At 63.2% G+C, this 57671-nt stretch carries 49 protein-coding genes, 1 other RNA gene and 2 pseudogenes (2 of these 52 cut by a window edge); 21 read left to right on the top strand and 31 right to left on the bottom strand.

The features are described 5' to 3' along the window. Positions 1-1066, bottom strand: the 5' portion of a protein-coding gene (locus RX328_RS41710) for an acyl-CoA dehydrogenase family protein (RefSeq protein WP_213251153.1). 107 nt of this gene lie to the left of the window's left edge; the window shows 1066 of its 1173 coding nt (coding positions 1-1066); its start codon is at positions 1064-1066; its stop codon lies off the left edge, out of view. 41 nt (positions 1067-1107) lie between these two features. Here RX328_RS41710 and RX328_RS41705 point away from each other — a divergent pair, with 41 nt between their 5' ends. Then, positions 1108-2157, top strand: coding sequence for a lipase family protein (locus RX328_RS41705; RefSeq protein WP_213251151.1), 1050 nt, complete (start codon positions 1108-1110; stop codon positions 2155-2157). Positions 2158-2180: 23 nt separating this feature from the next. Here RX328_RS41705 and RX328_RS41700 read toward each other — a convergent pair whose 3' ends face one another. Both RX328_RS41700 and lepA read right to left on the bottom strand, forming a co-directional pair. Further along, positions 2181-3416 carry an MFS transporter gene (locus RX328_RS41700; RefSeq protein ID WP_213251148.1) on the bottom strand — a complete coding sequence of 412 codons (1236 nt, stop codon included), beginning with the start codon at positions 3414-3416 and terminating at the stop codon, positions 2181-2183. Between the two features lie 195 nt (positions 3417-3611). Then, positions 3612-5423, bottom strand: a complete 1812-nt coding sequence (gene lepA / locus RX328_RS41695) for a translation elongation factor 4 (RefSeq protein WP_213251146.1) — start codon at positions 5421-5423, stop codon at positions 3612-3614. Between the two features lie 114 nt (positions 5424-5537). On the opposite strand from lepA, the gene RX328_RS41690 reads away from it, so the two are divergent. Further along, positions 5538-7130 carry a glycosyltransferase family 39 protein gene (locus RX328_RS41690; RefSeq protein WP_213251142.1) on the top strand — a complete coding sequence of 531 codons (1593 nt, stop codon included), beginning with the start codon at positions 5538-5540 and terminating at the stop codon, positions 7128-7130. A gap of 22 nt (positions 7131-7152) precedes the next feature. Next, complete coding sequence (locus RX328_RS41685) at positions 7153-7950, top strand: SDR family NAD(P)-dependent oxidoreductase (protein WP_213251139.1); 798 nt, start codon at positions 7153-7155, stop codon at positions 7948-7950. A gap of 144 nt (positions 7951-8094) precedes the next feature. Here the strand turns inward: RX328_RS41685 and RX328_RS41680 are convergent, their stop codons facing one another. The 5 genes from RX328_RS41680 to RX328_RS41660 form a co-directional block, all read right to left on the bottom strand. Next, a complete protein-coding gene (locus tag RX328_RS41680) occupies positions 8095-8421 on the bottom strand; it encodes an HPr family phosphocarrier protein (RefSeq protein ID WP_213251137.1) in 327 nt (108 codons plus the stop codon). After that, complete coding sequence (locus RX328_RS41675) at positions 8418-8819, bottom strand: PTS sugar transporter subunit IIA (protein ID WP_024339151.1); 402 nt, start codon at positions 8817-8819, stop codon at positions 8418-8420. The genes RX328_RS41680 and RX328_RS41675 overlap by 4 nt, the downstream gene beginning before the upstream one ends. Positions 8820-8951: 132 nt before the next feature. Further along, positions 8952-9473 carry an HPr kinase/phosphorylase gene (locus RX328_RS41670; RefSeq protein ID WP_213251135.1) on the bottom strand — a complete coding sequence of 174 codons (522 nt, stop codon included), beginning with the start codon at positions 9471-9473 and terminating at the stop codon, positions 8952-8954. Further along, positions 9470-11287 carry a sensor histidine kinase gene (locus RX328_RS41665; RefSeq protein WP_213251132.1) on the bottom strand — a complete coding sequence of 606 codons (1818 nt, stop codon included), beginning with the start codon at positions 11285-11287 and terminating at the stop codon, positions 9470-9472. Before RX328_RS41665 ends, RX328_RS41670 begins: the two co-directional genes overlap by 4 nt. Before the next feature lie 99 nt (positions 11288-11386). Continuing rightward, positions 11387-12088 carry a response regulator transcription factor gene (locus RX328_RS41660; protein ID WP_027541437.1) on the bottom strand — a complete coding sequence of 234 codons (702 nt, stop codon included), beginning with the start codon at positions 12086-12088 and terminating at the stop codon, positions 11387-11389. Between the two features lie 217 nt (positions 12089-12305). On the opposite strand from RX328_RS41660, the gene RX328_RS41655 reads away from it, so the two are divergent. The 3 genes and pseudogenes from RX328_RS41655 (at position 12306) to RX328_RS41645 (ending at position 17633) form a co-directional block, all read left to right on the top strand. Further along, complete coding sequence (locus tag RX328_RS41655) at positions 12306-13040, top strand: HugZ family protein (RefSeq protein ID WP_213251128.1); 735 nt, start codon at positions 12306-12308, stop codon at positions 13038-13040. An 89-nt stretch (positions 13041-13129) separates the two neighbouring features. After that, positions 13130-15726: pseudogene (locus RX328_RS41650) on the top strand (CHAT domain-containing tetratricopeptide repeat protein). Between the two features lie 290 nt (positions 15727-16016). Then, complete coding sequence (locus RX328_RS41645; RefSeq protein WP_213251125.1) at positions 16017-17633, top strand: phosphoenolpyruvate carboxykinase; 1617 nt, start codon at positions 16017-16019, stop codon at positions 17631-17633. Between the two features lie 35 nt (positions 17634-17668). On the opposite strand, the gene rocF is transcribed toward RX328_RS41645, so the two are convergent. From rocF to RX328_RS41630, 3 genes are all read right to left on the bottom strand, one after another. Beyond that, positions 17669-18670, bottom strand: a complete 1002-nt coding sequence (gene rocF / locus RX328_RS41640) for an arginase (protein WP_213251123.1) — start codon at positions 18668-18670, stop codon at positions 17669-17671. Between the two features lie 190 nt (positions 18671-18860). Beyond that, positions 18861-19679: an acyl-CoA thioesterase gene (locus RX328_RS41635; RefSeq protein ID WP_213251121.1), complete on the bottom strand. Its 819-nt coding sequence runs from the start codon at positions 19677-19679 to the stop codon at positions 18861-18863. Positions 19680-19916: 237 nt separating this feature from the next. Beyond that, entirely contained in the window at positions 19917-22445 is a 2529-nt protein-coding gene (locus RX328_RS41630) for a glycogen/starch/alpha-glucan phosphorylase (protein ID WP_409410776.1), read from the bottom strand. A 242-nt stretch (positions 22446-22687) separates the two neighbouring features. On the opposite strand from RX328_RS41630, the gene RX328_RS41625 reads away from it, so the two are divergent. Further along, complete coding sequence (locus RX328_RS41625; protein ID WP_213251115.1) at positions 22688-22918, top strand: hypothetical protein; 231 nt, start codon at positions 22688-22690, stop codon at positions 22916-22918. A 17-nt stretch (positions 22919-22935) separates the two neighbouring features. Here RX328_RS41625 and RX328_RS41620 read toward each other — a convergent pair whose 3' ends face one another. After that, complete coding sequence (locus tag RX328_RS41620) at positions 22936-23166, bottom strand: hypothetical protein (protein ID WP_213251112.1); 231 nt, start codon at positions 23164-23166, stop codon at positions 22936-22938. Positions 23167-23330: 164 nt separating this feature from the next. Here RX328_RS41620 and RX328_RS41615 point away from each other — a divergent pair, with 164 nt between their 5' ends. Then, positions 23331-23762, top strand: a complete 432-nt coding sequence (locus RX328_RS41615) for a hypothetical protein (protein ID WP_213251109.1) — start codon at positions 23331-23333, stop codon at positions 23760-23762. Positions 23763-23868: 106 nt separating this feature from the next. Here the strand turns inward: RX328_RS41615 and RX328_RS41610 are convergent, their stop codons facing one another. Continuing rightward, positions 23869-24678: a DUF2865 domain-containing protein gene (locus tag RX328_RS41610; RefSeq protein ID WP_213251106.1), complete on the bottom strand. Its 810-nt coding sequence runs from the start codon at positions 24676-24678 to the stop codon at positions 23869-23871. A 260-nt stretch (positions 24679-24938) separates the two neighbouring features. Next, positions 24939-25502, bottom strand: coding sequence for an orotate phosphoribosyltransferase (gene pyrE / locus RX328_RS41605; RefSeq protein ID WP_213251103.1), 564 nt, complete (start codon positions 25500-25502; stop codon positions 24939-24941). Positions 25503-25699: 197 nt separating this feature from the next. Between pyrE and RX328_RS41600 the strand changes: the two genes are divergently transcribed. Then, positions 25700-26326, top strand: a complete 627-nt coding sequence (locus RX328_RS41600; protein WP_213251101.1) for a glutathione S-transferase family protein — start codon at positions 25700-25702, stop codon at positions 26324-26326. 36 nt (positions 26327-26362) lie between these two features. Here RX328_RS41600 and RX328_RS41595 read toward each other — a convergent pair whose 3' ends face one another. From RX328_RS41595 to RX328_RS41585, 3 genes are all read right to left on the bottom strand, one after another. Continuing rightward, entirely contained in the window at positions 26363-26998 is a 636-nt protein-coding gene (locus RX328_RS41595; protein WP_213251098.1) for a LysE family translocator, read from the bottom strand. Between the two features lie 259 nt (positions 26999-27257). Further along, a complete protein-coding gene (polA, locus tag RX328_RS41590; RefSeq protein WP_213251095.1) occupies positions 27258-30317 on the bottom strand; it encodes a DNA polymerase I in 3060 nt (1019 codons plus the stop codon). A 208-nt stretch (positions 30318-30525) separates the two neighbouring features. Further along, a complete protein-coding gene (locus tag RX328_RS41585) occupies positions 30526-31578 on the bottom strand; it encodes an acyltransferase family protein (RefSeq protein WP_213251092.1) in 1053 nt (350 codons plus the stop codon). Positions 31579-31758: 180 nt separating this feature from the next. On the opposite strand from RX328_RS41585, the gene RX328_RS41580 reads away from it, so the two are divergent. The 4 genes from RX328_RS41580 (at position 31759) to RX328_RS41565 (ending at position 38159) form a co-directional block, all read left to right on the top strand. Next, entirely contained in the window at positions 31759-33075 is a 1317-nt protein-coding gene (locus RX328_RS41580; protein ID WP_213251089.1) for a UDP-glucose dehydrogenase family protein, read from the top strand. Positions 33076-33200: 125 nt separating this feature from the next. After that, positions 33201-35801 carry an ATP-dependent helicase HrpB gene (gene hrpB, locus RX328_RS41575; protein ID WP_213251086.1) on the top strand — a complete coding sequence of 867 codons (2601 nt, stop codon included), beginning with the start codon at positions 33201-33203 and terminating at the stop codon, positions 35799-35801. 237 nt (positions 35802-36038) lie between these two features. Next, a complete protein-coding gene (locus tag RX328_RS41570) occupies positions 36039-36542 on the top strand; it encodes a TIGR02281 family clan AA aspartic protease (protein WP_213251323.1) in 504 nt (167 codons plus the stop codon). A gap of 117 nt (positions 36543-36659) precedes the next feature. Further along, positions 36660-38159, top strand: a complete 1500-nt coding sequence (locus RX328_RS41565) for a phosphomannomutase/phosphoglucomutase (RefSeq protein WP_213251083.1) — start codon at positions 36660-36662, stop codon at positions 38157-38159. 156 nt (positions 38160-38315) lie between these two features. On the opposite strand, the gene RX328_RS41560 is transcribed toward RX328_RS41565, so the two are convergent. The 4 genes from RX328_RS41560 to RX328_RS41545 form a co-directional block, all read right to left on the bottom strand. After that, positions 38316-38816, bottom strand: a complete 501-nt coding sequence (locus RX328_RS41560) for an Lrp/AsnC family transcriptional regulator (RefSeq protein ID WP_213251081.1) — start codon at positions 38814-38816, stop codon at positions 38316-38318. A gap of 68 nt (positions 38817-38884) precedes the next feature. Further along, positions 38885-39847 carry a sugar kinase gene (locus RX328_RS41555; protein WP_213251079.1) on the bottom strand — a complete coding sequence of 321 codons (963 nt, stop codon included), beginning with the start codon at positions 39845-39847 and terminating at the stop codon, positions 38885-38887. Between the two features lie 63 nt (positions 39848-39910). Beyond that, positions 39911-40861, bottom strand: a complete 951-nt coding sequence (gene nudC / locus RX328_RS41550) for an NAD(+) diphosphatase (RefSeq protein ID WP_213251078.1) — start codon at positions 40859-40861, stop codon at positions 39911-39913. 4 nt (positions 40862-40865) lie between these two features. Beyond that, on the bottom strand, positions 40866-41291 hold the full coding sequence (locus tag RX328_RS41545; protein ID WP_249726303.1) for an HIT domain-containing protein: 426 nt from the start codon (positions 41289-41291) through the stop codon (positions 40866-40868). 226 nt (positions 41292-41517) lie between these two features. Here RX328_RS41545 and ffs point away from each other — a divergent pair. The 5 genes from ffs to RX328_RS41520 all read left to right on the top strand — a co-directional run bounded on the left by ffs (position 41518) and on the right by RX328_RS41520 (position 44980). Beyond that, positions 41518-41614: signal recognition particle sRNA small type (gene ffs / locus RX328_RS41540), an RNA gene on the top strand. Positions 41615-41723: 109 nt separating this feature from the next. After that, positions 41724-43580 (top strand): DNA polymerase III subunit gamma/tau, encoded by a 1857-nt coding sequence (locus RX328_RS41535; protein WP_213251075.1) that lies wholly within the window; start codon positions 41724-41726, stop codon positions 43578-43580. 24 nt (positions 43581-43604) lie between these two features. Next, entirely contained in the window at positions 43605-43928 is a 324-nt protein-coding gene (locus tag RX328_RS41530; protein WP_213251073.1) for a YbaB/EbfC family nucleoid-associated protein, read from the top strand. A 1-nt stretch (position 43929) separates the two neighbouring features. After that, positions 43930-44535 (top strand): recombination mediator RecR, encoded by a 606-nt coding sequence (gene recR / locus RX328_RS41525; protein ID WP_213251071.1) that lies wholly within the window; start codon positions 43930-43932, stop codon positions 44533-44535. A gap of 25 nt (positions 44536-44560) precedes the next feature. Further along, on the top strand, positions 44561-44980 hold the full coding sequence (locus tag RX328_RS41520) for a hypothetical protein (protein ID WP_213251069.1): 420 nt from the start codon (positions 44561-44563) through the stop codon (positions 44978-44980). A gap of 160 nt (positions 44981-45140) precedes the next feature. On the opposite strand, the gene RX328_RS41515 is transcribed toward RX328_RS41520, so the two are convergent. From RX328_RS41515 to RX328_RS41505, 3 genes and pseudogenes are all read right to left on the bottom strand, one after another. Then, the gene (locus tag RX328_RS41515) at positions 45141-46505 is read right to left on the bottom strand and encodes an AmpG family muropeptide MFS transporter (protein WP_213251067.1); all 1365 of its coding nucleotides are present in this window, start codon (positions 46503-46505) and stop codon (positions 45141-45143) included. 78 nt (positions 46506-46583) lie between these two features. After that, positions 46584-46890, bottom strand: a pseudogene (locus RX328_RS41510) (GIY-YIG nuclease family protein). An 86-nt stretch (positions 46891-46976) separates the two neighbouring features. Beyond that, complete coding sequence (locus RX328_RS41505; protein ID WP_213251066.1) at positions 46977-48185, bottom strand: DNA recombination protein RmuC; 1209 nt, start codon at positions 48183-48185, stop codon at positions 46977-46979. 182 nt (positions 48186-48367) lie between these two features. On the opposite strand from RX328_RS41505, the gene def reads away from it, so the two are divergent. The 3 genes from def to truA all read left to right on the top strand — a co-directional run bounded on the left by def (position 48368) and on the right by truA (position 50828). Then, positions 48368-48895 carry a peptide deformylase gene (gene def, locus RX328_RS41500; protein WP_213251065.1) on the top strand — a complete coding sequence of 176 codons (528 nt, stop codon included), beginning with the start codon at positions 48368-48370 and terminating at the stop codon, positions 48893-48895. A gap of 137 nt (positions 48896-49032) precedes the next feature. Further along, the gene (fmt, locus tag RX328_RS41495; RefSeq protein ID WP_213251063.1) at positions 49033-49968 is read left to right on the top strand and encodes a methionyl-tRNA formyltransferase; all 936 of its coding nucleotides are present in this window, start codon (positions 49033-49035) and stop codon (positions 49966-49968) included. Between the two features lie 122 nt (positions 49969-50090). After that, positions 50091-50828 carry a tRNA pseudouridine(38-40) synthase TruA gene (gene truA, locus RX328_RS41490; protein WP_213251060.1) on the top strand — a complete coding sequence of 246 codons (738 nt, stop codon included), beginning with the start codon at positions 50091-50093 and terminating at the stop codon, positions 50826-50828. A 94-nt stretch (positions 50829-50922) separates the two neighbouring features. Here the strand turns inward: truA and dapE are convergent, their stop codons facing one another. The 7 genes from dapE to RX328_RS41455 form a co-directional block, all read right to left on the bottom strand. Further along, on the bottom strand, positions 50923-52110 hold the full coding sequence (gene dapE / locus RX328_RS41485; RefSeq protein ID WP_213251058.1) for a succinyl-diaminopimelate desuccinylase: 1188 nt from the start codon (positions 52108-52110) through the stop codon (positions 50923-50925). Between the two features lie 123 nt (positions 52111-52233). Further along, positions 52234-52875, bottom strand: coding sequence for a DUF805 domain-containing protein (locus tag RX328_RS41480; RefSeq protein ID WP_213251056.1), 642 nt, complete (start codon positions 52873-52875; stop codon positions 52234-52236). Positions 52876-52945: 70 nt separating this feature from the next. After that, positions 52946-53791, bottom strand: coding sequence for a 2,3,4,5-tetrahydropyridine-2,6-dicarboxylate N-succinyltransferase (dapD, locus tag RX328_RS41475; protein ID WP_213251054.1), 846 nt, complete (start codon positions 53789-53791; stop codon positions 52946-52948). A 193-nt stretch (positions 53792-53984) separates the two neighbouring features. Beyond that, a complete protein-coding gene (locus RX328_RS41470; RefSeq protein WP_213251052.1) occupies positions 53985-54677 on the bottom strand; it encodes a pyrimidine 5'-nucleotidase in 693 nt (230 codons plus the stop codon). A 142-nt stretch (positions 54678-54819) separates the two neighbouring features. Then, positions 54820-55806 (bottom strand): DUF1036 domain-containing protein, encoded by a 987-nt coding sequence (locus RX328_RS41465; RefSeq protein WP_213251322.1) that lies wholly within the window; start codon positions 55804-55806, stop codon positions 54820-54822. A gap of 158 nt (positions 55807-55964) precedes the next feature. After that, on the bottom strand, positions 55965-56861 hold the full coding sequence (gene argB, locus RX328_RS41460; RefSeq protein ID WP_213251050.1) for an acetylglutamate kinase: 897 nt from the start codon (positions 56859-56861) through the stop codon (positions 55965-55967). A gap of 422 nt (positions 56862-57283) precedes the next feature. Next, positions 57284-57671, bottom strand: the 3' portion of a protein-coding gene (locus RX328_RS41455; RefSeq protein ID WP_317258590.1) for an IS110 family transposase. 647 nt of this gene lie beyond the right edge of the window; the window shows 388 of its 1035 coding nt (coding positions 648-1035); the start codon falls outside the window, past its right edge; the stop codon is at positions 57284-57286.

The raw sequence follows: 57671 nt of genomic DNA, 5'->3' as shown, positions 1-57671 counted from the left end.
CGCGAAAGCGGCGCTCGAACTTGTTGGCGTTGAACACGGCTGTGGCGCCCGTCATGTGATAGGCGGTGTCGACCACGGCGGCCGATTGATGGATCGTCCATGTCGAGGCGAGGCGCATCGCCACCCGGTGGGCTTCGGTGAGGGTCGCGCCCTGCGACAGATCATGCCATACATCCGCTGACGTGGCATAGAGATAGGCGCGGGTGGCGCGCAGTTGCGCCTCGGTGCGCCCGACCAGCCCCTGCACGGCGTTGTTGTCGCGCATCGCCTTTGACGCTTGCGGTGTCTTGCCCCGGGCAAGCGCGATCGCCGCGTCGAGCGTGGCGCGGGCGACGCCGAGCGAGGTCGCCGCAAAGCCCATGCCGAAAACCATGTTGGTAGAGAGCTTGTACAGCGGGCCGTTCTCGCGCAGCGCCGCCGGATCGTCGCGCAGCGCTGCGAACTTTTCCGGGATGAACAAATTGTCGACCGAATAGGAATCGGTGCCGGTGCCGCGCAGGCCGATCACGTCCCAGACGTCGTGCATCGTGGCGCTGGTCACCGGAAACAGGATGGTACGAATCTCCGGCGAACCGTCCGGCCTGCGCCGCGGCGTGCCGTCGGCTTCGACGACCCGGACATGGGCGCCGAGCCAGCTTGCCTGCCGCGAGCCGGACGCAAAATCCCAGCGCGCGCTGGCCTTGTAGCCGCCGGGAACCGCCTGCACTTCGTGGTTGATCGCGCCCCAGGCCAGAATGCCGGGCGCAACGTTGAAGATTTCGTTGGCAGCATCGGGATCGAGATAGGCCGCGGTCATGGCGCAGACGCTGCACTGGCCGAGGCACCATGCGGTCGAGGCGTCGGCCTTGGCGACTTCCTCCTGCATTAGCATGAATGTTTCGAGCGGCACCTCAGCGCCGCCAAAACTCTTCGGCAGCAGGGCCCGATAGAGCTCATTCTCGATCAGCGCCTGTGTCACCGCCGGCGTCAGCCGTCGCGTCCGCTCGATCTCGTCGGCTTCCTCCGTAATCAACGGCGCCAGAGCGCGGGCGCGCTCCACAAGATCGACGCCCGGATGCCTATTCATTCGCTTCCCCGCCTTCTTTTATTCGTGGCTTGATCGCGATCGTGACCTATCCGCTGCCGCCGATCAAGGCGGCACCCCCGGAACGGCTTGGCTGGTGCGAATTATGGACGGCCACAACCACAGGTGCATCAGGTCGCGCAATGGATTATGGTCAAGGCGCGGTAGGGGAGCTGCAAATGACTGATATCAGCTTTTTCGAACCTGAAGATCTCAACAGTATCCCAACTTTCCGGGCCGCCTATTCGGATCGCACGGCATTGCTGATGGCCAAGCTGGCCTATCGCGCCTACAACGACTTTGACCTCGACGATGCGAGGTTCGCTGCGTTCAGTACGGAATTATGCAAGCAGGGTTTTGTCGGCTGCAGTGCGCTGATCGATCGCGACGCCGGCACGGCGGGTTATGTCGTCGAAGGCAATGATATCATCGTCGTCGTATTCCGCGGCACTGAGGACGAACTCGACTGGAGAACCAATGTGAACGCCCGTTTCGTAGCCCTGCAGGGCGGTACGCGTGTTCACACGGGGTTCTTCCAGGCTTACTGGCCGATCCGCGACTCCATGTTCGAGGTCGTCAAGCGCCTCATCAAAGCGAAGCCGCGTCCAGTCTACATCACCGGCCACTCGCTTGGCGGTGCGTTGGCGCTGATGGCCACGGCCGAATTGGCCAATGACAACGATGCGACAGTTCGCGATTGCGTCGCGGCTTGCTACACTTTTGGCTGTCCGCGAGCGGGTGACGCCTCCTTCGACATTTACGTCAAGGCTCCGCTTTACCGAATCACCAACGGTGTCGACCCGGTGCCGGCGATCCCTCCGGCGATGCTTGGCTACCGTCATGTTGGTGACACCCGGTATTTCGGAAAAATTGGCGTTGCCCCGGTACGCCGTTCGCCAAACGGGGCGCAGAAGATCTGGCGCACGATTGGGGGAATGGTTGCGTGGGTCAAGACCGGACGATTTCAGAACATCGCCGACCACAGCATGACGGTCTATGTCGGAAAGCTGGATGCCTGGGCGAAGAACAATCTCAAGCAAACGCAGGACAGACGCGAAGTTACGGCCGACCCCGGCATCTCATCAAGGGCATAGGCAAACGTTCGCCCTCACGTGAATCACGCTGCCGCGCGGCCGACATCAAGCGACGGCCGCGGCGGTCGCTTGGCGGACGGGAAACTCAAGGCGACGGCGACGGCGGCCATGCCGATCGTGAAGGAGCCGACATAGAGCCAACTATAGCCGTGGAAGGCGTCGAACACCCATCCGCCGGCTAGCGGCCCCAGCGCCATGCCGAGGCTGGCAAACGCGGAGACGGCGCCGAACATGCTGCCCATGATGCGCACACCGAAATATTCGCGCACCAGCACGGCGTACAACGGCATCACGCCGCCATAAGCGAGGCCGAAGACAACCGACAGAGCGTAGAACTCGCCGAGCTGGCCGACCGCGAGAAAGGTGGCGATTGACAAGGCCTGGACGAACAGGCCGCCGACCAAGACGTGCTTGGCGCCGAAGCGATCGGCCAGCAAGCCGAGCAGCAAACGGCCGCCGAGGCCGGAGAAGCCGGCGAGGCTATAGACGGTGACCGCGGCCAGTGGCGCGATGCCGCAGATCATGGCGTAGCTTACCAGGTGGAAGATCGGTCCCGAATGCGCCGCGCAGCAGGCGAAATGCGCGCATGCCAGGATGATGAATTGCGGCGTTCGTAGCGCCTGTGCGACCGTCCACTGACCGTCAGGCGCGCCGGTCCCATTGGCTGCAGCAGGCGTTGATGGCTCCGGCGGCCGTCGCACCAGCAATGAGGCCGGGATCAACAGCGCCAAGGCGACGATGCCGATCACCAGCATCGCCGTGCGCCAGTCGTAGGTCGTGATCAAATAGCTTGCGAATGGCGCAACCGTCAGCGGCGAAACGCCCATGCCGGCCGACACCAACGCCACCGCGAGGCTGCGGCGATGCTCGATCCAGGCGCTCGCCACTGCGACCATCGGCGCATAGAAGCTGCCAGCCGCAATCCCGATCAAAACGCCGAACGCTAACTGAAATTGCCACAGGCTGGTGGCCTGGCTCGCGCCGATCAGCCCGGCGCCAAGCAGCAGCGTGCCCGACAGCACCACGATGCGGGTGCCAAACCGGTCGGACAGCGTGCCCCAGAAGAACGCCGCCAGCCCCATGGCGAGAAAGTTGATCGTTGCCGCCGCCGACACGCCGCTGCGCGACCAGCCCATCGCCTCCGAAATCGGCTGCAGGAACACGGCCAGCGACAGCATCGAGCCGAATGCGACGCAGGTCATCAGCGCGCCTACGGCGACAACAACCCAGCCGTAGGACAAACCGGAAGCCTTGCCCATGCGATTCCCCGCTCTTTTGTATTTATGATCTGAGCGGGGGCGATGGTGGCTTATTCACGGCCGCTGAGCAAGCGCATGGAGCATCGTCATTCCAAAGTACACGTTCTGGATGCGTGTTTCAGATGGCGAATCTCGCCCGAAAATCTCAAGATTACGGGTTCGTCCTTCGGACCCCCCGAGAATGACACCCGGAACTCAACTATCCACCTTCAGCGCGGCAATAAACGCTTCCTGCGGGATGTCGACCTTGCCGAACTGCCGCATCTTCTTCTTGCCTTCCTTCTGCTTCTCCAGAAGTTTGCGTTTGCGCGTGATGTCGCCGCCGTAGCATTTGGCGGTGACGTCCTTGCGCAGCGCGCGGACGGTTTCGCGGGCGATCACCTTGCCGCCGATCGCGGCCTGGATCGGGATCTGAAACATGTGCGGCGGGATCAGTTCCTTCATCTTTTCGACCATGGCGCGGCCGCGGCCTTCTGCGCGGGTCCGGTGCACCAGCATCGACAGCGCATCGACCGGCTCGCCATTGACGAGGATCTGCATCTTGACGAGGTCGGCCACCTTGTAGTCGGTTAGATGATAGTCGAACGAGGCGTAGCCCTTCGAGACGGATTTCAGCCGGTCGTAGAAATCGAACACGACTTCGTTGAGCGGCAAATCGTATTTCACCATCGCGCGGGAGCCGACGTAAGTGAGCTCCGTCTGCGCGCCGCGGCGGTCCTGGCACAGTTTTAGTACGCTGCCGAGATATTCGTCGGGCGTGAGGATCGTCGCCTCGATCCACGGCTCCTCGATGTCGGCGATCTTGACGACATCTGGCATGTCGACCGGATTGTGGATCTCGATCTCCTGGCCGTCGGTCAGATGCATCTTGTAGATCACGCTCGGCGCCGTCGCGATCAGGTTGAGATCGAACTCGCGCGACAGCCGCTCCTGGATGATTTCGAGATGCAGCAGCCCGAGGAAGCCGCAGCGGAAACCGAAGCCGAGCGCGGCCGAAGTCTCCATCTCATAGGAGAAGCTCGCATCGTTGAGCCGCAATTTGCCCATCGCCGCGCGCAGCGTCTCGAAATCGTTGGCGTCGACCGGGAACAGGCCGCAGAACACCACCGGGATCGCCGGCTTGAAGCCCGGCAACATTTCGGTGACCGGCTTCTTGTCGTCGGTAATAGTATCGCCGACGCGCGTATCGGCGACTTCCTTGATCGCTGCGGTAATGAAGCCGATCTCGCCGGGACCGAGCTCGTCGACCTGCTCCATCTTCGGCGTGAAGAACCCGACGCGCTCGACGTCATAGGCCGCATTGGTGCCCATCATGCGGATGCGCTGGCCCTTCTTCATCGTGCCGTCGACCACGCGGATGAGCACGACGACGCCGAGATAGACGTCGTACCAGCTATCCACCAATAGCGCCTTCAGCGTCGCGCCGCGGTCGCCCTTCGGCGGCGGCAGGCGGGTCACGATGGCCTCCAGCACGTCGGGAACGCCGAGGCCCGTCTTGGCCGAGATCATCACGGCGTCCGAGGCATCGATCCCGATCACGTCCTCGATCTGCTGCTTGACCTTGTCAGGCTCGGCCGCCGGCAGGTCGACCTTGTTGAGAACCGGCACGATCTCGTGATTGTTGTCGAGCGCCTGATAGACGTTGGCAAGCGTCTGCGCTTCCACGCCCTGGCTGGCATCGACCACCAAGAGCGACCCTTCGCAGGCTGCCAGCGACCGCGAGACTTCGTAGGCGAAGTCGACATGGCCTGGCGTGTCCATCAGGTTGAAGATGTAACTCTTGCCGTCCTTGGCGCGGTAGTTCAGCCGCACCGTCTGCGCCTTGATGGTGATGCCCCGCTCACGCTCGATATCCATGGAATCGAGCACCTGTTCCTTGCCCGCCATTTCGCGGTCCGACAGCCCGCCCGTCATCTGGATCAGGCGGTCAGCCAGCGTCGATTTGCCATGGTCGATATGGGCGACAATGGAGAAGTTGCGGATGTTGGAAATGGGCGCAGTTGTCATGGGGCGCGGGATAGCATTCGCGTCCCCGTGCGGCAACCATCTTGCTGTATTTGAAGGGGCTTTCTTCACGCCAAGCTGATTCCAATCGAAGCCAAAACACGCTAGGCAATGGCCATGTCGACTGCATCCATTGCGGCCGCGCGCAGCCGGCGCATTCCCACGATCCGGCGGCTGGCGGCGTGGCTGGCCTCACGCGCCAGTGATCCCAAGGCCGGCCTGTGGCTGGTGACCGGCTTTGCCGTGATCCACGCCGTGCTGTGGACGCTGATCCTGGTCAATCTGAAGGCCGGGCAGGACGTCCACATGGACGTCGCGGAAGCCTTCGCCTGGGGGCAGAAGTTCCTGCTCGGCTATGGCAAGCATCCGCCACTGTCGGGATGGGTCGCCGGCTTCTGGTTCATGTTCTTTCCAGTCACCGACTGGGCGACCTATGCGCTGGCGATGGCGACGCTCGGCTGCTCGCTCGTGATCTGCTGGCAGTTGGCGTTGCGCGTCGTCGATCGCCGCCGCGCGTTCTTCGTCGTGGTGATGCTCGCGCTCTATCCGATCTTCAACTTCAAGGGCTTCAAGTACAATCCGGACCTGCTGCAACTCGTCACGCTGCCGCTGATGATGCTGGCCTACCTCGACGCGTTCGAGAAACGCAGCATCAAATCGGGCGTGTGGCTCGGGCTCGCCGGTGCGCTGGCGCTGATGACCAAATACTGGGCGCTGACCATGATCGGCGCCGTCGGCGTTGCCTCATTGATCCATCCGCAGCGTTTGCAGTTCCTGCGTTCGCCGGCGCCATGGGTCGCGATTGCTACGCTCGCGGTCGCGATGCTCCCGCACTTCATGTGGCTGAAGCAGGTGGATTTCGTCCCGCTCACCTATGCCGGCGATACCTATTCCCTTACCGATCGCGCGATGATCGGCGATCTCGCGCTGGGCTATGTCGGGCACAATCTCGCGCTGCTGGCCGCGCCGGTGATACTCGGCGCGATCGCGCTGATGTGGCGGCCGTTCCGCTTGATGCCGGTTTCGGCCTTCGGGCATGGCGCCAATACCGGCGTTAACATTTCGCAGGCGATCAACGTCTGGATCGTCCAGGCGGTGGTGGCGATCGGTCCGCCGCTAGGTGCGCTGATATTCCACGTCTATATCAAAACCGACTGGGGCATCCCGCTGTTCTTCCTGATGCCGCTCGCGCTGGTCGCGATCCCTGCGGTGCGGATTCGGAGAATTGCGCTGTTGAACCTGACGGCGACCTGGCTCGTCATTTCGCTCGTCGTGCTGGCGATATCGCCAAGGATCGTCGCCTACGAACTGGATGAAAAGCGCACCGCAGGCGCGACCTACCGGGCGCGTTCCGAACTCGCCCGCGAACTGACGGAAGCCTGGCACACGCGGTTTTATTCGCGCTGGCCGGTGGTCGCCGCCTATACCGATACCGGCCAGCCCGTCACCTTCTACAGCCCCGATCATCCGGCGCCGCTGACGCCGGACGAGCCGTGGTCGTCCGGCCTGACCTCGCTCGAGGAGGCGAAGCGATCGGGCTTCATTGGCATCTGCGAGGTCGGCGACTGGAAGCTGGAAAAATGCGAGGCGTGGATGCAGGCCCATGCCGCCAATGCCGAGCGCATGGTGATGACCACGCGACGATTCTTTCTCGGCAAGGCTGGCCCCGCGACGGCCTGGAACATCTTCATCGTGCCGCCGGCCAGATAGACATCACTCGAAGGGGTAACGCATGGATCTCGACCTGACGGATAAAACGGCGCTCGTGACCGGCTCGACCCGCGGGATTGGGCTCGCGACCGCCATCGGGCTTGCGCAAATGGGCGCGGAAGTGATCGTCAACGGCCGCGAGCAGGCAGCGGTCGGCGAGGCCGTCGCAAAAGTCCAACAGGTTGCGCCGTCGGCCAAAGTGCACGTCGCGGCGTTCGATCTCGGCAACGCAGCGGGCTGTGCCGGGCTGGTGGCGCAATTCCCTGAAGTCGATATCCTAGTCAACAATCTCGGCATTTACGAACCAAAGGGTTTCTTCGAGATCGAGGATGCCGATTGGTCAAGGATGTTTGAAGTCAACGTCATGAGCGGGGTGCGGCTGACGCGGCATTATTTGAAGCGGATGCTTGATAACAAGGACTGGGGCCGTGTCGTGTTCGTCTCCAGCGAATCCGGCGTCTTCATTCCAAAGGAGATGGTGCATTACGGCTTCTCGAAATCGGCGCAACTCGTCATCGCGCGCGGCGCCGCGGAAACCACCAAGGGCACCAACGTAACCGTCAATTCGGTGATGCCCGGCCCGACCTGGGTCGAGATGGCGCCGGTCCGTCTGGCCGCCCGCGCGCAAACGATGGGCACCACCGTCGACGACCTCGTCTCGCGCACCTTCAGCGAACGCCGTCCGGCCTCGCTGCTGCAGCGCTACGCGGCGCCGGAGGAGATCGCCAATCTGATCTGCTACGTCTGCTCAAAAGCCTCCAGCGCCACCAACGGCGCCGCGCTGCGCGCCGACGGCGGGATTGTTACGAATCCGTTTTGAGGCTCTTAGACCTCATCCTGAGGAGCCGCGTAGCGGCGTCTCGAAGGATGAATGGCACCAGCGGGGGCTACATGGTTCGAGACGCCGCTGCGCGGCTCCTCACCATGAGGGGCTAAAAGTGAAGCGTCCCGCGAAGGGAAACGCTCACACGCCTTCTTCGTTGAACTTGTCTGCAACCAGCGCTGCGATCGCGTCGACCGCTTGTTGCGCCTCGGGGCCGATCGCGGAGACCGTAACCGAGGTTCCAGGTCCCGCCGCCAGCATCATCAACCCCATGATCGAGGTGCCGCCGACGGTCTCGCTGCCGCGTGTCACCCAGACTTCGGCGTTGAAGCGTTCAACCATCTGGACGAATTTGGCCGATGCCCGCGCGTGCAGGCCGCGCTTGTTGATGATCTGAAGTTCCCGCGAAACGGCGCCCGCGGGCACGCTCGGCCCGAGTTCCTTTTCGGGCGCGGCCTCGTCGCTCATTTGCCGGCGAGCACGCGGCTGGCGATGGTGACGTATTTGCGGCCGGCTTCCTGGGCCATCGCGATGGCGTCGGGAAGCGAGCGCTCTTCGCGCACCTTGGCAAGCTTGACCAGCATGGGAAGATTGATGCCTGCGAGCACTTCCACCTTTGGGCGGCTCATGCAGGAAATTGCGAGATTGGAAGGCGTGCCGCCGAACATGTCGGTCAGGATGGCGACACCATCGCCGCTATCGACGCGATTCACCGCTTCGATGATATCGCTTCGACACAGATCGGAGTCGTCTTCGGCTCCAATCGTGATGGCTTCAATTTGTTTTTGCGGACCCATGACATGTTCGAGCGCCGCCTTGAACTCGTCGGCAAGGCGCCCATGGGTCACAAGCACTAGACCAATCATCGGAAACTCCTCGCGGGTGCTTTTTGGTGCACCGCACGAACGCGCCACTTTGACCATCCAGAGGCCCCGCGCAAGAGGGCATCTTGGCTATTGTTCCGGAATTTGCCGGTAAGAAGTGAGGCCTGCGCCGGTTTATTCGGTGGCGATAGTGGGGCTTATATGGTTACCAATCCCCTTCGAACAATCATCCAAAGGTTGGACGGAACCTGAACCGGCGGTTGTCGTCAGAGCGGCTGCAATCAACGGGAGGGGGTCATAGCCAGCTCCGACGGGAATTCGCGGTAATAAGACACCGTTCAGGCAGATGGAGAGCGCTTCTGGCGGCGGCAGCCGCTCGGCATCGCTGGCCGCGAGGTCGGCGACGAGGCCCACCACCGCCTCCCCAACAAAGTCGCAATGGCGAATGCCGAGGCCCCGGATCTCGATCAGCCCGGCCAATTCTCGCGCCGGGCGGACTAACAATTGTCCGGCGACTGTGTCGAGATGGACACGGTCATCGCCAACCAAAATGGCCTGCGGAAGCTGTCCGGCGCGTCCGGCGAGAATCAGATCGAAGGCTAGCCGCGACTTGCCGGCGCCTGAGGGCCCCCGGATCAGCACGGCGCGATCGCCCACCAGCACGGCGGAGGCGTGCACGCTCGCGCCCACCGTCATGGCGCGGGGAGCCTGACCACGAACCGCGCGCCCGCCACACTCGGCTTGCCGTCGGGGCCGGCCGGGCCATGGCGGTTTTCCGCCCAGATCCGCCCATTATGCGCTTCGATGATCTGCTTGGAGATCGATAGGCCGAGACCTGAGTTCTGGCCAAAGCCCTGATGGGGACGGTCGGTGTAGAAGCGCTCGAAGATGCGTTCCAGCGCATCCTCGCCGATGCCCGGCCCATCGTCGTCGACGATGATTTCGATCTCCGAGCGCGCGCGGCGGCAGGTGACGCGGACCTTCCCGCCGGGGGTGGAGAAGGATTGCGCATTGGACAACAGGTTGGAGATCACCTGTCCCAGCCGAGAATCGTGGCCCGGCACCGAGAACGTATCGGTGGCGCCGCGGCCGTCGAAGCGCGCCTCGACGGCGACGTCGTGGCCGAGCCGGGTTTCGTTGGCGACCGAGGTCAGCGTTGTCAGCAGGCGCCGCAGATCGACCGGCGCCATGTCCTGGCGCTGCAATTCGGCATCGAGGCGGCTGGCGTCTGAAATATCCGAGATCAGCCGGTCGAGCCGCTTGACGTCGTGCTCGATCACCTCGAGCAGGCGCGCGCGGCTGGTGTCGTTGCGTGCCAAGGGCAGCGTTTCCACCGCCGACCGCAGCGAGGTCAGCGGATTCTTCAATTCATGGGCGACGTCGGCGGCGAACATCTCGATCGCCTCGATGCGGCTGTAGAGTGCGTTCGTCATATCGCGCAGCGCACCGGACAGATGGCCGATCTCGTCACGGCGGCGGGTGAAATCGGGAATCTCGACGCGGGTCTGGATGCGTCGGCGGACGCGCTCGGCGCCGTCGGCCAGCCGCCGCACCGGACCCGCGATCGTGCTCGCGAGCAACAGCGACAGCACGATCATAACCGCGGAGGCGACGCCGCCCACTTTGAGGATCGCCAGCCGCTCGGCGGTCACCATCTGGTCGATGTCGTCGCCTTGCGTCGAGAGCATCAGCGCACCGTGTACGGCACGGAACCGCTGTACGGGGACCGCGACCGAGACGATCACCTCGCCGCGATCGTTGACGCGCACCATGCTGCTTTTGACGCCGTCGAGCGCCTGCACGATCTCCTGATAGCCTTTGCCGTTTTCCGGGCCCAGTTCGCGATAGAGCGGCAGGTCGCCGCGATTGAGCCAGGTGCGGGTCGCGATCAGCGCGCGTTCGACGAAGCCCGGCTTCTCCGTGGAAGGTGGCGGCAGTTCGAATCGCAATACGTCGCCGCGGCCATAAAGACTGCGGCTGTCGAGGATCATGCCGCCGTCGCCGCCATAGATGCGGGCGCGGGTCTTGGTCGGCGAGATCAGCCGCCGCAGCACCGGCGCGACCCGCTCCGGATTGATCGGAAAATCCAGCCCCGACGATTCGTCCGGCGCGCCGTAGCTTTCGCCGGGCTTTAGATCGAGCAGCCGGTCCGGATCGATGGTGATGGTGTTGGTTTCAACCGTAGCGGAGGCGGCAATCGCGCCGGCGATGATTTCAGCCTGCACCAGAAGGCTCTGCGCCCGCGCATCGATCAGGCCGGCACGAAACTGCGAGAGGTAGAGAATACTCGCCACCAGCGCGACGAGGCCCGCCAGATTGAGCGAGACGATCCGGCGCGTGAGGCTGGAGAAGGAGAGCGCGAAGAAGAATTGCCCGGCCCGGCGCAACCAGCCGAGCGGTCGCCGCCAGCCCTTCTCGCCCGCATTATCCTCGGCAACGCGTTCCCGATCGAGGAGCTGCAAAGCATCCTCGTGGTTCAGGCTGGGATCGGGCTGCGTTCGATCTAGCAATGGCTGAACTGCCGGTTGTGATGCGCCGATTTCTAGCTCTACGCTTTTACGCCGATCGGGCGGATGTGTCAGTCAACACTTCCGCCCGGAAAACGCAGATCAGGCTTCCTTGAAGCGATAGCCGACGCCGTACAGCGTCTCGATCATCTCGAAATCGTCATCGACCACCTTGAACTTCTTGCGCAGCCGCTTGATGTGGCTGTCGATGGTGCGGTCGTCGACATAGACCTGGTCGTCATAGGCCGCGTCCATCAGCGCGTTGCGGCTCTTGACCACGCCGGGCCGCGTGGCCAGCGCCTGCAGGATCAAGAACTCCGTCACCGTCAGTGTCACCGGCTCGTTCTTCCAGGTGCAGGTGTGACGCTCCGGGTCCATCCGCAACAGGCCGCGGTCCAGCGCGCGTGCATCCGGCTCCTTCGGAACAGCGGTCGGATCCTTGGGCTGGCCGCGGCGAAGCACGGCCTTGACCCGCTCGACCAGGAGGCGCTGCGAGAACGGCTTACGGATGAAATCGTCGGCGCCCATTTTGAGGCCGAACAATTCGTCGATCTCTTCATCTTTCGAAGTTAAGAAGATCACCGGTAGATCGGACTTCTGCCGCAACCGGCGTAACGTCTCCATGCCGTCCATACGCGGCATCTTGATATCGAGGATCGCAAGGTCCGGCGGCGAGGTGCGGAACCCGTCCAGCGCCGAGGCACCATCCGTATAGGTCATGATGCGATAGCCTTCGGCTTCGAGCGCGATCGATACGGAAGTGAGAATGTTGCGGTCATCATCGACCAAGGCGATTGTGGGCATGAGCCTCTGCTTTCGAATAAGAGTGGCTTAAACGGCGGGCAGTTCAGCCAGACGCCGCATAAATGGACTTCGTACACGGTCAACGAGCAATGCAAGCTGGGCTGAAGTGTGACCGAGTTCCGCAAAACGCTCCCAAGGAGACGCGAGGCCCCCCATATAGCACCCTGACCATCTGAGAAAAGGCCCTTTTTTGCAATAAGATGGCCGGAAAGGAACCATGGATCCGACCGCAAATTTTGATGCTTCCAAACTCGCCCGATCACTGCTGCGACGGTGTCGGCAGGGCGCACTGGCCACGCTTATGCCCGAAAGCGGCGATCCCTATTGCTCGCTGGTGAACGTTGCCAGCCATGCGGATGCGTCGCCGATTCTGCTGCTTTCGCGGCTGGCATTGCACACGAAGAACATCCTCGCCGACAGCAGGGTGTCGCTGATGTTGGACGAACGCGCCGCCGGCGATCCCCTGGAGGGCGCGCGGATCATGCTGGCTGGCCGGGCCGAGGAGGCGCAAGGGGAAGCTGCGAAAATCCTGCGCCGGCGCTATCTCAACGCTCATCGATCAGCGGAAGCGTTTGTGGATTTCAAGGACTTCTCGTTTTTCCGGATCGTCCCGTCAGGCCTCCATCTGGTCGCTGGATTCGGCCGCATCATCGACCTCAAGCCTGAGCAGTTTCTGACCGAGATCGGCGATGCCGCCGATTTGCTGCAAGCCGAGCAGGGCGCCGTCGAGCATATGAACGAGGATCACCGCGAGGCGATGAACCTCTACGCGACCAGACTGCTGGGCGCCGAGTCCGCGGACTGGCGCTGCACCGGTTGCGACCCCGACGGCCTGGACATGCAGGCTGATAGCGCGACGCTGCGGCTGGATTTCCCGGACCGGGTGACCAATGGCACGGAGCTGCGCAAGATGCTGGTGCGGCTGGCCGGCGAGGCGCGGGCGAAGGGTTAACGCTTGTTGTCATTGAGCGCGGATTGAACGGGTGCGGACGTTTCCGCGACCTAATCAAAGCCCGCGCAAAGGTGACAGCGAAAGCCCGCATGAAATCCCGCAATCGATTGATATTTTCAGTGTGCCTCGCGCTGTTGTCGGGCACGTGCCTCTCCGCCCCATCGCTGGCGCAAAAAGGCGATGTCGCCGCGCTCAGCTCCAAAATCAGGGAGCTTGGCCGCGCCGGAAAATACGCGGAAGCCGTCGCGCTGGCACGGGGACAGGTCGAAAGCCTCGAGAAAAAATTCGGTCCGGCGCATCGCGATGTCGGCGCGGCGCTAAACAATCTGGCGGAGGCCTACGGCAACCAGGGCAGGGATAGCGAGGCCGAGCCGCTGTTCAAGCGGGCCATCGCGATCCTGGAGAAGGCGGTGGGGAGCGACTCGCCGGAGGTTGCGGCGACGTTGAACAATCTGGCCGCGCTGTATCAGCGGCAGCAGCGCTATGCTGACGCCGAGCCGTTGTTCAAACGCGCGCTGGCGGTGCGCGAAAGATCGCTGCCATCAGGCCATCCAGACCTCGGTCAATCCCTGAACAATCTGGCGACGCACTACGAGAAGCCCGGCCGCCATGGCGATTCCGAGCCGTTGTTCAGACGGGCGCTGGCGATCTACGAAAAAGCGGCAGGCCCCGAGCATCCCGCGGTGGCGACGCTCTTGAACAATCTCGGCCAGGTCACGAAGGTCCAGCGCCGCTATGCCGAAGCCGAGCCGCTGATCCGGCGGTCGCTCGCGATCCGCGAAAAAGTGCTGGGCCGCGAGCATCCGGATGTGGCGCGCTCCCTGAACAATCTCGCCGACCTCTATGAGCGGCAGGGCCGTTATGCCGAGGTGCAGCCGTTGTTCGAGCGGGCGCTCGCCATCCGCGAGCGTGCCGTCGGCCCGGACCATCCCGATACCGCGACGTCGACCAACAATCTGGCGTCGTTCTATCAGGCGGCGGGCCGTCCCGGCGACGCGCTGCCGTTGGTGCAGCGGCTGATCGGAAATGGGCACGCGCAACCCCGCGCTGCCCTTCCGGTACTGGCAGACGCGGAGCGCCAGCAATTAATGCCGCGCGACAAAGCCGTGAACGATATGCTCAACGTGATCCAGCGCGGCACCCAGTCGTCGGTCGCATCCGCGGTCAACAAGCTCGCCGTGCGGCTGGCTGCAGGAAGCGATCGCCTCGCCGACCTGGTTCGCCGCGATCAGGATATCGCCAGCGAAGCGGAAGCGCTGGACAAGTCGATCCTGGCGGCCGTCTCGAAGGAACGGTCGAAGCGCGACGCGGCCTCCGAGCAGCGCGCCCGAGCCCGGCTTGCCGCCATTTCGACAGAGCGAGCGTGGCTGCAAAAGACCTTATCTGCGGAATTTCCCGACTACGCCGCCCTGTCGAATCCGCTGCCGCTAACGGTGAACGAAATTCAGTCGCTGTTGTCAGGCGACGAGGCGATGGTGCTGTTCGCGGTCACCGAGGTAGAAAGCTACGTCATCGCGATCACCCGCGAGAGCTTTGACTGGAAGCTGATCCCGCGCGGGGCGGAAGCGTTGTCGCAGAAGATCGCTGGGTTCCGCCGCGGGCTCGATCTCGGTATTGCAAGCGATGCTTCGGGAAAATCCGGTCTGTTCGATCTGGCGCGCGCCAATGAGCTGTATGAGACGCTGCTTGCGCCGGTCGATGCGTTGATCAAGACAAGCCGTCGCTTCTGGTGGTGGCGTCGGGTGCGTTGACGGCGCTGCCGTTCCATCTGCTGGTGACCGAAAGGCCGAAGGCCGCCATCCCGGAGACATTCGAGGGCTATCGTGACGCGGCCTGGTTGTTGAAGCGCCAGGCGGTCTCAATATTGCCGTCTGCCGCGAGCCTGAAAGCGCTGCGCGTGTTTGCGCGCAAAGAGCAAAGCACCAAGCCGATGACCGGCTTTGGCGATCCCGTTTTCAACCCCGGTGCGAAACCCGCTGATGGCAATCGCCCCACCAGGACAGCCGCGCGCAGTCTTGCGACCGGCGCCTACACCGATTTCTGGCAGGGTGCCGGCGTCGATCGCGCGCGTCTGGCGGATGCCTTGCCGCAATTGCCCGACACCGCCGACGAATTGAACGCAGTTGCCAAGAACCTCGGCGTCGCGGCTGCCGACATTCATCTCGGCGAAGATGCCAGCGAAACCACGCTCAAGCGCACACAGCTCGCCGATTACGGCATCGTCTATTTCGCCACCCATGGTCTCGTGGCCGGTGACGTCAAAGGCCTTGCCGAACCGTCGCTGGTGTTGAGCATTCCGAAACAACCGTCGGAGTTCGATGACGGCCTGCTCACCGCGAGCGAAGTCGCGCAGTTGAAGCTCAATGCCGATTGGGTGGTGCTATCAGCCTGCAATACGATCGCCGGCGACAAGCCCGGCGCCGAAGCGCTCTCGGGCCTTGCGCGATCGTTCTTCTATGCAGGTGCGCGGGCGCTGTTGGTCTCGCATTGGGCGGTCAATTCGGAAGCTGCCACCCGGCTTTCGATTTCGACCTTCGACCGCATGAAGGCCGATCCCAAATTAGGCCGCGCTCAAGCGTTGCGTCAGGCAATGCTTGCTTATCTCAACGATACGTCCTCACCGCGCAATGCCTATCCGGCGTTCTGGGCGCCGTTTGCGCTGATCGGAGAAGGTGCTGGGCACTGAAATATTCTGATTGTGCGGCGCAGCATTCTCCGCGAGGGCGAGCCCGCGCCTGATGGTCGCGCAACCATGATAGGCAAACGGCTAAAAGCAGTGCAGCAAGCGATTGATGCAAATCAACCTTCCGCGCTGGAATAAACCAAATCGCGTGGATCGGCTTGGCAAGCACGGCGTTCATCAATATAGGTCGCCGCACCGAGGCCGGAAGGCTATATTCAGGGTTCACCGCGACAGCACGCGTCTAGCGACATGCGCGCGCTTCGAGTAACGCGGGTTCGAGGAGGATTTTCTTCGTGCAAGAGACGGGTCTACGCAACGGTGCCTTCGGTGCCGACAAGTTCGGCTTAAAAAATCTCAAGACGGTGCACTGGAATCTCGGCGCGCCGCAGCTTTATCAATATTCACTCGCGGCCGGCGAAGCGGTGTTGTCGGCCGACGGCGCGCTGTGCGCGGACACCGGTGAATTCACCGGCCGCAGTCCCAAGGACAAGTTCACGGTCCGCGATGCGACCACCGATAAGAACATGTGGTGGGCCGGCAACCAGTCGATCACCTCGGATCAGTTCGCTGCGCTCTATGCCGACTTCCTCAAGCATGCGGAAGGCATGACGCTGTTCGCGCAGGATCTTTACGGCGGCGCCGATCCGAGCTTCCAGATCAAGACCCGCGTCTTCACCGAGCTTGCCTGGCACTCGCTGTTCATCCGCACGCTGTTGATCCGGCCTGAAGCTTCGGCGCTCCGCGATTTCGTGCCTGAGCTCACCATCATCGACCTGCCGAGCTTCCGCGCCGATCCTAAACGTCACGGCGTGCGCTCGGAGAACGTCGTCGCGATCGATTTCGCCCGCAAGATCGTCCTGATCGGCGGGTCTTATTATGCCGGCGAGATGAAGAAGTCGGTCTTCACCACGCTGAATTATTACCTGCCCGCCAAGGGCGTGCTGCCGATGCACTGCTCGGCCAATGTCGGCCCCAAGGGCGACACCGCGATTTTCTTTGGCCTGTCCGGTACCGGAAAAACCACGCTGTCGGCCGATCCCAACCGCACGCTGATCGGCGACGACGAGCATGGCTGGGGTAACGACGGCGTCTTCAATTTCGAAGGCGGCTGCTACGCCAAGTGCATCAAGCTGTCGAAGGAAGCCGAGCCGCAGATCTTCGCCGCCAGCAGCCGCTTCGGCGCCGTGCTCGAGAATGTGGTGCTCGACGAAGATACCCGCGTGCCTGACTTCGACGACGGTTCGAAGACCGAAAACACCCGTTCGGCCTACCCGCTCGACTTCATCCCGAACGCTTCGCGCACCGGCCGCGCCGGCCAGCCGAAGAATGTCGTGATGCTGGCCGCGGACGCTTTCGGCGTATTGCCGCCGATTGCAAAGCTCTCGCCGGCGCAGGCGATGTATCATTTCCTGTCCGGCTATACCGCCAAGGTCGCGGGCACCGAACGCGGTCTCGGCAATGAGCCGCAGCCGGAATTCTCCACCTGCTTCGGCTCGCCGTTCCTGCCGCTCGATCCCTCCGTCTACGGCAACATGCTGCGCGAGCTGATCGCCAGGCACAATGTCGATTGCTGGCTGGTCAACACCGGCTGGACCGGCGGCAAATACGGCATCGGCAGCCGCATGCCGATCAAGGTGACGCGCGCGCTGCTGACCGCGGCGCTCGATGGTTCGTTGCGCAATGTCGAATTCCGCACCGACAAGTATTTCGGCTTCGCGGTGCCGACCGCGCTTCCGGGCGTTCCCAGCGAGATCCTCAATCCGGTCAACACCTGGAAGGACAAGGCCGAGTTCGACAAGACTGCCCGTAGCCTGGTCGGCATGTTCCAGAAGAACTTTGCCAAGTTCGAAGCCCAGGTTGACGCCGAAGTCCGCGCCGCCGCGCCGGATTTGAAGCTCGCGGCGGAATAAGGCTCAAACGCAATCAACTGCTCCAAAGGGCGGCTTCATGGGCCGCCCTTTCTGCTTTTTCGACGAATTTGGCTGTTGTCCGGAAAGACCGCGTTGCTGGGCGTGCGGCGATCGGCGATCTGCAGGCCGAACAGGCTGCTGATCAATTCGACCGCAACGCGCGCGGTGCGGCCGCGTTCGTCGAGGAACGGGTTCAGCTCGACGACGTCAACTGATCGCACCAGACCGGAATCGTGCAGCAACTCCATGATGAGATGCGCTTCGCGATAGGTCGCGCCGCCCGGTACCGTGGTGCCGACGCCGGGGGCGACCGCAGGATCTAGAAAATCGACATCGAAGCTTAAATGCAGCACCCCGTTGCTTGCCCTGACGCGCTCGATCACGCGCCGGATCAGGACGCCGACGCCGAACTCGTCGATCGCGCGCATGTCGGCGATCGCGACGCAGCGGTCGAACACCAGCTTCTTCTCCAGCGGATCGATCGAGCGGATGCCGAACAGATCGAGCCGCTCGGGACCGATCGAGGCGCGGGGCACGTTGCCGAGCAGGCCCTCGAGGCCGCTCTCGCCGCAGAGAAAGGCCGCCGACATGCCATGCATGTTGCCGGTCTCGGTTGTCTGCGGCGTGTTGTAATCGGCATGGGCATCGAGCCACAGCACGAACAACGGCCGGCCCTGTTCCTGCCAGTAGCGTGCGACGCCGTTCGCCGATCCCATCGAGAGCGAGTGATCGCCGCCCATGAAGATCGGAACGGCGCCGGATTGCGCGAGCAAATACGAACGCTCGCTGAGCGCGCGGATCCAGGTTTTGATCACGTCGTAATATTTGGCGTTTGCCGGCGGCGGACCCTCGGAGGGAGCAATGGCCGGCGTCGGCATGTCGCCATGATCTTCGACGGTAAAGCCGAGTTGATCGAGGATGCGGCCGATGCCTGCGGTGCGCAGCGCCGCCGGTCCCATCAGCGTGCCAGCCTGCGAGGCGCCGATCTCGAGGGGGACACCGAGCAGGGCGATGCGGGGAGCATTGGCGTCGGACATGCAGGCCACCTTTCGATGAATCGCAGGGTGCAAAGCGCGAGCCGCCAGTGCCTCCCCACCTTCTGTCAGACCTCATACTGAGGAGCCGCTTAGCGGCGTCTCGAAGGATGAATGGCACAGGCGGGGGCCTCGTGGTTCGAGACGGCGCTGATGCGCCTCCTTACCATGAGGGTCTAAAGTGACCCGGTGCTCACGCCTTGAAATAGGCGATTTGCGTCGTGGTTGCGAGGAGGCGTCCCGACGGCGACCACAATTCGCCGTGCTGGTCGCCATAACTCCTGTGGAAAGTTCTGGCGTCGGCCACCGCCAGCACATGGGTGATATCCTCGGCCCCCAGTTCTTCTGACGCGGTATGAAAATACGTCGTGAGCGACACCGTTCCGAATGGAACCAGTTCGCGGCGAGCCAGGAAAATCCGTCCGAAGAAGGCGTCCGACATCGACATCAGCGACAGCATGTCGATCTTCCGCGGCGCGCGGTCGCCGATCCATTGTTTGGAGAATGCATCGAGCGGCACCGCGGCAGGCGAGCCGTAGAAACTCGGCTCGCCCTCGACAAAGCGGAAATCGTACTGGTGCGTCCAGGTCATCGGCGTGTTCGGGAACGAACGTGCCTGCTCAAACGGCTTAGCGCCCGGAAATTTTGCCTGCTGATGCGACCAGGACGGACGGCGCTCGGCGAACACCGCGGTCGCCAGCGTCGCGACGTCGCCGCCGCCCTGCGTCATCTCCACGCACCAATGCTGGCTCGAGCGGTTGCCCTTCGCCAGGCGCACGTCGAGATCGAAGCCGCCCTCCGCGATCGGTGCGCAGAAATTCACCGTGAGCGACAACGGATCGCCGGCACGCTGCGGATGCTCCATCAGCGCGCGCAGGATGGTGGCGGCCGTGCAGCCGCCGAACGGGCCGACAAATGCCCAATAGTCCGGGCTGGTCCTGCCTTGCCAGCAACTGTCGCCGGCGGTGACCTGCGTGGCGTCGTCGAAAAGATGTGGGCCTTTGGTGAGCATTGATACTCTTCGATCTTCAGAGGCGCGACGGAGGTGCCGCAGGGGCCGTCATTGCGAGCCAACGGGTTGGGCGAATGCCCGCCCGATGACAGGCTCCGCGGAAGCAATCCATTGCGCCGCAAGCGGAGAAGTGGATTGCTTCGTCGCTTGCGCTCCTCGCAAAGACGTGGATGCAGTATCACTGCAATCCCAACGAATTCAATTACGCAAGAAATAATGGATTCCCGTGTCCCGAAATTACCGCGTCGCCCCGCGCTGGGCGCCTGCCTCCGGCACCACCGCAGCCGCCCGCACCGGCACGTTCCAGATCTCCTCGGCATACTCCCGGATGGTGCGGTCGGAGGAGAACCATGGCATCCGCGCGACATTGAGGATCGAGGCGCGGGTCCAGGCCGGGACAACCTGCCAGCGCGCGTCGATGCCGCGCTGCGCCGCGTAATATGAATCGAAATCGGCCGAGACCATGTAGTGGTCGAGGTAGCGCAGCGCGTGGCCGATCGAGGCAAAGCGGGCGCGATCGTCCGGCGAGAAGGCGCCACTCTCGATCGCGGTAATGGCTCGCGCCAGCCGCGGCGAGCGGCTGATCACATCGGTCGCATCCAGGCCCTGCTTGCGCCGAACCATGACGTCGCCGGCCTCCATGCCGAAAATCGCGATGTTCTCCGCGCCGACATGGTCACGGATTTCGATATTGGCGCCGTCGAGCGTGCCGATCGTCAGCGCGCCGTTCAGCGCCAGCTTCATGTTACCGGTACCGGAAGCCTCCATGCCGGCGGTCGAAATCTGTTCGGATAGATCGGCGGCCGGAATGATCACTTCGGCGAGGCTGACATTGTAGTCGGCGAGAAAGACGACCTTCAGCCTTCCTGCGACATCAGGGTCGTTGTTGACGACTTCGGCAACATCGTTGATCAGCTTGATGATCAGCTTGGCGTAGCGATAGCTCGCCGCCGCCTTACCGGCGAAGATTTTTACGCGCGGCACCCAGTCGCGCTGCGGCTCGTCCTTGATCGCCTGGTACAGCGCAATGGTCTCGACGACATTGAGCAATTGCCGCTTGTACTCGTGGATGCGCTTGATCTGGACGTCGAACAATACCGACGGATCGATCTTGACGCCAAGGCGCTCGTTTATGAGCCGCGCCAGCGCCAGCTTGTTGTGATGCTTGACCTCGCGAAAGCGCTGCTGGAACGCGTTGTCGCTGGCGCGCGCCTCAAGGCGCTCGAGCAGCGAGAAATCGTCGAGCACGGCCTCGCCGCAGACCTCGCGCATAAGGCCAGTGAGCTTTGGGTTGGCCAGCATCAGCCAGCGGCGGAAGGTGATGCCGTTGGTCTTGTTGGTGATGCGGCCGGGATAGAGATGATTGAGATCGTGGAACACGGTCTCTTTCATCAGGTCGGAGTGCATTGCGGACACGCCGTTGATGCGGTGCGAACCGACGAAGGCGAGCTGCCCCATCCGCACGCGGCGTCCGGATTTCTCGTCGATCAACGACACCGACGCGCGATATTCGATGTCGCCCGGACAACGCTGATCAGCCAGCGCCAGATGCGCGGCATTGATGCGGTAGATGATTTCGAGATGCCGCGGCAGCAGCCGCTCGAACAGTTCGACCGGCCAGGTCTCCAGCGCTTCCGGCAGCAGCGTGTGATTGGTGTAGGACAGCGTCGCCACCGTGATCTTCCACGCCTCGTCCCAGCGGAAATTGTGCAGATCGACCAGGATGCGCATCAGCTCGGTGACGGCAAGGCTCGGATGGGTGTCGTTGAGCTGCACCGCGACCTTCGACGCCAAGCTGCGCAACTGTCCGTCGGAGGCGAGGTGCCGCTTGACCAGGTCCTGCAGCGAGGCCGAGACGAAGAAATATTCCTGCCGTAGCCGCAGTTCGCGGCCCGCCGGGCTCTCGTCGTTCGGGTAGAGGAATTTGCAAATCGATTCCGCCCGCGCTTCCTCGGCGACGGCGCCGAGGTAGTCGCCGGTGTTGAAGACGTCGAGCCGCAGCGGGTCGGGCGAGCGCGCCGACCATAGCCGCAGCGCGTTCACGTGTTGGCCGCGCCAGCCCACGATCGGCGTGTCATAGGCGACGGCCTGCACGGTTTCCGCCGGGCGCCACGTTGCGCGGTCGCGCCCGCCGTCGTCGACATGATCGACAAAACCGCCGAAATGAATGTGATAGACCACTTCCGCCCGCAAGAATTCCCAGGGGTTGCCGAAGCTCAGCCATTCGTCCGGATATTCCTGCTGCCAACCCTGCGAAATGATCTGGCGGAACAGGCCGAAATCGTAGCGGATGCCGTATCCGATAGCTGGAATCGCGAGCGTGGCCATGCTTTCCATGAAGCACGCCGCAAGCCGCCCGAGGCCGCCATTGCCGAGCGCTGCGTCCGGCTCGCATTTGCGCAAATCATCCAGGTCGACGCCGAGATCGCCGAGCGCCGCCTCGAACACCGGCAATAGGCCCATATTGTTCAGCGCGTCGGTGAACAGACGGCCGATCAGGAACTCGAGCGAGAGGTAATAGACCCGCTTGCTGCCCGCATCGTAGCTTTCCTTCTCGGCCATTAGCCAGCGGTGCACGATGCGGTCGCGCAGCGCCAGCGCCGCGGCCTTGTACCAATCACGACGCGTCGCCATGCCGGCGTCCTTGCCGATCGCAAGGCGCAGCTTGGCTAGAATGGCGCCCTTGATCTCGGCCAACGCGAGTTCGTCGACCGGCTGGCCAAGTGCCGGATAGTTCCCTGCGATTTGTTCCTGCAACACGTCGATCCCTGCGTTGACTCATAACGAACATACGCGCCTTGTCCGGCAATCGAAACGCCGGAGAACGCGGGAGTATGTTGTGCACTGCGCTGGTATGATTTTATGCAAAGACCGGGCCGATTTCGCGGCACCGGCGGCCCGCCTTTGGTGTTATGATTGAAGTACGAAGTCAAGAGATCGCTAGGATTTTGGTAACGGGTGCTAGTGCGCGGGAAGGACACGCGTGCCGTCAGAACGGGAGGCCTGCCATGAGATTGACGATCGAGATCGCCGCCACTGCGTTGTTGGTCGTCTGCTTGAGTGCGACCAGCGCAGCCTTTGCCGCGGGCAAGTCCGGCAAGAGCGCCGACGGTCTGGGTTGTTCCTTCAGCGTTGCGAAGGGCGCTTCACCCGCGGCGCGCTGTGCCGCGATCAAGCGCCAGTGTGGCGGAAAATTCTACGCCAATTACTGCGGCGACAAGCTGTTGTCGGCGACGTGAAAGGAGTTCCGGGCGGTTCATACCATTGCGCCATTCCAAGCTTCGCCCTCCTCGGCAAGCCCGCGGTACCGGAGATAGAGCTTTTGCAGCAGCTCGAAATGCAAGGTGGACGAAATCTCGTCGAGCGGTATAGCAAGCAAGGCCCGGTCGTCGCTGTCGAGAGTGGATACGATCGCATTTGCCCGATCGATCGCGTCGGCCGCTTCCAGCAACAGCGTCCGGATCTGGCTGGCTTGCGTCCCGTCCATGCTTCTCGATCCTTGCGGCACCGGCCGTAGAAAATCTTGATAGGCAAAATTTCGGCGCCAAGCTAGAACAAATTAAGAACACTTTAGCAAGTCTTTGATATATCATTGTGATTCGGCATAACGCCGGCACAACATCTATGGCCATCCGAGCTTGCGAGGACTACATGTCCACCATCGCTTTCGATCAGTTCGCTCTCACCCGCATCGCCGATTTCGCACGCTCACTGTCGCGCCTGCATCAGGCCTCGCGTCGCCAGCTCGTCGACGACGACGCGATCGACCGCGAGTTCAACGCGGTCTGCATGTCGGTGTGGGGCTACACCACGGATGATTTCAGCGACGAACTGTTTTCGATCGAGGACCACGCCTTTCTCGATTCGCTGGATGAGGCGCAGGCGCGGATTTTTGCGGCCGAGCAGGGCTACGACCTCGTCGACGATCAGGGTATGCTGACGGACTGGTGGGGTTATTGCTGGATGATTCTCGCCGAGAAGCGCGGATTGCTGACGCCGGAAAATCGCGCCGCGGCGCGCGCGACGATCGAGGAAAAATATCTGTCGGCGCCGAACGTGATCGGCGTCATCGTCGGGCGGTAGTGCTGGCGTCAGCTATGTGAATGCTGCGAGGCCGGGCCCACGCTACTTTGCATGGGGTTGTTTTCGCAATTTTTGTGTTTGGGCCCTGCGGCGTATTGCGGGTGCCCTATCGCGCTTCCGCCCGCTTCACCGCTTTCGGCGCGGCCGTCTTCGGGATCGAGGCGGTCGGCAGTTCGTCGTCGCGCCGTGCTTCGGGCAGCGGCGCGGTGCCGGCGACCATCTCGGCGCTGACCGGTGCGACCTTCATTTCGCCGAGTCGGGCGCGGACATCCGCCGTAAGGCCGGGATAGGAGGCAACCGGCGTAAACTCCGCCGCGTGGTCGACGCCAAGGCGTACGCCGGTATAGGCCACCAGGCCGTCGGTGGTGGCGACGACGTCGCCGGAGCGGAGCGAGGTGTCGAGCATGAGATCGACCGGGGCAAGCCCGGACGGGCTTCTGCCGTTGCAGGTGCAGTCGGCACTTAGCGCCTTGCGATAGGCGTAGGCGTTCTCGCTGTCGGCATAGCGCTCGCCGTTACTGGCGGTCGCGCTGTCGATATTGCTGCCGTAAAACACCTTGGTGACGCTGGCCGGGCAGAACGCCTGGCAGGTCTGGACCGGCGAGGCGTTGCCGCGCATGGTCAGCGGAAAATATTTTCCGTCGCAGCTTCGCACGCAAAATGCAGGCCCGGAGCCGGCCACGCGCGGGGCCGGGGCGGGCGCTGATGGCTGCTGATTGATACCGAACGGATCCGCGAAGAAATTGGCTTGCGGCGCTTGCCGCGTCTGCTGCTTCGGCGCGCCGCCGAACAGGAAATCGAACAGGCCTTCGGCGGAAACGCTGCCGGGCGCGAGCACGAGAGAGCCCGAAAGGATCGCTGCGGCAACAAACGTCGCGCGGCGCCGCGCGCGCGAAAAAGCCAACTCTGTACGCAACGCCAACTCCACCCAACGCAACAGACGCGCTGAAGCGCGACGGCTTCAGTTCGGGTAACCTTAACGGCGGATGGTAAATGAGTGGTGAGCGGGGGCGGGGAGAGCCGAAAGAAACGCGGGGGTGAGCCAGGAACCGCGCTCTCTCCTCGGCATGGCAGGGCTTGACCCGGCCATCCACGTCTTTCTCGCTGCCGGCAGGTCAAGTCGTGGATGTCCGGGATAAGCCCGGCATGACGGCCGTGTGCGCGGGGGCACCGCAATCACGCCTTCAAAAATTCACCCGCCTTGTACAGCGAACGAAATTCAAGCCCTGCCTCGGCAAAGGCTTCGCTCGCGCCTTCCTCACGGTCCACCATGGTGAGCACCAGCACGATCTCGCCGCCGGCATCGCGCACAGCCTCGACGGCCTTCAACGCCGATCCGCCTGTGGTGGTGACGTCCTCGACGATCACGATGCGTTTGCCCTGCAGGGTCTCGCCCTTGGCCAGCCCCTCGACTGCGAGGCGGGCGCCATGTTCTTTTGGCTTCTTGCGCACGAAAAACGCCGCGATCGGGTGGCCCTTGAGCCAGGAGAGCTGCGCGATCGCGCCCGCCAGCGGGACGGCGCCCATCTCCAGCCCACCGACGAAATCGAGATTGTCGTCCTTCAGCGCCTCATAGGTCAGTTCCGCCAACAGTGCCGCGCCTTCGGGGTCGAGCATGGTGGGCTTGAGGTTGAAATAGAAGTCACTCTTGCGGCCCGAGGCCAGCGTGATCTCGCCGCGGCCGAACGAACGCTTGCGGATGATCTCGGCGAGACGGGCGCGGGAGGCTGATTTGGACACGGCGGTTTTCCCGGGGTTTCTCAAGCGGGGCGCAATCTATCGGCGCTTTCAGGCACATTCCAGCCCCGATCCGGCGCCGTCAACAGGGCACAATGTCCGTCCCGGCGCAGGCCTGCCAGCTCGTATTCCGTAGCCGCTGTTGTAACGCCTCGAAGTTCCGGGGTAGTGGATACCGCGCTTTCGCGGGGTACGAAAAAATGACGATCGAACTGCACACCTGGAACACGCCGAACGGCCGCAAGATCTCGGTCGCATTGGAGGAAATGGGGCTGCCTTACAAGGTGATCCCGGTGAACATCACCAAGGGCGAGCAGATGGCGCCCGAATTCCTCAAGCTCAGCCCGAACAACAAGATCCCGGCGATCGTCGATCCCGACGGCCCCGACGGCAAGCCGGTCAGCATCTTCGAGTCAGGCGCGATCCTGCTTTATCTCGGCGAGAAGACCGGCAAGTTCCTGCCCAAGCCGCTGGCCGAGCGCATTCCGGTCTATGAGTGGCTGATGTGGCAGATGGGCGGTTTTGGGCCAATGCCCGGCCAGGTCCATCATTTCATCGCGCTGGAGAACGAAACCGACCGCGCCTATGGCCTGAAGCGCTTCATGGCCGAAACCCGCCGGCTCTACGGCGTTCTCGACCGCCGGCTGGAGGGCCGTGAGTTCGTCGCTGATGCCTTGTCGGTCGCCGACTTCGCCATCCTCGGCTGGGCCTGGCGGCACCCGCGCCACAAGGTGGAGCTGAAGGACTTTCCGAACGTCGAGCGCTGGTACAACGTCCTGATAGCCCGTCCCGCGACCAAGCGCGGCATGGAAGCGAAGTTGGATTGATTTTCTTCGTTCTCCCACAAGGGGAGAAGGAAGAAGTCACGCCCGCTTCGCCTCGAACGCCATCTTCACCGCAAGCCCCGCCAGCACGGTCCCCATCAGCCAGCGCTGCAGCAACAGCCACGTCGCCCGGTTGCCTAGAAACATCGCGATCGATCCGGCGGCGAGCGCGATCATCGAGTTGACGCTGACGCTGATCACGATCTGGATCGCGCCGAGCGCCAGCGACTGCGTCAGCACGCTTCCCACAGCCGGATCGATGAACTGTGGCAACAGCGCCAGATACAGCATTGCAATCTTCGGATTGAGCAGATTGGTAACGAAGCCCATCGCAAACAATTTGCGCGGGCCGTCGACTTGCAGCTTCTTCACCTGAAACGGCGAGCGCCCGTTCGGCTTCAGTGCCTGCCACGCCAGCCACAGCAAATAGGCCGCACCGGCAAACCGCAGCGCGTCGTAAGCATAGGGCACTGCGAACAACAGCGCGGTGATCCCAAACGCCGCGCACAGCATGTAGAACACAAAGCCGAGCGCGACGCCACCCAGCGACACGATCCCGGCCGCCGGCCCTTGCGTGATCGAGCGCGAGATCAGGTAGATCATGTTCGGCCCCGGCGTCAGCACCATGCCGAGCGAGACCAGGGCAAAACCAAGCAGCGTTGTGATGTGAGGCATGGGAGACTCGCGGGGAGGGATGCGCACGTTTCTAGCGTGCGAGCCGCGGCGATTCCATTGCGCAATTGCACCGAGGACATTTCTGGCGGTGATGGAGGCCTATCTACATACACGTCTGTCATCGCCCGGCTTGGCCGGGCGACCCAGTACGCTGCGGTTCTTCCGAGAAGTGCGGTGGTCAACGCGGCGCGGATTGCGCTTCACAAATCCTGCTCTGGAATACTGGATCGTCCGGTCAAGCCGGACGATGACAGAGCAGCTAATGCGCCTCGTCCCAATTATTCGCAGCCCGCGCATCGACCTGCAGCGGCACCGAGAGCGCTACCGCCGGGAACGGCGCGTCCTGCATGACGTGCTGCACCACCGGCAGCGTCGCCGCCACTTCCTCGTCGGGCACCTCGAAGATCAACTCGTCATGAACCTGTAACAGCATCTGAGCCGACAGCTTCTTCTCCGCCAGCGCATCTTCCATCCGGATCATGGCGCGGCGGATGATGTCGGCGGCGGTGCCTTGCAGCCGCGCGTTGATCGCAGCGCGCTCGTTGAAGGAGCGGATCGAGGCGTTGGAGGCCTTGATATCGGGGTAGTGCATCTTCCGGCCAAATAGCGTCGTGACGTAGCCGTTGGTGCGGCAGAAATCCCGCGTCTCGTCCATATAGGCACGGATGCCGGGGAAGCGCTCGAAATATTTCTTGATGTAGGCGGAGGCTTCCTCGCGGGCGATGCCGAGCTGGTTGGCGAGGCCAAACGCGGAGATGCCATAGATGATGCCGAAATTGATCGCTTTCGCCCGGCGGCGCACCTCGCCCGGCATGTCCTTGATCGGCACGCCGAACATCTCTGAGGCCGTCATGGCGTGAATGTCGAGCCCGTCGCGGAAGGCCTGCTTCAGCACGGGGATGTCGGCGATCTCGGCCAGCAGCCGTAGTTCGATCTGCGAGTAATCCGCCGACACCAGCTTGTGGCCGGGCGTCGCGATAAAGGCGCGGCGGATCTTGCGTCCGTCCTCGGTGCGAACCGGGATGTTCTGCAGGTTCGGCTCGTTTGACGACAGCCGCCCCGTGGTGGTCGCGGCCAGCGCGTAAGTGGTGTGCACGCGATGGGTCTGCGGATGCACGTAATTCGGTAGCGCGTCCGTATAGGTCGATTTCAGTTTTGAGACCTGCCGCCACTCCAGAATCTTCTTCGGAAATTCGTGGCCCTGTTCGGCGAGCTCATCGAGAATCTGCGCCGAGGTCGACCACGCGCCGGTCTTGGTCTTGGTGCCGCCGGGGATGCCCATCTTGCCGAAGATGATGTCGCCGATCTGTTTGGGGCTGCCGACATTGATCGGCTCGCCGGCGATCTCCTGCAACTCGGCCTCGACGCGCGCCGCGGTCTGGGCGAAATCGCCCGACAGCCGCGACAGCACCTGGCGATCGATCGAAATGCCGCGCCGCTCCATCCGCGCCAGCACGGTGACCAGCGGCCGCTCCAGGGTCTCATAGGCCGTCATCATGTGCTCCGCGGCGAGCCGGGGCTTGAGCACGCGATGCAGCCGCAGGATCACGTCGGCGCTTTCGGCCGAGTAGGCGGTCGCCTTGTCGATCGCGACCTGGTCGAACGTGAGCTTGCTCTTGCCGTTGCCGATTAGCTCGCTTTCGCCGATCACGGCATGGCCAAACCAACGTTCGGCGAGTGACCCCAGCGCATGTGAATTGCGTCCGGCGTCGAGCGCGTACGACATCAATTGCGCGTCGTCGACGTTGCACAGGGTGATGCCGTGCTGCGCCAGCATCACGGTGCTGAACTTGATGTCGAAGCCGATCTTGAGAATGCCCGGCGATTCCAACAGCGGCTGCAACCCCGCCAGCGCCTCGGCGACCGTGATCTGGTCCGGTGCGAGGCCAGCGTCAAACAGGCCTGCGCCGCCGCCGGATTGCTTGTGCGTGAGTGGAATATAGCAGGCGTCGTTTGGCGCCAGCGCCAGCGCGATGCCGCAGATGTCGGCCTGCATCGGATCGTCCGAGCTCGCTTTGGCGTCGATCGCAAAAGTGCCGGCGTCATAGGCCCGCGCAACCCAGGCATTGAGCTCATCGAACGTGCGGATGGTCTGATACTTGGTCCGATCGACCGGCAGCTTTCGCGCAGCTTCCGCGCGGGCCGCAGCCAGCGATATCGGCGTACCCTTGTGGCTCGCCTCCTTGTCCTGTTTGTCGCCGCCGGTCTTGCCCGGCGCGGTGCCAGCTTTGCCGGCGGGCGGACTGTCGAACAGCGTCGCGCCTTCAACATAGCCCTCCGGCTTCTTGCCCGATGGCGGCACCGCGAAGACACTGGCGCCACTTTTGTTTCCCGCATCCGGCTCGATATCGGCGGGATCGATCTGCGAATATTCGGCGACGCGGCGGGTGAGGGTGGAGAATTCCATCGCCTTGAGGAAGGCGATCAGCTTGCGCGCATCCGGCTCGTGCACGGCAAGGTCATCGAGCGGCACTTCGAGATCGACCTTGTCGTCGAGCAGCACCAGTTGCCGCGAGATCCGCGCCTTATCGGCGTTCTCGAGCAGGGCCTCGCGCCGTTTCGGCTGCTTGATCTCGCCGGCGCGCTGCAGCAGCGTTTCGAGGTCACCATATTCGACGATCAGTTGCGCCGCGGTCTTGACGCCGATGCCGGGCACGCCGGGCACGTTGTCGGTGGAATCGCCGGCCAAAGCCTGCACCTCGACGACCTTTTCCGGCGGCACGCCGAACTTCTCGATCACTTCTGATATGCCGATGCGGCGGTCCTTCATGGTGTCGTACATGGTGACGCAATCGGTCACGAGCTGCATCAAATCCTTGTCCGAGGACACGATGGTGGCGGAGGCGCCGCGCTCGCAGGCAATGCGGACATAGGTCGCGATCAGATCATCGGCTTCGAAGCCAACCTGTTCCAGGCACGGCAGATCGAACGCCCGCACCGCCTCGCGGATCAGCGCGAATTGCGGGATCAGATCGTCCGGCGCCGCTGTCCGGTGGGCCTTGTAATCGGGATAGAGCTTGTTGCGGAACGTGATCTCCGATTTGTCGAACACGACCGCCAGATGCGTCGGCCGGTTATCCTCGGGCATCTCGCGCAACAGCTTCCACAGCATGTTGCAGAAGCCGAGCACGGCATTGACCTGCAGCCCGTCGGATTTGCGGTTCAGCGGCGGCAGCGCGTGATAGGCGCGGAAAATGTAGCCGGAACCGTCGACCAGGAAGACATGGGCGCCTTTGGCGGGGGCTTTGGCGGGCGCCTTGGCAGGGGCTTTGGCGGCGGGAGCGGGTTTCGCGGCGGCTTTGGGGGCTGATTTTGGCATGGCCGAAATTTAGGGATTTTTGCGCGGATTGACAGCCTTGGGAGCGGGATTTTGAGGCCAATACACACCCGTCGTCACCCCCACAGCCGTCATCACCCGCGAAGGCGGGTGATCCAGTACGCCGCGGCGGGCGTGTTCAACTGAGGGAGCCCGGAGTACTGGGTCGCCCGGTCAAGCCGGGCCACGACAGCCAGGTGTGTCGAGCACCTTACTCCGCCGGCTGCAACGCGGGCCTGGCCTTCTTCGGCACGATCCAGAACGCGGCCGGGCGCTCGAACAGAAAATTCGCTCGCAGCGCCAGCGCCAGCCGCCAGATCACCACCGCCCCCGCGACGCCTGCAACCGTCACGATCAGCGAGACCATCCCGATATCGGTAATCAAGCCGGTCTTCAGCAGCACCGTTCGGGTCACTGCCATCGGCAGGAAGAAGGCGAGATAGATAACGATGGAATGCTCGCCGCAATAGCGCAGGAAATTCAGCCACTGCATGCGTGCCAGCAGCGTGCCCATGGCGATGATGGCGCCCGCGCCCGCGAAGCCGAGTGCCAGTGAAACGAGCGGCCATTCGTCAAAGCCGGATACGACCAGCGCGCCGTTGACGAGCGTCCACAACGCGACGCCCACGAGTGCGAAGCCCGGGCGCGCCCGCGCGCGGTCCGACAATGCGAATACGTAGTTGGCAAACAGGTAACCGGAATAGAAATAGACGAAACGCCCGCAGAATTCGTCGATCACGGTCCAGCCGGTCGTGATATGCGACATCTCGAGCGCCGCGGCCGCGAGCCAGATCGCAAGCGGCGGGGCGCCGCGCAACAGTTTTGTGACAACGAAGAACACCGGCAACAAATAAATGAACCACAGCGTGCCGAACGGCTCGATGAAGGATTCCAGATACATGACACCGACATGCCGCCAACCCGATTCAGCGGCGAAGCCAGGAGCCTTGAAGCCGAACTGGATCGTCACCCACAGCACATAAAAATATGCGAAGTGCAGGACTTTGCGGTCGAGATAGGTGCGCCAGTCACGGTCGATGACGACGGCGAGAAACAAGCCCGAAAGCAGGAAGAAATCCGGCATCCGGAACGGTTTTGCGAACATCACGAACGCATGCATGAAGCCGGTCTGGCCGGCCGCCGCTTCGACCCCCAGCACCGAATGCATCATCACCACCATGACGATGCAGATGCCCTTGGCGTAATCCACCCAGTCGATGCGGGTGGAGCGTTCCGTGACGACGGATGTGCCGTTTAAAGTCATCGGTGTCCCTTTTTGGCGCGAGGTGGCCGCATCTTCGGCCTGATCCGTTGCTTTCTTCTTTCTCCATACAAAGGCCATGCCGGGATCTGCGCTGCTTTTCCGGTTTCCCCTTTGATGAAAAATGCTCTAAGACGCCCGCAAATCGGGATTAGCGTTAACCATCAAATACGGATTGTTTTCATGCGAATCGCCATGATTGGCACGGGCTATGTGGGGCTGGTATCCGGCGCCTGCTTTGCCGATTTCGGCCACCAGGTCACCTGCGTGGACAAGGATGCCGGCAAGATCGAAGCGCTGCGCCGAGGCGAGATCCCGATTTTCGAGCCCGGCCTCGACGCGCTGGTCGCCTCCAATGTCAAGGCCAAGCGGCTGGATTTTACGACCGACCTGACCGCGCCGGTGGCGGAAGCCGATGCCGTGTTCATCGCGGTCGGAACGCCGTCGCGGCGCGGCGATGGCCACGCCGATCTCACTTACGTCTACAGCGCCGCACGCGAGATCGCAGCCGCGCTCTCCGGTTTCACAGTGGTGGTGACCAAATCGACCGTGCCGGTCGGCACCGGCGACGAGGTCGAGCGGCTGATCCGCGAGGCCAATCCCACGGCTGACGTCGTGGTCGCCTCCAATCCGGAATTCTTGCGCGAAGGCGCCGCGATCCGCGACTTCAAATTCCCCGACCGTATCGTGGTCGGCACCGATGACGAACGCGGGCGCAAGGTGCTCGGCGACGTCTACCGGCCGCTGTCGCTTAACCAGGCGCCGCTAATGTTTACGGCGCGGCGCACCGCGGAGCTGATCAAGTACGCGGCGAACGCGTTCCTCGCCACCAAGATCACCTTCATCAACGAGATTGCCGATCTCTCCGAAAAGGTCGGCGCCGACGTGCAGCAAGTCGCGCGCGGCATCGGGCTCGACAACCGCATCGGCTCAAAATTCCTGCATGCGGGTCCGGGCTTCGGCGGCTCCTGCTTTCCGAAGGATACCCGCGCGCTGGTCAAGATCGCGCAGGATCATGATGTGCAACTGCGCATCGTCGAGGCCGTGCTCGGCGTCAACGACATCAGAAAGCGCGCGATGGCACGCAAGGTTTCCAACGCAACCGGCGGCCTGCGCGGCAAGACGGTCGCGGTGCTCGGCCTCACCTTCAAGCCCGATACCGACGACATGCGCGAGGCGCCGTCGATTCCGCTCGTCACCGGCCTGCTCGACATGGGCGCGAAAGTGCGCGCGCACGATCCGGTCGGCATGGAGCAGGCGAAGAAGGAACTGCCCGAGATCGAATATTGCACCGACCCCTACGAATGCGCGCGCGGCGCCGATGCGCTGGTGATCGTCACCGAGTGGGTCCAGTTCCGGGCGCTTGATCTGGAGCGCCTGAAGAATGAAATGGCGCAGCCCGTGGTGGTCGACCTGCGCAACATCTACCGCCCCGAGGACATGGCCGCGCAAGGCTTCGTTTACGAGAGTGTGGGACGGGCGCCTGAGCCGAAGGTGTGATACGTCGCTCGCCAATAATTCCGTCATGGCCGGGCTTGTCCCGGCCATCCACGTCTTGTTTTCTGGCCGGACAAGAAAGACGTGGATGCCCGGGACAAGCCCGGGCATGACGACGTGGTGATATATTGCCTCTTACCTTTGATACCCCTCTCCCGATCGACGCGGTGCTCGACGAACTCGGGCGCACGATCGCGGCTAACAACGCCGCGGTGCTGGTCGCCCCGCCCGGCGCCGGCAAGACCACGCGGGTGCCGCTCGCGCTGCTCGATGCGCCCTGGCTGAAGAGCCAGAAGATCATCATGCTGGAGCCGCGGCGGATCGCGGCGCGCGCCAGCGCCGAACGGATGGCACGAACGCTCGGTGAGCGGGCGGGGGAGACCGTCGGCTATCGCGTCCGCTTTGGCTCGAAGATCTCGCGCGCTACCCGGATCGAGGTCGTCACCGAGGGAATCTTTTCACGCCAGATTCTCGATGATCCCGAGTTGAACGGCGTTGCGGCCGTGCTGTTCGATGAATTTCACGAGCGTTCGCTCGATGCCGATCTGGGGCTCGCGCTGGCCCGCGATGCGCAGACCGGCCTGCGCGAAGATTTGCGTATCCTGGTGATGTCGGCCACCCTCGATGGCGCCCGGGTCGGCAAGTTGCTCGGCGATGCGCCTGTCGTTGCCAGCGAAGGCCGCGCCTTTCCGGTGGAGACGCGCTATCTCGGCCGCAAGGCGGACGCACCCATCGAGCGGCAGATGGCGGATGCGATCGCCACCGCGCTGCGCGCCGATCCCGGCTCGGTGCTGGCGTTTCTGCCGGGCGCCGCCGAAATCCGCCGTACGCAGAATTTTCTCAGCGAGCGGGTTCATGACGCGAGCGTCGAGATCGTGCCGCTGTTTGGCGCGCTGGAGGCCGCCGTGCAGGACCGCGCCATCGCGCCGGCGCCGAAAGGAACGCGTAAGGTCGTGCTGGCGACTTCGATCGCCGAGACCTCGCTGACCATCGAGGGCGTCCGCATCGTCGTCGATTCGGGACTGGCGCGGGTGCCGCGCTACGAGCCTGACATTGGCCTGACCCGGCTGGAGACCGTGCGGGCCTCGCGCGCCGCGGTCGATCAGCGCCGCGGCCGCGCCGGCCGCACCGAGCCTGGCGTGTGCTACCGGCTGTGGGACGAGCCGCAGACAGCGTCGCTTGCCGCCTACACGCAGCCCGAAATTCTGTCGGCCGATCTATCCTCGCTGGTGCTCGACCTCGCACAATGGGGCGTCAGCGATCCGGCGACGCTGGCGTTTCTCGATCCCCCGCCGGCGCCGGCGCTGAAGGAAGCGCGCAGCCTGCTTCTCGAACTCGGCGCTCTCGATAGCGACGGCCGCATCACCGCAGAGGGCAAGAGCCTGCGTGCGCTGGCGCTGCCGCCGCGGCTAGCACGCATGATCGTGGATTCGCATCGGCTGGGCGCGGGCGAAGAGGCCGCCGAAATCGCCGCAATCCTCACCGAGCGCGGCCTCGGCGGCGACAGCGTCGATCTCGACCAAAGGCTCGACCAATTCCGCCGCGACCGCTCGCCACGCGCTTCCAGCGCGCGCAGCTTGGCGCAGCGCTGGGCGCAGCAGGTTGCAGCGACGGAGCGCGTTCTCTCTTCTCACTCTCCCCTTGCGGGGGAGGGCCGGGGAGAGGGGGCCACACGGGAAGTCTTTCCTGCGGCCATCCCCTTCCCCAACCCCTCCCCGCAAGGGGGAGGGGAGCCCTACCATTCGCGCTCGCCTGACGCAGGACTTTCCACGGGCGTCATGCTCGCACTCGCCTTCCCCGATCGCATCGCCCGCAATCGCGGCAATGGCAGTTTCGTGCTCGCCAACGGCCGTGGCGCCGCCGTAGCGCAAGCCTCGTCGCTGGCGCGCGCGCCCTATATTGCCGTTGCCGAATTGACCGGCACCGCAGCCCAGGGGCGCATTCTGCTGGCGGCGCCGATTGCACAAGCCGATATCGAGGCGCGCTTCGCCGATCAGATCAAGGACACCGAAGAGATTTCGTTCGATCGCGGCGCAATGGCGCTGCGTGCCCGCCGCAAGCGGACGCTGCATGCGATCACGCTGTCGGAGGCGCCGGTGGCGCTAACGCCCTCGGCAGAGACCGCACGCATTTTCGCTGCGGGTTTGGTTGCCGCCGGGCTCGACAAGCTGCCGTGGTCGAAATCGCTGAAGCAATGGCGCGACCGCGTGATGTTCCTGCGCAAGGCGGAAGGTGATGGCTGGCCCGATCTGTCGGATGGTGCGCTGGCAGCCGAAGCCGAGAACTGGCTGGTGCCCGCGCTGTACGACAAGACCTCGCTGAAGGATTTTTCGCCCGGCGATCTCTCTGACGCGCTGATGACGCTATTGCCATGGGAGTTGCGCGCGCGGCTGGAGCGCGAGGCGCCGACGCATTTCGAGGCGCCAACCGGCACCATGCTTGCGATCGACTACGAGGCGGAGCAGGGGCCGACCATCGCGGTGCGCTTGCAGGAATTGTTCGGACTGAACACACATCCCTCGATCGCCAAAGGCAAGGTGCCGCTGGTGCTGGAATTGCTGTCCCCGGCGCAACGCCCGGTGCAGGTGACGCGCGACCTTCCAGGTTTCTGGCGCGGCAGCTATGCGGCCGTGCGCTCCGATCTGCGCGGCCGCTATCCCCGTCACCCCTGGCCGGAAGACCCTGCCACCGCGCTGCCGACCCGCCGCGTCAAGCCGCGCGGGACGTGAGCGTTTCGGGTGTCATTGCCGGGCTTAACCCGGCAATCCATCGTTCTTGAGAAGAGGCTTTTTCTGAAGATTGATGGATACGCGGGTCAAGCCGCGTATGACGATTGTTCCCGTTAACACTTCGCTCATCCTTTTCGTCAAAATGGCCTGCCCGGTCATCGCCGTTAGTCGCGATTTCGCGGCTGGCGTGGTGATATCGGCGGTCTGGCAATCGAGTGTGGCGTGATGCGTAACCTGATGATCCTTGCCGCCGTCCTGGTCGGCCTCGGCACCTACATGGCGCAGATGGCAGACAAGATGTCGCCGGCCTCGGCCTCCGCCAGCACGTCGTCAAACATGGCTCCAGCGCAAACCGTCGCGCGAGCCTCCGGCCGCAGCCTCGACATTCCCCGCGATGCGCGCGGCCATTTCCAGACCGACGGCCGCATCGATGGGCAACGCATCAACTTTATGGTCGACACCGGCGCCTCGATGGTGGCGCTGAACGAAAAGTCGGCGGCCCGCTTCGGCCTGCGTCCCTCGCGCAGCGACTACAATGCGACCGTCAGCACGGCCAACGGCACCATCAAGGCCGCGCGCACGCGGCTTGCCGTGATCGAACTCGGTGGCCTCGTCGTGCGCGATGTCGACGCGGTGGTGCTGCCGGACGAGGCGCTGTCCGAAAACCTGCTCGGCCTGTCGTTCCTGTCGAAGCTGAAGCGCTTCGAATACGCCAACGGCAGACTGGTGCTGGAACAGTAAGATTACCCCGCTACCAAACCGCCGCAATTGACCGTCAAAACGCGTCGGCCCGCCTTTCGCCCGGCCTGCGCTTTCGCTATGGCTGCGGTTCCCTCGCTTTCATGACAAGGCAATCCCATGTTCCCGAAGCCCAAATCCGTGCTGGTTCCGAATACGTATGACTTCGAATCCGGGCCAATGGTGAAGGCGACCGGCTTTCGCGAATATGACGCGCGGTGGCTGTTCGAGAAGGAAATCAATTTGATGGGCGTTCAGGCGCTGGGCATGGGGCTCGGTGCGCTGATTGCGGAACTCGGCGTCAAACAGGAAATCGTCACCGGCCACGATTTCCGCAGCTATTCGGCCTCGATCAAATACGCGTTGATTTCCGGCCTGATGGCCGCGGGCTGCAGGGTGCACGACATCGGGCTCGCGGTGACGCCGATGGCCTATTTCGCGCAGTTCGATCTCGACGTGCCCTGCGTCGCGATGGTGACGGCTTCGCACAACGACAATGGCTGGACCGGCGTCAAGATGGGCGCCAACCGCCCGCTCACCTTCGGCCCCGACGAGATGACGCGGCTGAAAGAAATCGTGCTCAACGCCGATTTCAAAAACCAAGCCGGCGGCTCCTATCAATTCCACGAGAACTTTCCCGCGCGCTATATCGCCGATCTCACCAAGCGTCCGAAGCTGAAACGCAAGCTGAAAGTGGTGGTCGCCTGCGGCAACGGCACCGCAGGCGCGTTCGCGCCGCAGGTGATGGAGGCGATCGGCTGCGAAGTCATCCGGCTCGACACCGAGCTTGACTATACCTTTCCGAAATACAATCCGAATCCGGAAGACATGGAGATGCTGCACGCGATCCGCGACGCCGTGCTCACGCACAAGGCCGATGTGGGCCTGGGCTTCGACGGCGACGGCGACCGCTGCGGTGTCGTCGACAACACCGGCGAGGAGATCTTCGCCGACAAGGTCGGCGTGATGCTGGCGCGCGACATGTCGGCGATCCACAAGGAAGCGCAGTTCGTGGTCGACGTGAAGTCGACGGGATTGTTCGTCACGGATCCGGTGCTGCAAAAGCAGGGCGCGAAAACCGCCTACTGGAAAACCGGCCATTCCTACATGAAACGCCGCACCAACGAGATGGGCGCGCTGGCAGGCTTCGAAAAATCCGGCCACTTCTTCTTCAACAAGCCGTTCGGCCGCGGCTATGATGATGGCCTGGTCTCGGCAATTGCGATCTGCGAAATGCTCGACCGCGCGTCTGAGAAGTCGATGTCGGATCTGAAAAATGCGCTGCCGAAAACCTGGTCGTCGCCGACCATGTCGCCGCATTGCGCCGACGAGGCCAAATACGGCGTCGCCGACGCCGTGGTGAAGCATTTCGAAGCGCTGCAGAACAAGGGCGACAAGGTCGCCAGCCAGAAGATCCGCGATCTCGTCACCGTCAACGGCGTGCGTGTTACCGTCGAGGACGGAAGCTGGGGTCTGGTGCGGGCCTCATCGAACAAGCCGGAGCTGGTGGTCGTGGTCGAGAGTCCGGTTTCCGAACAGCGCATGCGCGACATGTTCGAGGCGATGGATTCGGTGCTGCGCACGCATCCGGAAGTGGGTGAGTATAACCAGAAGATTTGAGGGAGTGTCGTCGCCCCGGTCATGACTGTCGTCCCACGCGAAGGCGGGGGACCCAGTACGCCGCGGCCTATCGTTCAATCTCTGACGTCTCTGGAATACTGGGTCACCCGCCTTCGCGGGTGACGACAGCGGAGTGAATGGTCGCGCGATCGCCCGTTACGCCGCCGGCACTGGCAGCGCGGTCACCGACTTGATCTTCTCCATCGCAAATCGCGAGGTGACGTTCTTCAGCGGCACGGCGCTGATCAGCTTTTTGTAGAACACGTCATAGCTCGCCATGTCGGCGACCACGACGCGCAGCATGTAATCGACGTCGCCGGCCATCCGGTAAAACTCCATCACCTCGGGCATGGCGCTGACGGCGTCGGCGAATTTGCGCAGCCAGGCTTCCGAGTGGTCGGAGCTCTCGACCGAGACGAACACGGAAATGCCGAGCCCGATCTTGTTCTGGTCGACCAGCGCCACTCGGCGCAGGATCACGCCGTCGGCCTCCAGCCGCTGGATCCGCTTCCAGCACGGCGTCGACGACAACCCGACGCGGTCCCCGATCTCGGCGACCGATAGCGACGCGTCCTCCTGCAACACGGTCAGGATCTTGCGGTCAATGGCATCCAGGCGGCGGCTGGCTTCAGGGAGCTGAACGGCGAGCTCGGTCATGAGAAGAATGTTCCATATGAAAGGTCTTATCTCCTCATATAGAGAAAATTCTTCTATAGCAAGCCCGCTTATTGGCCAGTGGGTGCCCGGTCGGCAGCCTGGCCGTGGCTCAAAAACTCTGCAACTTCACCACGTTGAGGGGCTGCGAAGGCTCCCCCGAAGCGGGTGCATTTCAGCGCCGCCGCGGCGGAGGCGAATCGGAGCGCCTGCCGCAATTCCTGCTTTTCGGTGATCGCGAGCGCGAACGCGCCGTGGAACACGTCGCCGGCACCGAGGGTGTCCACCGTATGCACCGGGAAGGCCGGGGTTTCCTGAACATCTCCGTTTTCGTCGAGCCAGATCGTGCCTCTCGGGCCTCGGGTTCCCGCCAGAAATGACGGGGTCAATTTTGCAATCTTCTTCAATGCCTGGGCGTCGTCGGTCACATCTGCGGTCTCCTGCAGCGGCTCGCTCGAGAACACCAGGTGAGTGGAGGCGTTCAACAGGCCTTCGCGGAGCGACATGGCGCGATCAACGTCGACGATCACGGGAATGCCGCGCCGCACGGCCTCGGCGCAAAGCTCGGTGCAGAATTCGGCGCAGCGGCTCTCGGTGAGAATGGCGGCACAGTCGTCCAGCAGCGTATCGAAGTCGGGCAATTTCACATGCCACAGTTTCGGATCGCGGAAGGTTACGATGGTGCGCTCGCCGGAAGGATCGATCATCACCGCCGAGATCGGCGTCACCAGCCCCGGCATGTGGATGAGATGTTTTGTGTCGATGCCCTCATGGGCCATCTGCTCGAAGATGAAGCGGCTCGATGCTTCCTTGGCATCGCCCATCGGCCCACAGATCGAAGCGCGGCCACCGAGCCGAGCGATACCGATCGCGCCATTGAGCGCGTTGCCGCCGCAGATTTCGTCGAATGCGGTAGCGTTCTCCTTGGAACCGCGCCCGGGGACACCCGGCGTATGAAAAGTGAGGTCACGCACCGGCATGCCGATGCAGAGGACACGCGGAGGTATTTTCGGCGCCTTGTCCTGAAAGTTCATGCGTGGATCCGTCATGTCGATTCAAGTCCCCAGTCAATTGAGCTGGCAGGCGCCGGTTCCCTGCTATGCGCCGTTATCTTTTCCGCCATGCAACCATTGACCGATCAAATGATGCGCAATGGCGAAGGGGTGCGCGGCAAACAGGCCGTCCGGGTGCTGGCGCTTGTGCATGAGAGCGACCTCGGCGCGACCGAACCAACGCGCGTCCTCGAGTTCTGCGCGATCGACCACGATTTCCTCGTTGAGCGCACGGGCAGAGCACCCGATCATCAGCGATGAGGGATAGGGCCATGGCTGCGTCATGTAATAGCTCACGTCGGTGCAACGAATGCCGGATTCTTCGAAAATCTCCCGGCAAACTGCGTCCTCGATCGTCTCGGCGGCTTCGACGAAGCCGGCGAGGCACGACCACATTCCGGGCATGAACTGCTTCTGCCGGCCGAGCAGGCATCGATCACCGTGCGTAACCAGCATGATTACGACCGGATCCGTGCGCGGAAAGTGCTCGGCCTTGCAGCTCGGGCACTCGCGCTTCCAGCCGCCTTCCTTCATCGCGGTGCGGGTACCGCAATTGGCGCAATAGCCGTGGCGCTGATGCCAGGTCACCATCGATTTAGCCATGGCGATCGCGGAGAGTTGTTCCGGCGGCACGGTGCCCTGCATGGCCATGCCGCGCAGCTCGGTTACGGCGACATCGTCGCGCGTCATCAGCTTCTCCACGGCCGCGGCCGAAATGCCCATGCCGAAAACCGGCGCACCGTCGCGCAAGCCCAGAAAGATCGTGCCGGGATTGGCGCCGAGCTTCACCGCCTCTTCGATGCCGAGCAGCACGCGCGGCCCGTCCGTCTCCTGTTTCACCAAGAGCGAGTCGCGGTAGATCACATAGGCGCTAGCGTTGCGCTGGTTCTCGAGCGCGAACAGCTTTTCGTCATTGGTGCGCAGATGCGCGGCGCGATCCAGAATATGGGTAACGAAAGCAGGCTTCCCCAGCGGATACTTGTCGAATGCGGACATCTGTTCAACCCAACCAGATCTTGCGGCGAAGCGCGTTGATGAAATTCTGGACTTCCTCGGCGTCGTGCGCCAGCGGCGGCATCACGCCCCAGACCGGGCGCGGCCAGGCCGCATCGCTGGTGCGTCGCGCGATGACGTGGACATGCAACTGCGGCACCAGATTGCCGAGCGCGGCAACATTGAGCTTGTCGCATTTGGTGATCTCTTTGAGCGCCCGCGAAACCCGCGCGATTTCGGTCATCAACTGCGCCTGCGCGACGTCGTCGAGATCGATGATTTCCACCGCACCCTCCCGGCGCGGCACCAGGAGGAGCCACGGGTAATGCGCGTCCTTGATGACCAGCACCTTGCACAGCGGCAAGTCGCCGATGTCGATGGTGTCCTTCTTGAGCTGGGAATGCAGCGACCAGGCGGAGGCGTCAGAGGGCATCAAGAGTTCCCATGCCCGATGCATGTCGGGCCTATAAGTGCCTTCTGGAGGGCACTCCTCTCGTTTCATAGCAAGGCGTCATCACCCGCGAAAGCGGGTGATCCAGTACGCCGCGGCGCTGCCGTTTCACCGATGGGCCGCAGCATACTGGATACCCCGCTTTCGCGGGGTATGACAGGGAAAGCCCCGCTTGCTTTCCGGCCCTTTTGGCCCCAAATAGGGATCGGGAGATTGGCGGTGGACGAGCCACTCGCCAACCGGGTCAGGTCCGGAAGGAAGCAGCCCTAACGAGGTCCGGATCGGGTCGCTCGTCAGTCTCCTACCTGTTTTTCGAGCGAAAAGCGCATGGAAGCGGCCGGGTCCGCGCCGTGCGCCTGATCTTGCTCCGTTCCGCAAGCCGGCCCTGAGAGACAATCAATTGCGGATCGACCGATGAGTGATGCTGGCGCTCCCCCCGATCACCCCGAAGGCGCCGGATCGGCCGGCTTCGATCTCGGCGGCAGGCCTGAGACCGCCAAGCCCTACCGGGTCCTGGCGCGAAAATACCGCCCCTCGAGCTTCGACGACCTGATTGGCCAGGAGGCCATGGTCCGCACCGTTTCGAATGCGTTCGAAACGGGCCGGATTCCGCAGGCCTGGATCCTGACCGGCGTCCGCGGCGTCGGCAAAACCACCACGGCGCGGATTCTCGCCCGCGCGCTCAATTACGAAAAACCTGACGGTTCGGTGAAGGGGCCGACTATCCACATGCCGGACCTCGGCGTGCACTGCCAGGCGATCATGGAAAGCCGGCACATGGACGTGCTGGAAATGGACGCCGCGTCCCATACCGGCGTTGACGACGTCCGCCAGATCAATGACAGCGTGCGCTATGCGCCGGCCAGCGCCCGCTACAAGGTCTACATCATCGACGAAGTCCACATGCTATCGACGGCCGCGTTCAACGCCTTCCTGAAGACGCTGGAAGAGCCGCCCGAGCACGCCAAATTCGTCTTCGCCACCACCGAAATCCGCAAAGTCCCTGTTACGGTGCTGTCGCGCTGCCAGCGTTTTGATCTCCGCCGCGTCGAGGCGGATGTGCTGATGGCGCATCTGTCCAACATCGCGAAAAAGGAAGGTGTCGAGGTCGAACCCGAGGCGCTCGGCATCATCGCCCGCGCTGCGGAAGGTTCGGTGCGCGATTCGCTGTCGCTGTTCGATCAGGCAATCGCGCATGCGGCGGGCCTTGTCCGTGCCGACGCCGTGCGGCAGATGCTGGGTCTTGCGGATCGCACCCGGGTGATCGACCTGTTCGAGCATCTGGCGCGCGGCGATATCGCAAGCGCCTTCGGCGAATTCCGCAGCCAATATGACGTGGGTGCCGATCCGGTCGTGGTGCTGTCCGACCTTGCCGAATTCGTCAATTTCGTTACCCGCGTGAAGATCGTTCCCGCTACCGCCGACAACGTCGCTTTCGGCGAGACGGAGCGCGTCCGCGCCCGCGAATTTGCCGCAAAGCTGTCGATGCGGGTGCTGTCGCGGATGTGGCAGATGCTGCTCAAGGGCATCACCGAGGTGCAGACTGCGACCCGGCCGGCGGCGGCAGCCGAAATGGTGTTGGTTCGCATCGCCTATGTCGCCGATTTGCCGACGCCGGACGAAGCGATCCGGATGCTCGACCAGAACGGCGGGGGCGCGCAAATCGCCGCGGGCAGCGCGGCGCCAACGCGGGCTGCGCCGGCCCCGACCATGTCCTCGATGCCGGGTTCGTCGTCGATGTCTGCATCGCCGATGCGGGCGCCGGCCTCGCCCCGCTCCGGCGCGGAAGCTTCCGCGCGCCCGCAGATGGCGCCGTCGGCCCAAACCGAATCCGCGCCCGTTCTGCGGATCACCACCTTTCCGCAACTCGTCGCGCTCGCCGGCGAGAAACGCGATATCCTGGCCAAGACGGCGCTGGAGTCCGATATGCGCCTCGTCCGATTCGAGGACGGCCGGCTGGAAGTGGCGCTGGAGCGCAACGCGGCGCGCGGGCTGGTCAACGACCTCTCCCGCAAGCTGGAACTGTGGACCGGGCGGCGCTGGACCGTGATCGTCTCCAACGAGGCCGGCCAGCCGACATTGCGCTCGCAGAACGAGCAGGCGAGAAACGAGCACGCCCGCGCAGCCGAGGCCGATCCGCGCGTCCAGGAGGTGCTGGCGCGGTTTCCCGGCGCCAAGGTCGTCGAGGTGCGAAGGCTTGCCGCCGAGCCGCCGGAATCCAATATTATCACTGACGACTTGAACGAGACTTCCGACGGCGACGACGACTGATCGGACTCTCGAGAGGACGGATGAATGGCTGATTTTCTCGGCATGATGAAGCAGGCGGCGGAGCTGCAATCCAAGATGCAGGCGATGCAGGAAGAACTCGGCAATCTCGAGGTCGAGGGCATTTCCGGCGGCGGGCTGGTTGCCGTGCGCATGACCGCGAAGATGGAAGTGAAGGGCGTGAAGATCGATCCGTCGCTGATGAAGGCCGACGAGCGCGAAGTGCTCGAGGATCTGCTTGTCACCGCGCATAACGACGCACGGCGCAAAGCGGAAACCGCGGCGATGGAAAAGATGCAGGCGCTGACCGGCGGGCTCGGCCTGCCGCCTGGACTTCTCGGTCTCGGCTGAAATGGCAGCAAGCGTTGCCGGCCCTGAAATCGAACGCCTGATCCAGCTTCTGGCGCGCCTGCCGGGGTTAGGGCCGCGCTCGGCGCGGCGCGCGGCTCTGCACCTGATCAAGAAGCGCGAGGCGCTGATGACGCCGCTGGCCAGCGCGCTGCAGGTTGCAATCGACAGGATTCAGGTCTGCAAGACCTGCGGCAATATCGATACGCAAAATCCCTGCACCGTGTGCACCGACCCGCGGCGCGATCCTTCGACCATCGTTGTGGTCGCCGACGTCGCTGACCTCTGGGCGTTGGAGCGGGCGAATGCGACCAACGGCCGCTATCACGTGCTCGGCGCCACATTGTCGCCACTCGACGGCGTCGGTCCGCAGGATCTGACAATCGACGCGCTGGTCGCACGCGCGCACGAATCACAAGTCAGCGAAATCGTGCTCGCGCTGAACGCCACGGTTGATGGCCAGACCACAGCCCATTACATCACCGATCTCCTGCAGGACGCCAACGTCAAGATCACCCGGCTTGCCCATGGCGTGCCTGTCGGCGGCGAGCTTGATTATCTCGACGAAGGTACGCTATCGGCTGCCATGCGGCAGCGAACGCTGTTCTAACCATCACCAAACGGAACTGATCGACATGACGAAACCACGATTCGGCAAGCGCTATTGTTTTGCGGCCATCATGGCGGCGGCGCTGATCGCGCCTTCCGCATGGGCGCAGCAGGCCGAGCCCGCGCCGAAGCCGGGCAAGCCGATCAATGCCGGCGACGTCCTGTCCGGCGAACTCAACGCCATGAAGGGCGGCAAGAAGCGCGCCGCCACCTACCAGATCATCAGCGAGCCGCGCCGGCTGCCGCCGCCGAACGGGCTCTGCGATCTCGAAACGGGGCCTGAGACGTTCCAGCTCGTCACCAGCAGCGAGGCGCAGGCTGCACAATTGAAGAATTTCATCGGCAAGGAAATTTCGGTCAAGGTCGACGAAGTCGCCTGCGCGCAGGATGCCGGGCAGATCAGCGAGGCCGTAATCACCAAGTGGAGCGTGGTGACGAAGCACTGAGGAGCTGTTGTCCTTGCCACAGATACCGCTGTCGTCGCCCGGCTCGACCGGGCGATCCAGTACGCCGCGCTCTCTCGGCTCTATCGCAACTGTTCTGGAATACTGGATCACCCGCTTTCGCGGGTGACGACGATTTGGGTTTGCGGATGCCGGCGAGCAACTAAACCCGCACCGGCCCCAGCGCCTCAAAATGCCCGCGCCGTTGCAGCCAGGCCATCAGAATCAGGCTCGGCACCGCGACCGCAACGGAGATCACGAAAAACAGCGGCCAGCCCGTGGCCTCCGCGACATAACCGGCGCCGGAGGACAGATAGGTGCGCCCGACAGCGGCCAGCGCGGTGAGCAGCGCGTATTGGGTCGCCGTATGCAACGGGTTCTGGCACAGCGCCGAGAGATAGGCGACGAAGATCACGGTGCCGATCGCGCCGGTGAAGTTTTCCGCCGAAATGGCGGCGGCCAATGCCCATTGGTTGGTGCCGACAAAGGCGAGCCACGCAAACACCAGATTGGAGATCGCCTGCAGCACGCCGCCGATCCAGAGGCTTGCGACCAGCGAGTAGCGCCGCGCCACATAGCCGCCGGCAAAGCCGCCGATCAGGGTCGCGGCGAGACCGACGCCCTTAACGATCGCGGCGTAGTCGTTGCGGGTGAAGCCGAGGTCGATCACGAACGGCGCGGTCATGGTGCCGGAAAACGCGTCGGTGAGCTTGAACAGCACCACGAAGGCCAGCGCCGCGAAAGCATGCTTGCGGGTCAGAAATTCGGAGAACGCCCCGATCGCCGCATGCATAATGCGAGACAATGCAGCCTCGTCGCGGGTCTTGGCCTCCGCGCGCACGGATTGCTCGGGCTCGGTGGCGGCCAGCGCCGTGACGGTGCCGATCAGCACCAGCGCGGCCATGACGACATAGCCCCACATCCACGCGGCGTTGCGCCCGATGCCGGTGTCCTCGAACGCGCTTACGAGGAACAGCACGCCGGCCGTCGAGACCAGCATGCCAATCCGGTAGGCCGCGACGTAGGAGGCCATACCGGCGGCTTGTTCGCTTTCGGGCAGGCTCTCGACGCGGAACGCGTCGACCACGATGTCCTGCGTCGAGGACATGGTCGCGACCAGAAGCGCGCCGAGCGCCACGAACAGCGGCGAGCGCACCGGGTCGGTCAGCGCCAGCAACAGGATCGCGCCGATCAGCAGCAGTTGCGAGAACACCAGCCAGCCACGGCGGCGGCCGAAGGCACGGGTGAAGATCGGCACATGTAGCGCATCGACCAGCGGCGCCCAGGCAAATTTCAGCGTGTAGGGCGTACCGACCAGCGCGAACAGTCCGATGGTGCCGAGATCGACGCCGGATTCCCTCATCCACACCAGGAGCGTCGATCCCGACAGCGCCAATGGCAGCCCGGACGAAAAGCCGAGCAGCAGCACGATCAGCACGCGCGGCTGGAGGTACACGGCCCAGGCCTCGCGCCAGTTTGGCGCGGGGGCTTTCTCAGATGAAACCGAAGCGGATTCTGGTGTGGTCATGGAGGGGGTGTTAGCAGATTTTGCAACAAAAAGACTGTCATCGCCCGGCTTGACCGGGCGATCCAGTATTCCAGAGGCCTATCCGCCGCCCCCGGCAATTTCAGGATAAAGATCAATCCAGTCCGGATTTTGTTTCTCGATCAGCGAGATCTTCCAGGCTCGGGGCCATTTCTTGAGCCGCTTTTCGCGCTGGATCGCGTGTTCGATTTGGTCGAAGATTTCGAAATAAAACGAGCCGCGTCACGTCGTGCTTTTGGTGAAGCTCTCGGCGACCTTCAACTTATGCTCGCCAATGCGTCGGATCAGATCCATTCGTCACGCCGATGTAAAGCGTTCCACCGATGCGGCTGGCCAGAATGTAGACGTAATAGCTGTGTGTTCCCAACTGCGGCCTCTGGGATACTGGGTCGCCCGGTCAAGCCGGGCGATGACAGCTTGATATGTGGCGATAGCGAGGCAACGCAACGATCGCTACTCCCCCGCCTGCAGCTTGCGCGGGGCGGGGAACAGTTCGGGCGCGCTGTTCTTGACGAAGCGTGGCACTTCCACCGGCGCATCGGTCTTGCTGAAATCGAGTTCCTCGATCCGACCGGCGCGCTTTTCGATCTTGTCGGCGGAGATCAGGATCTGCCGCACATCCTCGTTGACGTCGCTAAAATGCTTTTGCAGCTTCAGCACGCGGTCGCGCAGGCGGCCGAGGTCATCACCGAGGTTGAGCACCTCGGTGCGGATCTGGTCGGCGGCGTCGCGCATCCGCGCGTCCTTTAAAATCTGCTGCATCACCTGGATCGCCAGCATCAACAGTGAGGGCGATACCAGCACGACGCGGGCGCGGTAGGCTTTCTGGATCACGTCGTCAAAGCCGTCATGGATTTCGGCATAGACCGATTCCGATGGCACGAACATCAGCGCCGTATCCTGGGTCTCGCCGGCGATCAGGTACTTCTCGGCGATGTCATTGACGTGTTTCATCACGTCGTTGCGCAAGCGCTGCGTGGCGAATTTTCGCTCCTCGTCGGTGCGCGCGTCGTGCAACGCGGTCATCGCCTCCAGCGGAAATTTGGCGTCGATGCAGAGCGGCCGCTGATCCGGCAGGAACACCACGCAATCCGGCCGCTTGCCGGACGAGAGCGTGTACTGGAACTCGTACGAGCCTTGCGGCATGCCGTCCTGCACGATTGCTTCCATCCGCGCCTGGCCGAAGGCGCCGCGCGACTGCTTGTTGGCGAGCACGTCGCGGAGCGTGGTCACCTGAGAGGTCAGGTCGGTGAGGTTCTTGTGCGCGTTGTCGATGATGCCGAGCCGCTCATGCAGCACCCGCAAGCTATCCATGGTGTGGCGCGTGGTCGCTTCCATCGACTGGCCGACGCGATGCGTCACCGAATCCAGGCGCTCGTTGACCGCGCGCGCCATCTCGGCCTGGCGTCCGGCCAGCGCCTGCGCCATGGCGTCAACCCGCCCGGTCGACTCGCTCTGCGCCCGCAGCATCTCGCTCAGCCGCTCTTCCAGTTCGTCGGCGCGGATCGCCTGGGCCATCGCCAGTTCCGCGCCCCGGCGGCCGGAGCGGGCGATGACGATGGCAATCGCCAGCAGCAGCACCAATGCGAGCGCGCCGAAGCCAGCCAGCGCCTCGCCCACGTGAATCGGCAGGTCGCCGACGGTGAAGAGAATTTCATTCATGTCAGCCTTGTAGCCCGATTCGCTGGCTTGCGCGAACGAAGAGGGAACATTTATGGTAAATGCCGGGCTAATTTTCGTGGTTAACGCCGCCTTGAAAATCATGGTTAAGGACGCCTTAACGCCCGCTGCGGCGCATTGACCCCGGCAGGTCAGCGGCTTAAATCCCGCGCCAGAGAAAAATCATGGCCATCAGAGAAATCATCATCCTGCCGGACAAGCAGTTGCGGCTCGTCTCCAAGCCTGTCGAAAAGGTGACGACGGAGATCCGTAAACTCGCCGACGACATGTTCGAAACCATGTACGACGCGCCCGGCATCGGTCTGGCCGCGATCCAGGTCGCGGAGCCCCTGCGGTTGATCACTATGGATCTCGCCAAGAAGGATGAGAACGGCGAGACCAAGCCGAAGCCGCGGGTGTTCATCAATCCGGAGATCATTTTCTCGTCGGAGGAAATGTCTGTTTACGAGGAGGGCTGCCTCTCGATCCCCGAATATTACGAGGAGGTCGAACGCCCGGCGCGGGTCCGTGTCCGCTACACCGATCTCGACGGCAAGGTGCATGAGGAGGACGCCGACGGCCTGTTCGCCACTTGCATCCAGCATGAGATCGACCACCTCAACGGCGTGCTGTTTGTCGACTACCTGTCGAAGCTGAAGCGCGACCGCGTGATGAAGAAGTTTACGAAAGCCGCCAAGCGCGCGGCTGGATAGACCCCACTCTTTCCACCGTCATGCCCGGGCTTGACCGGGCATCCACGTCTTTCTTCCTTGCCGCACCAAAGACTGGATGGCCGGGACAAGCCCGGCCATGACGAGTAAAATAAATCGTTCCCGGGAATCTCTACCTCATGCCACTCCGCCTGATCTTCATGGGCACGCCCGATTTCGCAGTGCCGACGCTGCTCGAACTCGTGGCCCACGGCCACGAGGTCTTAGCCGTCTACACCCGTGCGCCGAAGCCTGGCGGCCGCCGCGGCCTCCAATTGCAGCCGACCCCCGTCGAGCAGGAGGCGCGGCGGCTCGGCATACCTGTGCTGACACCCACGACGCTGAAAACGCCGGAAGCGCTGGCCGAATTCCGCGCGCGCAATGCCGACGCCGCCGTCGTTGTCGCCTACGGCATGATCCTGCCGCAGGCCATTCTCGATGCGCCGCGCTACGGCTGCTTCAACCTGCATGCTTCGCTGCTGCCGCGGTGGCGCGGTGCCGCCCCGATCAACCGCGCTATCATGGCCGGTGATGCCGAGACCGGTGTGATGGTGATGAAGATGGACATTGGCCTCGACACCGGCGACGTCGCGATGGCCGAGCGGCTCGCGATCACGGACGCCATGACGGCGGCCGACCTGCACGATGCGCTGGCGCCGCTCGGTGCCGACCTGATGGTGCGCGCCATGGGCGGGCTCGAGCGTGGCGGGTTGCAGCTCAAGAAACAAAGCGAAGACGGCGTGACCTACGCCGCCAAGATCGACAAGGCCGAGGCGCGGATCGACTGGAAGCGACCGGCGCGGGAGGTGCTGCGGCATGTTCATGGGCTGTCGCCATTTCCGGGCGCCTGGTGCGAGTTGTCCACCGACGGCGAGCCGGCGCGGGTCAAGATTCTGCGCTGTGAGTTGGCGAAGGGAGCCGGTGCTCCCGGTGAGGTGCTCGACAATGGTTTGACGATCGCCTGCCGTGACGGCGCAATCCGCATTCTGGAACTGCAACGCGAAGGCAAGGCACGGATGAAGGCGCCGGATTTCTTGCGCGGCACGCCGCTGAAGGCTGGTGCGCGGTTTTCTTAGCACTGTCATACCCCGCGAACGCGGGGTATCCAGTACGCTGCGGCCTTTAGAGATTGAGCCGCGATGCCGCGGCGTACTGGATCATCCGCTTTCGCGGATGATGACAGCCCCACTGGATTGAGATGCCCCGCTACAAACTCATCATCGAATATGACGGCACGCCGTTCTCCGGCTGGCAGATCCAGGATAACGCGCCGACCGTGCAGGGCGCGTTGGAAACTGCGGTGAAGGCGATCTGCGGCGAGGACGTGCGCGTCCATGGCTCGGGCCGCACCGATGCCGGGGTTCATGCGCTGGCGCAGGTCGCGCATTGCGATATCCAAAAGCCGTTTCCGCCGGGCCGCCTGCGCGACGGGCTGAATGCGCATCTGCGTCCGCACCCGATCGGGGTGCTTTCGGCGGAAATCGTCGCCGATGATTTCGAGGCACGTTTCTCCGCCAAGCGGCGCCACTACCGCTACCGGATCACCAATCACCGCGCCAATCTCGCTCTCGATATCAAGCGGAGCTGGCGGGTGCCGCGGCATCTCGATACGGATGCGATGGACGTCGCAGCCAAGAGGCTGCTCGGCAAGCACGATTTCACCACCTTCCGCGACACCGAGTGCCAGGCGAAATCCCCGGAGAAGACGCTCGACCAGCTCGATGTGATCCGGCAAGGCGATGCGGTTTCGATCCTCACCTCGGCGCGCTCGTTTCTGCACAGCCAGGTGCGCTCGATGGTGGGCTCATTGGTATGGGTCGGCGAAGGCCGCTGGAGCGCCGACGACCTCGCCGCGGCCTTAGCCGCCCGCAACCGCGCCGCCTGCGGCCCCGTCGCCCCGCCGGAAGGGCTGTATCTGGTGCGGGTAGAGTATTAGCTGACCACGACGCCGGCTTCGTAGGATGGGTGGAGCGAAGCGATACCCATCGCGTTACCGGCGAGATGATGGGTATCGCTGCGCTCTACTCATCCTACGATTCTGGGCGGATGATGACGCCGGTGAGCAACGCAAAATACCGCTCCAACGCCCCGCGATAAATCTTCGTCAGCTTCTCCAGATCGGACACCGGCGTGCGTTCGTCGATCTGGTGCATGGTCTGGCCGACGAGTCCGAACTCGATCACCGGGCAGTAGTTAGAGATGAAGCGCGCGTCCGAGGTGCCGCCGGATGTCGAGAGCTCCGGCTTGCGTCCGGTGACTTCCTCGATCGCGCTTACCGCGAGATCGGTGAACGCGCCGGGTTTTGTGACGAACACGTTGGAGTTGGAATACTCCCACACGATGCGGGCGCGGATGCGGTTGCCGCAGGCTTTTGCCAGCCGTTCCTCGACCAGCGCGCGCAGGGTTTCCTGGGTGTGGTTGTCGTTGAAGCGGATGTTGAACTTTGCGCGCGCCTGTCCGGGGATGACATTGCTTGCGGTGTTGCCGACATCGACCGAGGTGAATTCGAGGTTGGAGGCCTGGAACTGCGCACTGCCGTGATCGAGCGGCTCGTCGGAAAGCGCCACGATCAGCCGCGAAATGTCCGGTACCGGGTTCGATGCGCGGTGCGGATAGGCGACATGGCCTTGCACGCCGTCGACATAGAGCGTGCCGGATTGCGAGCCGCGGCGGCCGATCTTGATGCAATCACCCAGCACCTCGACATTCGATGGCTCGCCGAGGACGCAATGATCGAATTTTTCACCGCGCTCGGCGCACCATTTCAGCAGTTTGATGGTGCCGTTGACCGAAATGTCCTCTTCGTCGCCGGTGATCAGAAACGAGATCGAGCCTTTGGGCTTGCCGCCGTGGTCGGCGAGATATTGCAATACGGCTGCGACGCTGCAGGCGATGCCGCCCTTCATGTCGACCGCGCCGCGGCCATAGAGGAAACCGTCCTTGATCTCACCGGAGAATGCGCCGTGCGTCCACGCGGCCTCGTCGCCAGGTGGCACCACATCGGTATGGCCGGCAAAGGTGATGTGCGGCGCCTCGGTGCCGATCCGGGCATAGAGATTGTCGATATCGGCGGTGCCGGGTTCGCCGAAGGTCACGCGATGCACCTCGAAGCCGGCGTCTTTCAAAAGGCGTTCGAGCACGCCGAGCGCACCGGCATCGGCAGGGGTGACAGAAGGGCAGCGGACGAGCTCGCGGGTAATGGAAACAGCGTCATTCATAGCCCGGCTTAACACGCCAAACCGGCGGCGGGCTAGTGCCGCCGATTTGAAGTCCCTACAGCGCAAGCTGCAAGTTCGGTTAGGGACTTCAAATCGAAAAGCGGCACTAGAATGTTGAATCTGCTAATGCCTATTGCTTTTCGAAGTTCGCGAAAGATAGTCGCCGCGAGGGAACGCGAACTTCGGAAAGTGGGCATTAGCCTTGTGCGGCACCATTTCGATCTCGCTCTGCTGATCCCAGCGCGGCCGCGTATCGGGCCGCGGCTGCGGCGCCAGCGGGTCGGGGCCGAACCGGTTGGTCTTTTGCGAGCCCTTGAGGCAGTAGATCTCGACGAAGCCCCAGAAGCCAAAAATAAGTGCCATCAAGCCGAGGAGCCGCGGCAGGTAATAACCGGGCATCTGGTCCGCGAACTCGTTATAGAGACCGGGCAGCACGAAGAACGGCAACATCCACCATCCACTCTTGTCGCGGTCGTGCAGTCGCTTGATCGAGGTGGCGAGATGAACCCATAGCAGAAGCGCGGTGCCGAGCAGCTTGACGAGGAGCGTAGGGAAGTCGGCCAGCTTCAGCGTCCGATAGACGTCGGGATTCACCAGCTTGAAGATGTCCTTGGTACCAATGCTGATCGATGTCGGTCCGCCGAACAGGCTCTGGATTGCTACGATCACCGTGCCCAGAAAGCCCAGCATGATCAGCCCGGCCAGCCACAGCTTGGCGCGGTTGATACGGCCATCGAATCGGAACAGGTACCAGGTCCAGTTCATGCCCAACGCTCCGGAGGGCGGAAGCCCGCGATCCGGTACGTTAGTCGCGCGGGAAAAGTCCCCGGTTCGATTAATCCCGCAGCAGCTCGTTGATGCTGGTCTTGGCCCGGGTGCGCTCGTCGACGCGCTTGACGATCACGGCACAGGCGGTGGACGGGCCGGGCTGGCCGTTCTTCAGCGGTTTGCCGGGCAGGGCGCCGGGAACCACGACAGAGTATTCAGGAACCTCGCCGATGAAGGTCTCGCCGGTTTCGCGGTCGACGATCTTGGTGGAGGCGCCGAGGAATACGCCCATCGCCAGCACCGCGCCCTTGCGCACGATCACGCCCTCGGCGACCTCCGAGCGCGCGCCGATGAAGCAATCGTCTTCGACGATTACAGGCTCGGCCTGCAGCGGCTCCAGCACGCCGCCGATGCCGACGCCGCCGGAAATATGCACGCGCTTGCCGATCTGCGCGCAGGAACCAACGGTCGACCAGGTGTCAATCATGGTGCTCTCATCGACATAGGCGCCGAGATTGACGAAGGACGGCATCAGCACAACGTTACGGGCTATGAAGGCCGAGCGGCGCACGATCGCGCCGGGCACGGCGCGAAAACCCGCATCGCGAAAACGGTTCTCGCCCCAGCCCTCGAATTTCGACGGCACCTTGTCCCACCAGGATGCCTTACCGGGGCCGCCGGGAATCTGGCCCATGTCGTTGAGGCGGAACGACAGCAGCACCGCCTTCTTCAGCCACTGATTGACTTTCCAGTTGCCGCTGGCCTCGCGCTCGGCGACGCGCGCCTCGCCCTTGTCGAGCAGTTCGAGCGCGTGATCCACGGCCTCGCGAACCTCGCCCTTGGTCGAGGTCGAAATGCCGTCGCGGGCATCGAAGGCGGAGTTGACGGTGGATTCGAGCGCGGAGAGGGACATTGGGATTTCCTCGGGATTTCGGGCGAAGCGGGGGGCTTTTTCGGGATTTGGAGGGGGAGAGTCAAGGCAGGTTCGCTGTCATCGCCCGCGAAAGCGGGTGATCCAGCGTCGTAGCCCGGATGGAGCGAAGCGCAATCCGGGATTGTTCACCAGTTGCGAGACATTCCCCGGATTACGCTTCGCTCCATCCGGGCTACTTTCTGCTCAACTGCTCCAAAAACCCCGTCAGATCGTCCGTCACATGATCGACGTAAGCCGCATCGCGGCCTTCCAACTCCCAGTCCTCGCGCACCACTTCCTTGGCGCCGTCGGGCACCACCAGCACCGTGGTCATGCCGAGCTGATGCGGTACCACGAGATTGCGGGCGAGATCCTCGAACATCGCGGCTTTGGCAGGATCGACGCCGTGGACGCGCAGGAATCTCTCATAGGTCTGCGGCGCCGGCTTCGGCTCCAGTTCGGCGGCGATGATGTCGAATACCGCCTCGAAATGCTCGCCGATGCCGAGCCGCGCCAGTACCGCGCCGGCGTGGTCGGTGGAGCCGTTGGTCAGGATCAGCTTGCGTCCGGGAAGTTTCGCGATCGCTGCCCCCATCGCGGGGTTCGGCTCCAGCGGCGAGTGATCGATCTTGTGGACGTAGGCCAGATAGTCGTCGGCGTGCACGCCATGCTCCGTCATCATGCCGCGCATGCTGGTGCCGTAGCGGCGGTAATAGTCCTTCTGGATCACGCGGGCGTCTTCCGCGGAGATTTTCAAGTACGCGCTGATGAATTCACCGATCCGCGCGTCGACCTGCTGCCACAGATTGACGTGGTGCGGGTACAGCGTGTTGTCGAGATCGAACACCCAGGTGTCGATGTGGCTGAAGGGGCGGGGTGTTTTCATCGTACATCCTCGCTGTCATGCCCCGCGAAGGCGGGGCATCCAGTACGCCGCGGCCCTTGAGAGTAACAACGGGCGTCTCGGAGTACTGGATCACCCGCCTTCGCGGGTGATGACGGAAAGAGTTTGAGAGAGCGTAGTTTCATCACGGCATCGCAAATCGCAGCGTCTTGCCGCCGCTACTCATATCGACCGGCGCAAAGCCGATTGCCGCAAGCCCGCGGGTGCCGCAATCGCCCTGTTCGGATATCTCGAACTTGCTGTCGCGGGTGCATAGCTCCTTCGGGCCGCTCCAGTTCAACGGCTTGTCCCGGTACTTGATGGCGCGGTTTTCAACGTCGACAGCTTCGGCGAAACTGTAGACCTGTTTGGGTTGACCGATCACATCGGGATGAAGGCACTTGCCGGGATCGATGCGGTACCAGCCGCGGCTGGTCACCGCCTTGCCGTCGTCGGTTGCGACCGCGGCCATGATCCTGTGCGGCGTGTCGTTGCACCAGGTCAGCCCGGTGGAGGAAGGCTTCTGCACAGCGTCGATCATGGTGGCGAAGAAATTCTGCGACTGCACGATTTCGGTCGCCATCCCGCGGCTCTTCAAGAAGGCGCTCAATGCGGCCTGCGTCTTCGGCCCGTCGACGCCGTCGATCGGGGCGGCGTCATAGCCTGCAATCACCAAAAGCCGCTGGATGCCGGCGAGCCGCGCCTGCTCGTCGTCATACTCGGAATCCTCGGCGAGATAGGCAACGAGATTGCCGTCGTCGGTCCGCGTCGGCGTGATTTGCGTGAAGAGTGCCGGCGTCTGATTGCCGCGGCATTGGCGGGCGGCGGCGATGACGAAATTGTCCGGCGCGATGCACAGCGTGTCGCTGCCGTTCTGCGGGATCGGCGAGGCGCCGTAGACGCCGAGTGCGCGCGCGTTCAACAGGATGCGGTCGGCGGTGAGCGCGCCCTGCAGCACCACGCGGCAGGCGGCCGGATCGATCCGGAACCAGCCGCGCGTCGCGGTCGCCGATTTCTCGTCGATGCCGATCGCGGCCTCGACGACGTAGCTCATGCGGTTGCAGAGTTTTAAGTCGGCGAACGCGGGCAGTGAAGAAGCGAACAGCGACATCGCGGCGGCCGGCAATGACATCAGAATGCGAGTTAACGCGGAGCGTGTTGGCCGCCGTGTTCCCCGCTCGTCATGCCCGGGCTTGACCCGGGCATCCACGTCTTTCCTGCTGCAGCCGATAAAGGCGTGGATGGCCGGGACAAGCCCGGCCATGACGACTTTCTTTTGCCGCTCGTGCATCACTTATGGATCAGCGTGCCGGTGCCCTGATTGGTGAACAATTCGAGCAGGACCGCGTGCCGCATCTTGCCGTCGATGATGACGACGCCCTGGACGCCCTGTTCCAGCGCGTAGATGCAGGTCTCGACCTTCGGGATCATGCCGCCGGAAATCGTGCCGTCGGCGATCAGCTTTCGCGCGTCCTTCACCGACAGTTCCGGAATCAGCTTCTTCGACTTGTCGAGCACGCCGGGAACGTCGGTGAGAAGCAACAGCCGCTTGGCCTTCAGCGCGCCGGCCACCGCGCCGGCAAAGGTGTCGGCGTTGACGTTGAGCGTCTGGCCGTCATGCGAGGTCGCGAGCGGCGCCAGCACCGGGATCAGCTCATAACCGATCAACTGGTTCAACAGCGTCAGATCGATCTTGTCGGGATCGCCGACGAAGCCGAGATCGATCGCCTTCTCGATGTTTGAATCGGGATCGACCATGGTCCGCGACGTCTTGGTCGCCTTCACCATGTTGCCGTCCTTGCCGGACAGTCCGACGGCCTTACCGCCGGCCTCGTTGATGTAGCCGACGAGTTGCTTGTTCACCGAGCCCGCCAGGACCATCTCGACGATCTCGATCGTGGCGGCATCGGTGATGCGCAGCCCGGCGGCAAATTCCGATTGGATGCCGAGCCGCTTGAGCATGGTCGCGATCTGCGGGCCGCCGCCATGCACCACGACAGGATTGATCGCGGTCTGCTCCAGAAGCACGATGTCGCGCGCAAACGCCTTGGCGGTTTCCTCCGCGCCCATGGCGTGGCCGCCATATTTGATGACGATGGTTTCCTCGTCATATTGCTGCATGTGCGGGAGCGCTTCCGACAGGATGCGGGCCTGATCGAGCGGGCTGATATCTTGCGCTGATGTCATGAAGCGGGTCTCGCCATTCTCAAATGTCGGGCCGGGTTCTATCCGATTGGCGCGCAGGGCGCAAAGTGGGGATCGCGAAGGCCGTAGCCCGGATGGAGCGAAGCGAAATCCGGGAAACCTCCATCAAGTGGCGGCATCGGCCCCGGATTGCGCTTCGCTCCATCCGGGCTTCTGTAACGGGCCTTGGTTTGTCAATCCCTCTTGCTTGGTCCACTTGCCGGGCACTTGCTTCTGTACGGGATCGGCGCTGAGGCCGTCACCTTCTGGGGTGCATGAGGAACCGGCCGGCCAATCTACGGGGTGCGTGGTTGTGAGCCGACTTCCCGGATGGCGGCCTGACCGGATCCATCGTCCCGGCGAGGGACTTCGCTCGGGGAGAGCCTGGTGTCTTGGCCCGCCCGGAATCGATCGATGCTCCTTGCTTAGGTTGCGGTGGCCTTGGCCATCGGGTTGAACGGTTTGGCGTCGGCAAGCATGCGGTGCAGGATGACGGCAAGCTTGCGCGCCAGCGCCACCTTGGCCTTGCGCATGCCCGCGCGTTTGGCGATCCGCATCGCCCAGCTCTTCAGCGCCGAGCAGCCCTTGATCGGTTTGGTCAGCATGACGTGAGCGGCCTGGTGGAGTGCCTCCCGCACCGAGGCATCGCCAATCTTGCTGATGCGGCCGGTGTAGTCTTTTTGCCCCGACTGATGTTTCTTCGGGGTCAGTCCGAAGTGCGCGCCTGTGGCCTTGGATGCGCGGAATCGCTTCGGATCATCGATCGCAGCGGCATAGGTGAGAGCGACGATCGGACCGACTGACGGCGTTGTC

This window comes from Bradyrhizobium sp. sBnM-33 (genome assembly GCF_032917945.1).
Lineage (GTDB): Bacteria > Pseudomonadota > Alphaproteobacteria > Rhizobiales > Xanthobacteraceae > Bradyrhizobium.
The sequence above is the reverse complement of the archived record's forward strand: the minus strand, read 5'-3'. Positions and strand labels throughout refer to the sequence as shown.

Excerpts from the sequence above, each read along its gene's own strand:
- RX328_RS41700 (WP_213251148.1), bottom strand. The coding sequence starts at position 3,416 with ATGGGCAAGGCTTCCGGTTTGTCCTACGGCTGGGTTGTTGTCGCCGTA.
- lepA (WP_213251146.1), bottom strand. The coding sequence starts at position 5,423 with ATGACAACTGCGCCCATTTCCAACATCCGCAACTTCTCCATTGTCGCC.
- RX328_RS41690 (WP_213251142.1), top strand. The coding sequence starts at position 5,538 with ATGTCGACTGCATCCATTGCGGCCGCGCGCAGCCGGCGCATTCCCACG.
- RX328_RS41685 (WP_213251139.1), top strand. The coding sequence starts at position 7,153 with ATGGATCTCGACCTGACGGATAAAACGGCGCTCGTGACCGGCTCGACC.
- RX328_RS41680 (WP_213251137.1), bottom strand. The coding sequence starts at position 8,421 with ATGAGCGACGAGGCCGCGCCCGAAAAGGAACTCGGGCCGAGCGTGCCC.
- RX328_RS41675 (WP_024339151.1), bottom strand. The coding sequence starts at position 8,819 with ATGATTGGTCTAGTGCTTGTGACCCATGGGCGCCTTGCCGACGAGTTC.
- RX328_RS41670 (WP_213251135.1), bottom strand. The coding sequence starts at position 9,473 with ATGACGGTGGGCGCGAGCGTGCACGCCTCCGCCGTGCTGGTGGGCGAT.
- RX328_RS41660 (WP_027541437.1), bottom strand. The coding sequence starts at position 12,088 with ATGCCCACAATCGCCTTGGTCGATGATGACCGCAACATTCTCACTTCC.
- RX328_RS41655 (WP_213251128.1), top strand. The coding sequence starts at position 12,306 with ATGGATCCGACCGCAAATTTTGATGCTTCCAAACTCGCCCGATCACTG.
- rocF (WP_213251123.1), bottom strand. The coding sequence starts at position 18,670 with ATGTCCGACGCCAATGCTCCCCGCATCGCCCTGCTCGGTGTCCCCCTC.
- RX328_RS41635 (WP_213251121.1), bottom strand. The coding sequence starts at position 19,679 with ATGCTCACCAAAGGCCCACATCTTTTCGACGACGCCACGCAGGTCACC.
- RX328_RS41625 (WP_213251115.1), top strand. The coding sequence starts at position 22,688 with ATGAGATTGACGATCGAGATCGCCGCCACTGCGTTGTTGGTCGTCTGC.
- RX328_RS41620 (WP_213251112.1), bottom strand. The coding sequence starts at position 23,166 with ATGGACGGGACGCAAGCCAGCCAGATCCGGACGCTGTTGCTGGAAGCG.
- RX328_RS41615 (WP_213251109.1), top strand. The coding sequence starts at position 23,331 with ATGTCCACCATCGCTTTCGATCAGTTCGCTCTCACCCGCATCGCCGAT.
- RX328_RS41600 (WP_213251101.1), top strand. The coding sequence starts at position 25,700 with ATGACGATCGAACTGCACACCTGGAACACGCCGAACGGCCGCAAGATC.
- RX328_RS41595 (WP_213251098.1), bottom strand. The coding sequence starts at position 26,998 with ATGCCTCACATCACAACGCTGCTTGGTTTTGCCCTGGTCTCGCTCGGC.
- polA (WP_213251095.1), bottom strand. The coding sequence starts at position 30,317 with ATGCCAAAATCAGCCCCCAAAGCCGCCGCGAAACCCGCTCCCGCCGCC.
- RX328_RS41585 (WP_213251092.1), bottom strand. The coding sequence starts at position 31,578 with ATGACTTTAAACGGCACATCCGTCGTCACGGAACGCTCCACCCGCATC.
- RX328_RS41580 (WP_213251089.1), top strand. The coding sequence starts at position 31,759 with ATGCGAATCGCCATGATTGGCACGGGCTATGTGGGGCTGGTATCCGGC.
- RX328_RS41570 (WP_213251323.1), top strand. The coding sequence starts at position 36,039 with ATGATCCTTGCCGCCGTCCTGGTCGGCCTCGGCACCTACATGGCGCAG.
- RX328_RS41565 (WP_213251083.1), top strand. The coding sequence starts at position 36,660 with ATGTTCCCGAAGCCCAAATCCGTGCTGGTTCCGAATACGTATGACTTC.
- RX328_RS41560 (WP_213251081.1), bottom strand. The coding sequence starts at position 38,816 with ATGACCGAGCTCGCCGTTCAGCTCCCTGAAGCCAGCCGCCGCCTGGAT.
- RX328_RS41555 (WP_213251079.1), bottom strand. The coding sequence starts at position 39,847 with ATGAACTTTCAGGACAAGGCGCCGAAAATACCTCCGCGTGTCCTCTGC.
- nudC (WP_213251078.1), bottom strand. The coding sequence starts at position 40,861 with ATGTCCGCATTCGACAAGTATCCGCTGGGGAAGCCTGCTTTCGTTACC.
- RX328_RS41545 (WP_249726303.1), bottom strand. The coding sequence starts at position 41,291 with ATGCCCTCTGACGCCTCCGCCTGGTCGCTGCATTCCCAGCTCAAGAAG.
- RX328_RS41535 (WP_213251075.1), top strand. The coding sequence starts at position 41,724 with ATGAGTGATGCTGGCGCTCCCCCCGATCACCCCGAAGGCGCCGGATCG.
- RX328_RS41530 (WP_213251073.1), top strand. The coding sequence starts at position 43,605 with ATGGCTGATTTTCTCGGCATGATGAAGCAGGCGGCGGAGCTGCAATCC.
- recR (WP_213251071.1), top strand. The coding sequence starts at position 43,930 with ATGGCAGCAAGCGTTGCCGGCCCTGAAATCGAACGCCTGATCCAGCTT.
- RX328_RS41520 (WP_213251069.1), top strand. The coding sequence starts at position 44,561 with ATGACGAAACCACGATTCGGCAAGCGCTATTGTTTTGCGGCCATCATG.
- RX328_RS41515 (WP_213251067.1), bottom strand. The coding sequence starts at position 46,505 with ATGACCACACCAGAATCCGCTTCGGTTTCATCTGAGAAAGCCCCCGCG.
- RX328_RS41505 (WP_213251066.1), bottom strand. The coding sequence starts at position 48,185 with ATGAATGAAATTCTCTTCACCGTCGGCGACCTGCCGATTCACGTGGGC.
- def (WP_213251065.1), top strand. The coding sequence starts at position 48,368 with ATGGCCATCAGAGAAATCATCATCCTGCCGGACAAGCAGTTGCGGCTC.
- fmt (WP_213251063.1), top strand. The coding sequence starts at position 49,033 with ATGCCACTCCGCCTGATCTTCATGGGCACGCCCGATTTCGCAGTGCCG.
- truA (WP_213251060.1), top strand. The coding sequence starts at position 50,091 with ATGCCCCGCTACAAACTCATCATCGAATATGACGGCACGCCGTTCTCC.
- dapE (WP_213251058.1), bottom strand. The coding sequence starts at position 52,110 with ATGAATGACGCTGTTTCCATTACCCGCGAGCTCGTCCGCTGCCCTTCT.
- RX328_RS41480 (WP_213251056.1), bottom strand. The coding sequence starts at position 52,875 with ATGAACTGGACCTGGTACCTGTTCCGATTCGATGGCCGTATCAACCGC.
- dapD (WP_213251054.1), bottom strand. The coding sequence starts at position 53,791 with ATGTCCCTCTCCGCGCTCGAATCCACCGTCAACTCCGCCTTCGATGCC.
- RX328_RS41470 (WP_213251052.1), bottom strand. The coding sequence starts at position 54,677 with ATGAAAACACCCCGCCCCTTCAGCCACATCGACACCTGGGTGTTCGAT.
- RX328_RS41465 (WP_213251322.1), bottom strand. The coding sequence starts at position 55,806 with ATGTCATTGCCGGCCGCCGCGATGTCGCTGTTCGCTTCTTCACTGCCC.
- argB (WP_213251050.1), bottom strand. The coding sequence starts at position 56,861 with ATGACATCAGCGCAAGATATCAGCCCGCTCGATCAGGCCCGCATCCTG.